This window comes from Lentzea sp. NPDC005914 (genome assembly GCF_040629405.1).
GTDB lineage: Bacteria > Actinomycetota > Actinomycetes > Mycobacteriales > Pseudonocardiaceae > Lentzea.
In genome coordinates this window covers 56,572-112,500 of the sequence record NZ_JBEXVQ010000002.1, presented here as the reverse complement: position 1 = coordinate 112,500, position 55,929 = coordinate 56,572, and the positions used below count along the sequence as shown (strand labels likewise).

The 55,929-nt window shown below is 68.0% G+C and carries 54 protein-coding genes (2 of these 54 cut by a window edge); 22 read left to right on the top strand and 32 right to left on the bottom strand.

What is annotated here, in order from left to right; translation table 11 throughout:
• From ABZ345_RS03300 to ABZ345_RS03280, 5 genes are all read right to left on the bottom strand, one after another.
• Positions 1-132 carry the 5' end (the start) of an NTP pyrophosphohydrolase gene (locus tag ABZ345_RS03300; protein ID WP_359842450.1) on the bottom strand. Its footprint begins 213 nt before the window's first position, so 132 of the gene's 345 nt are visible here — the first part of the coding sequence; the start codon lies at positions 130-132; its stop codon lies off the left edge, out of view.
• A gap of 14 nt (positions 133-146) precedes the next feature.
• Positions 147-1,514 (bottom strand): S28 family serine protease, encoded by a 1,368-nt coding sequence (locus ABZ345_RS03295; RefSeq protein WP_359842448.1) that lies wholly within the window; start codon positions 1,512-1,514, stop codon positions 147-149.
• Positions 1,515-1,562: 48 nt separating this feature from the next.
• Positions 1,563-2,414: an NAD(P)-dependent oxidoreductase gene (locus ABZ345_RS03290; RefSeq protein ID WP_359842446.1), complete on the bottom strand. Its 852-nt coding sequence runs from the start codon at positions 2,412-2,414 to the stop codon at positions 1,563-1,565.
• Between the two features lie 228 nt (positions 2,415-2,642).
• Positions 2,643-2,789: a hypothetical protein gene (locus ABZ345_RS03285; RefSeq protein WP_169746017.1), complete on the bottom strand. Its 147-nt coding sequence runs from the start codon at positions 2,787-2,789 to the stop codon at positions 2,643-2,645.
• A 159-nt stretch (positions 2,790-2,948) separates the two neighbouring features.
• Complete coding sequence (locus tag ABZ345_RS03280) at positions 2,949-4,142, bottom strand: ATP-binding protein (protein ID WP_359842444.1); 1,194 nt, start codon at positions 4,140-4,142, stop codon at positions 2,949-2,951.
• 124 nt (positions 4,143-4,266) lie between these two features.
• On the opposite strand from ABZ345_RS03280, the gene ABZ345_RS03275 reads away from it, so the two are divergent.
• Positions 4,267-4,905: an SIMPL domain-containing protein gene (locus tag ABZ345_RS03275; RefSeq protein ID WP_359842442.1), complete on the top strand. Its 639-nt coding sequence runs from the start codon at positions 4,267-4,269 to the stop codon at positions 4,903-4,905.
• Positions 4,906-4,908: 3 nt separating this feature from the next.
• On the opposite strand, the gene ABZ345_RS03270 is transcribed toward ABZ345_RS03275, so the two are convergent.
• From ABZ345_RS03270 to ABZ345_RS03255, 4 genes are read right to left on the bottom strand one after another with little or no spacing between them, the layout of a single operon-like run.
• Positions 4,909-5,808 carry a hypothetical protein gene (locus ABZ345_RS03270; RefSeq protein ID WP_359842440.1) on the bottom strand — a complete coding sequence of 300 codons (900 nt, stop codon included), beginning with the start codon at positions 5,806-5,808 and terminating at the stop codon, positions 4,909-4,911.
• Between the two features lie 9 nt (positions 5,809-5,817).
• Positions 5,818-7,278, bottom strand: a complete 1,461-nt coding sequence (locus ABZ345_RS03265; RefSeq protein WP_359842438.1) for a M48 family metallopeptidase — start codon at positions 7,276-7,278, stop codon at positions 5,818-5,820.
• 57 nt (positions 7,279-7,335) lie between these two features.
• Positions 7,336-8,316 (bottom strand): serine hydrolase domain-containing protein, encoded by a 981-nt coding sequence (locus ABZ345_RS03260; protein WP_359842436.1) that lies wholly within the window; start codon positions 8,314-8,316, stop codon positions 7,336-7,338.
• Between the two features lie 58 nt (positions 8,317-8,374).
• On the bottom strand, positions 8,375-9,580 hold the full coding sequence (locus tag ABZ345_RS03255) for an acetyl-CoA C-acetyltransferase (protein ID WP_359842435.1): 1,206 nt from the start codon (positions 9,578-9,580) through the stop codon (positions 8,375-8,377).
• A gap of 53 nt (positions 9,581-9,633) precedes the next feature.
• Here ABZ345_RS03255 and ABZ345_RS03250 point away from each other — a divergent pair, with 53 nt between their 5' ends.
• On the top strand, positions 9,634-10,869 hold the full coding sequence (locus tag ABZ345_RS03250; protein ID WP_359842433.1) for a 3-oxoacyl-ACP reductase: 1,236 nt from the start codon (positions 9,634-9,636) through the stop codon (positions 10,867-10,869).
• Positions 10,869-11,630 (top strand): MaoC/PaaZ C-terminal domain-containing protein, encoded by a 762-nt coding sequence (locus ABZ345_RS03245; RefSeq protein WP_359843095.1) that lies wholly within the window; start codon positions 10,869-10,871, stop codon positions 11,628-11,630. The genes ABZ345_RS03250 and ABZ345_RS03245 overlap by 1 nt, the downstream gene beginning before the upstream one ends.
• Here the strand turns inward: ABZ345_RS03245 and ABZ345_RS03240 are convergent.
• Entirely contained in the window at positions 11,619-12,254 is a 636-nt protein-coding gene (locus ABZ345_RS03240) for a TetR/AcrR family transcriptional regulator (RefSeq protein ID WP_359842431.1), read from the bottom strand. The two genes, ABZ345_RS03245 and ABZ345_RS03240, sit on opposite strands and share 12 nt — an antisense overlap.
• A 101-nt stretch (positions 12,255-12,355) precedes the next feature.
• Between ABZ345_RS03240 and ABZ345_RS03235 the strand changes: the two genes are divergently transcribed.
• Positions 12,356-12,985: an SCP2 sterol-binding domain-containing protein gene (locus ABZ345_RS03235; RefSeq protein WP_359842429.1), complete on the top strand. Its 630-nt coding sequence runs from the start codon at positions 12,356-12,358 to the stop codon at positions 12,983-12,985.
• Between the two features lie 11 nt (positions 12,986-12,996).
• Entirely contained in the window at positions 12,997-14,211 is a 1,215-nt protein-coding gene (locus ABZ345_RS03230) for an acyl-CoA dehydrogenase family protein (RefSeq protein ID WP_359842427.1), read from the top strand.
• A gap of 571 nt (positions 14,212-14,782) precedes the next feature.
• On the opposite strand, the gene ABZ345_RS03225 is transcribed toward ABZ345_RS03230, so the two are convergent.
• The gene (locus ABZ345_RS03225; protein WP_359842426.1) at positions 14,783-15,244 is read right to left on the bottom strand and encodes a site-specific integrase; all 462 of its coding nucleotides are present in this window, start codon (positions 15,242-15,244) and stop codon (positions 14,783-14,785) included.
• A 342-nt stretch (positions 15,245-15,586) separates the two neighbouring features.
• Between ABZ345_RS03225 and ABZ345_RS03220 the strand changes: the two genes are divergently transcribed.
• Positions 15,587-16,309, top strand: a complete 723-nt coding sequence (locus ABZ345_RS03220; RefSeq protein WP_359842424.1) for a thermonuclease family protein — start codon at positions 15,587-15,589, stop codon at positions 16,307-16,309.
• A gap of 57 nt (positions 16,310-16,366) precedes the next feature.
• Here ABZ345_RS03220 and ABZ345_RS03215 read toward each other — a convergent pair whose 3' ends face one another.
• The 3 genes from ABZ345_RS03215 to ABZ345_RS03205 form a co-directional block, all read right to left on the bottom strand.
• Positions 16,367-16,693, bottom strand: coding sequence for a hypothetical protein (locus ABZ345_RS03215; RefSeq protein WP_359842422.1), 327 nt, complete (start codon positions 16,691-16,693; stop codon positions 16,367-16,369).
• 65 nt (positions 16,694-16,758) lie between these two features.
• Positions 16,759-17,679 carry a MerR family transcriptional regulator gene (locus ABZ345_RS03210; RefSeq protein WP_359842420.1) on the bottom strand — a complete coding sequence of 307 codons (921 nt, stop codon included), beginning with the start codon at positions 17,677-17,679 and terminating at the stop codon, positions 16,759-16,761.
• 44 nt (positions 17,680-17,723) lie between these two features.
• On the bottom strand, positions 17,724-19,229 hold the full coding sequence (locus tag ABZ345_RS03205; RefSeq protein WP_359842418.1) for a carboxylesterase family protein: 1,506 nt from the start codon (positions 19,227-19,229) through the stop codon (positions 17,724-17,726).
• Positions 19,230-19,509: 280 nt separating this feature from the next.
• On the opposite strand from ABZ345_RS03205, the gene ABZ345_RS03200 reads away from it, so the two are divergent.
• A complete protein-coding gene (locus ABZ345_RS03200; RefSeq protein WP_359842416.1) occupies positions 19,510-20,127 on the top strand; it encodes a hypothetical protein in 618 nt (205 codons plus the stop codon).
• Between the two features lie 63 nt (positions 20,128-20,190).
• Here ABZ345_RS03200 and ABZ345_RS03195 read toward each other — a convergent pair whose 3' ends face one another.
• The 3 genes from ABZ345_RS03195 to pdhA are packed head-to-tail and all read right to left on the bottom strand — an operon-like array spanning position 20,191 to position 23,803.
• Complete coding sequence (locus ABZ345_RS03195) at positions 20,191-21,567, bottom strand: dihydrolipoamide acetyltransferase family protein (protein WP_359842415.1); 1,377 nt, start codon at positions 21,565-21,567, stop codon at positions 20,191-20,193.
• A 14-nt stretch (positions 21,568-21,581) separates the two neighbouring features.
• Positions 21,582-22,607, bottom strand: coding sequence for an alpha-ketoacid dehydrogenase subunit beta (locus ABZ345_RS03190; protein ID WP_359842413.1), 1,026 nt, complete (start codon positions 22,605-22,607; stop codon positions 21,582-21,584).
• Positions 22,607-23,803, bottom strand: coding sequence for a pyruvate dehydrogenase (acetyl-transferring) E1 component subunit alpha (gene pdhA / locus ABZ345_RS03185; protein WP_359842411.1), 1,197 nt, complete (start codon positions 23,801-23,803; stop codon positions 22,607-22,609). The genes ABZ345_RS03190 and pdhA overlap by 1 nt, the downstream gene beginning before the upstream one ends.
• A 370-nt stretch (positions 23,804-24,173) precedes the next feature.
• On the opposite strand from pdhA, the gene ABZ345_RS03180 reads away from it, so the two are divergent.
• Complete coding sequence (locus ABZ345_RS03180; protein WP_359842409.1) at positions 24,174-25,577, top strand: M20/M25/M40 family metallo-hydrolase; 1,404 nt, start codon at positions 24,174-24,176, stop codon at positions 25,575-25,577.
• Here the strand turns inward: ABZ345_RS03180 and ABZ345_RS03175 are convergent.
• Positions 25,528-27,288: a hypothetical protein gene (locus ABZ345_RS03175; RefSeq protein WP_359842407.1), complete on the bottom strand. Its 1,761-nt coding sequence runs from the start codon at positions 27,286-27,288 to the stop codon at positions 25,528-25,530. The genes ABZ345_RS03180 and ABZ345_RS03175 overlap by 50 nt on opposite strands.
• Before the next feature lie 136 nt (positions 27,289-27,424).
• Between ABZ345_RS03175 and ABZ345_RS03170 the strand changes: the two genes are divergently transcribed.
• Positions 27,425-30,118 carry a glucosidase gene (locus ABZ345_RS03170; RefSeq protein ID WP_359842405.1) on the top strand — a complete coding sequence of 898 codons (2,694 nt, stop codon included), beginning with the start codon at positions 27,425-27,427 and terminating at the stop codon, positions 30,116-30,118.
• A 33-nt stretch (positions 30,119-30,151) separates the two neighbouring features.
• Here ABZ345_RS03170 and ABZ345_RS03165 read toward each other — a convergent pair whose 3' ends face one another.
• On the bottom strand, positions 30,152-30,370 hold the full coding sequence (locus tag ABZ345_RS03165; protein ID WP_359842403.1) for a hypothetical protein: 219 nt from the start codon (positions 30,368-30,370) through the stop codon (positions 30,152-30,154).
• Positions 30,371-30,699: 329 nt separating this feature from the next.
• Between ABZ345_RS03165 and ABZ345_RS03160 the strand changes: the two genes are divergently transcribed.
• The 6 genes from ABZ345_RS03160 (at position 30,700) to ABZ345_RS03135 (ending at position 38,386) form a co-directional block, all read left to right on the top strand.
• Entirely contained in the window at positions 30,700-31,512 is an 813-nt protein-coding gene (locus tag ABZ345_RS03160) for a basic amino acid ABC transporter substrate-binding protein (protein WP_359842401.1), read from the top strand.
• Between the two features lie 77 nt (positions 31,513-31,589).
• Positions 31,590-32,387 (top strand): amino acid ABC transporter permease, encoded by a 798-nt coding sequence (locus ABZ345_RS03155; protein ID WP_359842399.1) that lies wholly within the window; start codon positions 31,590-31,592, stop codon positions 32,385-32,387.
• Positions 32,384-33,151 carry an amino acid ABC transporter ATP-binding protein gene (locus ABZ345_RS03150; RefSeq protein WP_359842397.1) on the top strand — a complete coding sequence of 256 codons (768 nt, stop codon included), beginning with the start codon at positions 32,384-32,386 and terminating at the stop codon, positions 33,149-33,151. Before ABZ345_RS03155 ends, ABZ345_RS03150 begins: the two co-directional genes overlap by 4 nt.
• A 4-nt stretch (positions 33,152-33,155) precedes the next feature.
• Positions 33,156-35,264 carry a hypothetical protein gene (locus tag ABZ345_RS03145; RefSeq protein ID WP_359842395.1) on the top strand — a complete coding sequence of 703 codons (2,109 nt, stop codon included), beginning with the start codon at positions 33,156-33,158 and terminating at the stop codon, positions 35,262-35,264.
• 51 nt (positions 35,265-35,315) lie between these two features.
• Positions 35,316-37,484, top strand: coding sequence for an NEW3 domain-containing protein (locus ABZ345_RS03140; protein WP_359842393.1), 2,169 nt, complete (start codon positions 35,316-35,318; stop codon positions 37,482-37,484).
• Between the two features lie 11 nt (positions 37,485-37,495).
• The gene (locus ABZ345_RS03135) at positions 37,496-38,386 is read left to right on the top strand and encodes an ROK family protein (RefSeq protein ID WP_359842392.1); all 891 of its coding nucleotides are present in this window, start codon (positions 37,496-37,498) and stop codon (positions 38,384-38,386) included.
• Here ABZ345_RS03135 and ABZ345_RS03130 read toward each other — a convergent pair.
• Complete coding sequence (locus ABZ345_RS03130) at positions 38,383-39,162, bottom strand: 5-oxoprolinase subunit PxpA (protein WP_359842391.1); 780 nt, start codon at positions 39,160-39,162, stop codon at positions 38,383-38,385. The two genes, ABZ345_RS03135 and ABZ345_RS03130, sit on opposite strands and share 4 nt — an antisense overlap.
• A 96-nt stretch (positions 39,163-39,258) precedes the next feature.
• On the opposite strand from ABZ345_RS03130, the gene ABZ345_RS03125 reads away from it, so the two are divergent.
• The 5 genes from ABZ345_RS03125 to ABZ345_RS03105 all read left to right on the top strand — a co-directional run bounded on the left by ABZ345_RS03125 (position 39,259) and on the right by ABZ345_RS03105 (position 44,103).
• Positions 39,259-39,945 (top strand): GntR family transcriptional regulator, encoded by a 687-nt coding sequence (locus ABZ345_RS03125; RefSeq protein WP_359842389.1) that lies wholly within the window; start codon positions 39,259-39,261, stop codon positions 39,943-39,945.
• Positions 39,946-40,050: 105 nt separating this feature from the next.
• Positions 40,051-40,317 (top strand): DUF3311 domain-containing protein, encoded by a 267-nt coding sequence (locus tag ABZ345_RS03120; protein ID WP_359842387.1) that lies wholly within the window; start codon positions 40,051-40,053, stop codon positions 40,315-40,317.
• Complete coding sequence (gene mctP / locus ABZ345_RS03115; protein ID WP_359842385.1) at positions 40,317-41,951, top strand: monocarboxylate uptake permease MctP; 1,635 nt, start codon at positions 40,317-40,319, stop codon at positions 41,949-41,951. Before ABZ345_RS03120 ends, mctP begins: the two co-directional genes overlap by 1 nt.
• Before the next feature lie 71 nt (positions 41,952-42,022).
• On the top strand, positions 42,023-43,264 hold the full coding sequence (locus tag ABZ345_RS03110) for a hypothetical protein (RefSeq protein ID WP_359842383.1): 1,242 nt from the start codon (positions 42,023-42,025) through the stop codon (positions 43,262-43,264).
• The gene (locus ABZ345_RS03105; RefSeq protein ID WP_359842381.1) at positions 43,261-44,103 is read left to right on the top strand and encodes a septum formation family protein; all 843 of its coding nucleotides are present in this window, start codon (positions 43,261-43,263) and stop codon (positions 44,101-44,103) included. Before ABZ345_RS03110 ends, ABZ345_RS03105 begins: the two co-directional genes overlap by 4 nt.
• 294 nt (positions 44,104-44,397) lie before the next feature.
• Here the strand turns inward: ABZ345_RS03105 and ABZ345_RS03100 are convergent, their stop codons facing one another.
• The 3 genes from ABZ345_RS03100 to ABZ345_RS03090 all read right to left on the bottom strand — a co-directional run bounded on the left by ABZ345_RS03100 (position 44,398) and on the right by ABZ345_RS03090 (position 47,494).
• A complete protein-coding gene (locus ABZ345_RS03100) occupies positions 44,398-44,607 on the bottom strand; it encodes a hypothetical protein (RefSeq protein WP_359842379.1) in 210 nt (69 codons plus the stop codon).
• Positions 44,608-44,681: 74 nt separating this feature from the next.
• The gene (locus tag ABZ345_RS03095) at positions 44,682-46,493 is read right to left on the bottom strand and encodes a phosphoenolpyruvate carboxykinase (GTP) (protein WP_359842378.1); all 1,812 of its coding nucleotides are present in this window, start codon (positions 46,491-46,493) and stop codon (positions 44,682-44,684) included.
• A gap of 314 nt (positions 46,494-46,807) precedes the next feature.
• Positions 46,808-47,494, bottom strand: coding sequence for a hypothetical protein (locus ABZ345_RS03090; protein WP_359842376.1), 687 nt, complete (start codon positions 47,492-47,494; stop codon positions 46,808-46,810).
• 204 nt (positions 47,495-47,698) lie between these two features.
• Between ABZ345_RS03090 and ABZ345_RS03085 the strand changes: the two genes are divergently transcribed.
• Positions 47,699-48,190 (top strand): hypothetical protein, encoded by a 492-nt coding sequence (locus ABZ345_RS03085; protein ID WP_359842374.1) that lies wholly within the window; start codon positions 47,699-47,701, stop codon positions 48,188-48,190.
• On the opposite strand, the gene ABZ345_RS03080 is transcribed toward ABZ345_RS03085, so the two are convergent.
• From ABZ345_RS03080 to ABZ345_RS03050, 7 genes are all read right to left on the bottom strand, one after another.
• Positions 48,187-48,750: a cupredoxin domain-containing protein gene (locus tag ABZ345_RS03080; protein WP_359842372.1), complete on the bottom strand. Its 564-nt coding sequence runs from the start codon at positions 48,748-48,750 to the stop codon at positions 48,187-48,189. The genes ABZ345_RS03085 and ABZ345_RS03080 overlap by 4 nt on opposite strands.
• Positions 48,750-49,622 carry a cupredoxin family copper-binding protein gene (locus tag ABZ345_RS03075; RefSeq protein ID WP_359842370.1) on the bottom strand — a complete coding sequence of 291 codons (873 nt, stop codon included), beginning with the start codon at positions 49,620-49,622 and terminating at the stop codon, positions 48,750-48,752. Before ABZ345_RS03075 ends, ABZ345_RS03080 begins: the two co-directional genes overlap by 1 nt.
• 24 nt (positions 49,623-49,646) lie before the next feature.
• Positions 49,647-50,531, bottom strand: coding sequence for a CopD family protein (locus ABZ345_RS03070; RefSeq protein ID WP_359842368.1), 885 nt, complete (start codon positions 50,529-50,531; stop codon positions 49,647-49,649).
• Positions 50,528-51,127, bottom strand: coding sequence for a hypothetical protein (locus tag ABZ345_RS03065; RefSeq protein WP_359842366.1), 600 nt, complete (start codon positions 51,125-51,127; stop codon positions 50,528-50,530). The genes ABZ345_RS03070 and ABZ345_RS03065 overlap by 4 nt, the downstream gene beginning before the upstream one ends.
• A gap of 227 nt (positions 51,128-51,354) precedes the next feature.
• On the bottom strand, positions 51,355-53,175 hold the full coding sequence (locus tag ABZ345_RS03060) for a dynamin family protein (RefSeq protein ID WP_359842364.1): 1,821 nt from the start codon (positions 53,173-53,175) through the stop codon (positions 51,355-51,357).
• Entirely contained in the window at positions 53,172-53,537 is a 366-nt protein-coding gene (gene grpE, locus ABZ345_RS03055; RefSeq protein WP_359842362.1) for a nucleotide exchange factor GrpE, read from the bottom strand. Before grpE ends, ABZ345_RS03060 begins: the two co-directional genes overlap by 4 nt.
• Positions 53,534-55,036: a dynamin family protein gene (locus ABZ345_RS03050; protein WP_359843093.1), complete on the bottom strand. Its 1,503-nt coding sequence runs from the start codon at positions 55,034-55,036 to the stop codon at positions 53,534-53,536. The genes grpE and ABZ345_RS03050 overlap by 4 nt, the downstream gene beginning before the upstream one ends.
• A gap of 54 nt (positions 55,037-55,090) precedes the next feature.
• Between ABZ345_RS03050 and ABZ345_RS03045 the strand changes: the two genes are divergently transcribed.
• Positions 55,091-55,528: a hypothetical protein gene (locus ABZ345_RS03045; protein ID WP_359842360.1), complete on the top strand. Its 438-nt coding sequence runs from the start codon at positions 55,091-55,093 to the stop codon at positions 55,526-55,528.
• Here ABZ345_RS03045 and ABZ345_RS03040 read toward each other — a convergent pair.
• Together ABZ345_RS03040 and ABZ345_RS03035 are read right to left on the bottom strand one after the other, a co-directional pair.
• A complete protein-coding gene (locus tag ABZ345_RS03040; protein WP_359842358.1) occupies positions 55,513-55,881 on the bottom strand; it encodes a GntR family transcriptional regulator in 369 nt (122 codons plus the stop codon). The genes ABZ345_RS03045 and ABZ345_RS03040 overlap by 16 nt on opposite strands.
• Positions 55,878-55,929, bottom strand: the 3' end of a protein-coding gene (locus ABZ345_RS03035) for a hypothetical protein (RefSeq protein ID WP_359842356.1). It continues 620 nt past the right edge of the window; 52 of the gene's 672 nt are visible here — the last part of the coding sequence; its start codon lies off the right edge, out of view — the gene reads right to left on this strand; it ends in the stop codon at positions 55,878-55,880. Before ABZ345_RS03035 ends, ABZ345_RS03040 begins: the two co-directional genes overlap by 4 nt.

Here is a 55,929-nt window from a genome sequence, read left to right as displayed (position 1 = left end):
CAGGACGACCTCCTCGTCACGGCCCTGCAGGGCGTCGCGGAGGCGTTCGGCCGCGCCCGCTCTGTCGCGCCACCACCCGTCGGGCACCGAACCGACGACGTTGGCGGCATCGACCACGAGCAACGGCTTCACGCCTCCAGCGTGCCTCAGCCCCGGCGTGCCCGCAGCGCGTCCAGCGAGTCCGGGCCGTCATCGGTCGCAAGCGCCCCGACGGACGCCGAAACGCCGGCCCACCGCAGCACGGCGGAGGTGGCCGCGGCGCGGTCCTTCTCCGGCAGCTTCGCGATGTTGGAACCGTGGTTGCCGCCCGGCACCGTGAACGACAGCGAGTCGTGCGTACCCGGCCCGACGCGGAACGGTTCCGCGCTCCACGGGTCGTTCTGCCCGTACACGAACAGCAGCCGCGAACCCTGGTAGCGCACCCAGCGGTCGACGTCCTTCATCGCGTGCCGGTCGAAGCGCGGGAACTCGATCGAAGCGGGCACCATCGTGCGCGGCACGCTGGAACCGGGGTAGCGCAACAGGGTGCGCACCGCGGACTCGTCGGCTTCCGGCCAGCCGAGCTGCGTGCCGGCCTGGTAGTAGTAGGTCTCGTAGGGCGCGACGCCCGCGTCGGTGTAGAAGTCCCAGCCGACGGTCTTGTCGATGAACGTCCAGAGGTCGTCCACCGAGGCCGTGGCGCCGGGGACCAGTGCGCACTGGTCCTGCGCGCCGTACTGCCAGAACGTGAACGGCGTGTCCAGCACCAGGACCTCCAGCGCCCGGTGCGCGCCGCCGAACTGCTTGTACGTGTACCCCTTGGCTTCCAGGCGCTGCACCAGAGCGTCGCGGTTCTGCAGGATCTGCCGCTGCACGCCTTCCAGCCGCCGGTTGCACGTCGGGTCGTTGCCGACGTTGCGGATGAACTCGCCGTAGACGTCGTGGTCGTTCACCACGTCGTTGGGTGCCACGTACGCGATGGTCGCGTCCACGTCACGCGGGAAGAACCGGCGATGGTAGACCGACGTCATGCCACCCTTGCTGGCACCGGTCGATAGCCACTTCGCGCCGTAGATCTTCTTGAACGCGGCGACGATCCGGTGGTGGTCGTTGGCCGCCTGCCAGATGTTCAGGTCGTCCCAGTCGGCGGGCGAGGGCCGTGACGGCGTGAAGAACCGCTGCTCCACGCTGATCTGGTTGCCGTCGACGAGCCGGGCGGGCTCGGAGGCGCTGATGGTGCCGGACAGGTGGTAGCCGGAGGTGTGCAGCACCATCGGCTTGGTCTCGGCCTTGTGCAGCAACGAGAAGCGCTGCTCGAACTGCTGTCCGCGCGGCTTGCGGTGGTCCGCGGGCTGCTGGATGCCGAGCACGAACGTCCGCGCGGTGCCGGACGTCCCCTCGCTGATGATCCGCACGCCGGGGATGGCGGCGATGCGGTCCTTGATGTCGGGAGCGGCGGTGGCGACCGAGGCGACGGCCATGACCTGTGTCGCGGCCAGGCCGAACGCCAGCAGGGAGCGTGCGAGTCTGTTCACACAGCCAAGCTATTGAGCCCGCACGCCCACCGGACCGGCCGATCGTCGCTATTCGAAGCTGGCGAAATAAGACGCGGCCATGTCCTCGTTCGCGTGGCCGCGGGTCACCGCGCGGTTGAGACGGGCGGCCGAAGCCTGTGCGACGTCGAGCTGCACGTTGGCCAGCACCGCGGCCTCGTTCACCAGCAACGCGTCCTTCAACGCGTTCTGCACGGTGAAGGCGGGCGGGAACGAGCGCTCGATGATCGCGTTGCCCTTCATCTGCAGGTACGCGCAGTCCATCGCGCCGCCGGAAACGGCGTCCAGGAACAGCTTCGGGTCGAGCCCGGAGGCCTCCGCCAGCGACACGGCCTCACCGACGGCGGCGGTCAGCGCGAGCACCCAGCTGTTCGCGACGAGCTTCAGCCGCGACGACGCACCCGCCTCGCCCACCCACATCGTGCGGGCGCCGATCACGTCGAACACCGGCTGGACGCGGTCACGCAGTTGCGCGGCACCCGACGCGAGCACGACGAGCTTGCCCTCGGCTGCCGGCTTCACACTGCCCAGCACCGGCGCGTCGACGAACTCCAGGCCGAGCGAGCGGGCCAGCGCGATGTGGTCGTCCGTCGCCACGACGCCGACCGTGGACACCTGGATCCAGACCGCGTCGTGCGACAACGACGGAGCGGCTTCCTGCATGGTCGCGGTGACAGTGGGGCCGTCGTTGAGCACCGTCAGCACGATTTCCGCGCCCTCGACGGCTTCGGCGGGAGTGCCGGCGACGACCGCGCCCTGAGCGGCGAGCGGTTCGGCCTTGGCGCGCGTGCGGTTCCAGACCCGGACGTCATGTCCGGCTGCGGCGAGATTGGCTGCGATGGGGGCACCCATGAGGCCGGTGCCGAGCACGGCGATCTTCATGTCCCCAGCAAACAAGAAACCTCGCGGTGCTGCCAGGTCGGGGGTCCGACAGCACCGCGAGGTCAACTGTGACATCGGCGGACCGATGTGCGCTGTTACAACGCCATCATACTGTGGCGTGGATCACGTTTAACAGAATGAAACCCCTGGAGCGCGGGAGGTGCTCCAGGGGTTTCCGTTTGGGGAGGCACTCGCGACGGGGCGCCGTGCGAGTGCCGGGTCAGAAAGTCAGCGCAGGGTGGTGACCTGAGCCTGGGCGATTGCCATCAGCTCGTGACGCATGGACGGGGTGGTCGCCATGTCGATCGCGCGAGCCACGGCCTTCCGGTTGCGCGCCTCGGCACGACGGGCGCGGAGCTTCGCTGCGAAGTTCATCTCGGTCTGCACTTCCCTCTGCGAGGTCTGTTTGGTTGGTGACTTAAGTATGCACCCTCCTACCCTCAAACGCACGCGATTATCCGGTGAGTTGGGGCACAGGCCGATGAATCATCGGTTGACAACGTGAACGGCCGGACAACGCCGGGGTGCCTGTCGTCATTCCTCCCGACCGAGCAGGAACCTCCCGAAGTGCGGCACGGTGAAGGCGATCTGACCCCGTTCCGCGCTGTAGACCAGGCCTTTCTTGATGAGCGAGTCCCGCGCGGGCGACAGCGACGAGGGCTTGCGACCCAGGTGGTCAGCGACCTGGGCGGTGTTGACGCCCGCATCCTTTCCGTCGGTCAACTCGGCCATCGCCCGGAGATACTCGCGTTCAGCGGGCGTTGCACGCTCGTATCGGGAGCCGAAGAAGCCCACGGCCAACTCCGCGTCGGCCTCCGGAGCGGCCACGGAGACGTCCATCGCGCTGATCGGATCGGCCGGCGCCGCGTCCCAGGCGGCCTTGCCGTAGGCCTGGATGAAGTACGGGTAACCGCCGCTGGCGTCGAAGAGGGCGTCCAGCGCCTCGTCCGTGATGCCCGCGTCCTCCCGTTCGACCGGGGCGAGCACCGCGCGGTCGGCGTCCTCACGGCTGAGCCGGTCGATCCGCACGTAGCGGAAGAGCCGCTCCGAGTACGACTTGCTGGCGGACAGCACGGCCGGAAGATGCGGCAGACCGGCGCCGACCACCACGAGAGGTGCGCCGAGCTGGGACAACTCGTGGCACGCCGCGCACAACGCGCTGATGTCGTCCGGCTTGAGGTCCTGCATCTCGTCGATGAGCAGCGCCACGCCCGTGCCGACGTCCTGCGCGAGCTCGGCGACGTCGGTGAACAGCTCGACCAGGTCGATCTCGATGTCACCGGAGTCCGCCCTGCCCTGAGCGGCCGGGACGTCGATGCCCGGCTGCCAGCGGTCGCGCAGCTTGGCGCCCTCCGGAGCGGCTCTGAGCGCGAACGCCTTCAGGATGCCCAGGATCGCCTCGACCCGGTCCGGTGCGCGATGCCGGACGGCGAGGTCGCGGATCGCCCGGTGCAGCGCGGCCGAGAGCGGCCTTCTGAGATCCGCGTCCGGCCGGGCCTCGACCTTGCCCGCGCCCCAGCCGCGTTTGACCGCCATCGACCGCAGCTCACCGAGCAGCACGGTCTTGCCGACACCCCGCAGCCCCGTCAGCACGAGGCTGCGTTCGGGACGGCCGCGGGCCACGCGTTCGAGCACCACCTCGAACGCGCCGACCTCTTTGTCCCGGCCGGCGAGCTCAGGAGGCCGCTGGCCTGCACCGGGAGCGAACGGGTTGCGCACCGGGTCCATGGCTCGCACCGTATCGGCGTTTCTAGTGCCTGGAGTAGAGACGCGCAGACGAACCTCGAAGTGCCTCCGGATGCCTGTGTATTCAGCTTTCTAGTATTGATGCAATACAGCAGAATAGTTGCGGATGGACCTGGGCACCGGTTGGCTGGGCACCGTGGCTGAAGTCGTGACGAAGGGGACCGGCGAGGTCGAGCGAACCGCCGACCGCGCCCAGGTGGACGTGACGTTCGAGGCTGTCGGAGCCGAGCGCTCTGAGGCGGTGAGCACGCTCAACCAGCGCATTTCCGCCGTTGAACCGCTGCTCGAGGACTTCGAGGTGCGGTCGCGGCAGCTGTCCGTGCACGACAACTGGGACAACAACCAGCGCGTCGGCAGCCGCGCTCAGCAGCAGTACGTGATCTGGGTGTCCGACCTCGACAAGCTCGACGGGCTGCTGGCCGACCTCGTGCAGAACGAGCCGTCGTGGGTCAACGGACCGTCGTGGACGCTCGTCGACGACACCGAGGCCATCCGCGAGGCGCAGAAGGAAGCCGTGGCGGATGCGCTGCGACGGGCCGAGGGCTACGCGTCGGCTCTGGGGCGGCGGCTCGGGCCGTTGCTGCGGATCGGCGACACCGACGGCAACTCGCACTACTCGCCGCGGATGGCTTCCGCGTCGTTCGAGATGGCCGGGCCCGCGGGGATGGTCGACCAGCTGAACCTCAAGGCGCAGCAGATCACCGTGTCGGCGTCCTGCACGGCTGCCTGGTCGTTGCTCGACTGAGGGCTAGAGCGCGGCCTTCCGGCAGGTGTTCCAGCGGTATTCGAGGAACGTGCCCTTCGCGTCTTCGAAGCGGTGCCACGGCGCCCCGTCCGCCCGGCTGCCGAGCAGTTTGAACTGCTCGATCGCCGCGGTGAACCGGTTGTGGTCGTAGAGCGCGACGATCAGGTAGCCGCGGTCGTCGTTCGACAGCTCGTCCGCGGCCAGGAGCTGCTCCATCGCGTCGGCCACGAGCGGCGTGCGCCAGATGATCGGGTCCTCGTCCTCCAGCAGGAAGGCCGCTCGCAGCACCAGTGCCGGGCCCGCGTTCGCCGCGAAGTCGAGCATCACGTCGGCCGACTGCCCTGCCCAGTACTCCAGCGCGACCTCGTGCGCGGCCCGGTGGTCCGGTGCACGGCTCACGAGCTCGTGCCAGATCTCGGCGAAGCGCGCCTGGTCGAACGACAGGCCCTGGGCGACCTGGACCAGCGTCCACCACGGTGTCGGGTCCTGCGGGGCGAGCTCGGTCGCGGCCAGTGCGGCCCGTTCCGCCCGGCGCAGCACGCGGTGGAAGCCGTCGAGGTGCTCCTGCTCCTGGCTGTCGCCGAGAATCTCCTTCGCCACCTGCACCCACGCGGCCGCGTCGAGCACGGCGAGATCGCGGTCCGGCCGTTCCGCACGCCAGGCGTTGAGCCACCCGTCGGAGCGCGCGCCTTCGCGGGCCAGCGACTCGGTCACCCTGGCGCGGAGCTCCCAGTCGCCCCACGAGGCCCCCATCGCGTCCGCGGCGAGCTGCCACTGACCGCGCGACACGGCCGTGATCGCGCGGGCGAGCACGGGGTCCTCCTCCGGGAAGTGGTCGCGGACGTACACGTCGGGCACCAGGCCCCAGCGCTCGGCGTGCTTGGCCGGATCGGTCACCACCACGTCGTCCTCCTACCGGGCCGGTGCTTCGTCGATGCGGATGCCGGCCAGTGCCGCGCGCAGCCCGGCCGTGGAGCCCCCGTCGTCGGTGGCCTGCTCGATCTCCCTGCCGAGATCGGGGCCCTGGAACGTGGTGGTGCCCAGCCAGTCGGACTCCCAGCGCGCCTGGTGCCGGTCCGCGAGGGTGAGCTCGACCAACGCGGTCAGCTCCGCGATCAGCAGCCCTCGGGCGAACTCGCGGCGCACCCTCACCCCCGACGTTCCGCTGCCCGGCCGGACGTCGGTGCGCAGCAGCACGGCCAGCTTGCCCTCGTCGAGCGTGTCGAGAACGGTTCCGAGCGAGCCGCCGCCGACGCGCAGCAACCGCCGCGACCGTTCGATCCTGGTCGCGCGGGCGGCGGTGTGCGACAACGTGGCCCAGTCGACGCGCCGCTTCACTCCGAGCTCCTCGACCAGCTCACTGACCAGCGTCTTGTCCATCACCGCGCCGCCGTTCGCGAGCAACGCGCCTGCCGGGCGGTCGGTACCCCTGCCCGGCACGGCCAGAGCCGTGACCGCGGCGATCCGGTCCGGCAGCGGTGGATGCGAGTCGTACGGGCTGTGCTCGCGTTCGGGTGGGTTCTCCCTGACCGAGTTGAGGAAGGCGCGGAGCTCCGGCGAGCCGAGCAGCCCGGTGAAGGCGGTGAAGATCGTCGTCGGCAGGAAGCCGGCCTCCCAGGCGGGGCGGAAGTGCTTGTCGTGGAACAGGCTCCAGGCGGCCTCGACCGCTCGCACCTCTCGCAGCGCACTCGCCGCGGCGTCCGTTCCCGCGATCCGCGTGGCCGCGGCGTCGGCGGCGAACTCCTGCTGACGCGACAGGGACGCCGTGACCGAGAAGTAGAGCCTCGCGTAGAGAGCGAACATCAGGGCGACCGCGGCGTGGTACCAGGAACGGTCGTTCAACTTGCTGATCATGCGGATCAACGCCACGCGCCCGGCCGCGACCACGCCCATCAGCCTCGTGTCGCGGTTGCTGTAGTGGCCCAGCTCGTGCGCGAGGACGAAGCTCAGCTGACGCTCCGTCATGCACGCGAGCAGTGGCGCACCCACGTACATTCGGCGGGTGGTCGCGACGAGGCCGAGCAGCCTGGTTCGCTGCGACACCGCGGCGTTCGCCTCGGCCACGATGAAGATCCGGTCCGGCGCACGGGTGCCGACCTCGGCCGCGAGCCTGCGGACCAGCGCCCACAGTTCGGGCTCGTCCTGCTCGCCGACCAGCTCGCCGTGCACCTCGTCGTCCGACGTTCCCGCCACCGCGAACAGAGCGCTGACCAGCGCGAACGCCAGCATCCCTCCGATGATGGACCACCAGATGACGGCGATCGGCCGGTCGTTCACGAACCACAGCACGTCGACCAGCACGATTCCGGCCAGCACCGCCAGCACGAGGACGTACACCCCGACCAGCAGCGCGACCGCGACCACAGCACGCATGACTTACCCCCAGGAACCGCAGAATCGCGGTGCAGGGAGTGTGCACGATGGATCCCGTTACGCGCGGTCCAGTTGCGCAATGCGCCAGAAATCGCGCATGACGGGCGTCGGGGTGGGACTGGTCATGGCCGTGCGGGTGAGCAGAACCGTGATCAGGTTCTGGGACGGGACCACGTGGGCCGCGGTGCCCGAGCCGCCAACCCAGCCGTAGCGGCCCTTGACGTTCCACGGGTCGATCTCGGCGATGTCGACGCTGCCGCCGAAGCCCCAGCCCTGTCCTTCCAGGAAGATCTGCGCGGCCTCGCGCTCCTGCGCGGTCGTGACGTCGACCGCGAGCTTCGGGAGCAGGCCGCTCGACACCAGGAACCGGTTGAACGCCAGCAGATCGTCCACAGTGGACTTCAGGCCGCCCGCGCCGGACGGAAGCGCTTCGCTGATGAAGCTGGTGTTGCTCATGCCCGCCGGGGTGTAGAGGCGTTCGGCGAAGAAGTCCGGGAGCGAGCCCGTCACGCGGTGAAGCAGGACGCCGAGCACGTCGTACGAGGTGTTGTAGAGCCAGCCGTCGCCGGGCTCGTGCAGCAGCGGGACGTCGGCCAGTTGCTTGAGCCACTCTTCAGGAGTCGGCAGGTCCTCGCGGCCGTGCAGGTGCGCCTGTTCGAAGAGCTTCTGGGTGGCGGGCAACGAGAAGTCGGCCGTGAAGCCCCAGCCGGAACGGGACGCCAGCAGGTGCCGGACGGTGATCGGCTTCGTCGCCGGGACGACGTCGTCGAGCGGACTGTCAGGCGAGCGGACGACCACCGGGTTCGCCAGTTCCGGCAACCACTTCGCGATCGGGTCGTCGAGGGCGATCGTGCCGTCCTCGACGAGCAGCATCGCGGCGGCCGCGACGATCGGCTTGGTCACCGAGGCGATCGGGAAGATCGACTCTCGGGTGTCCTCTCCGACCGCCGCGAACTCGACGTCGTCTCCTCGTGCGACGAGCGCGACCGCGTCGGGCGTGGTCTCTCGGTGAGCCTCCAGAACCGCCTGCAAAGTCATGTCCGCCATCCTTCTCCTGATCGGGTTCGGATGGTTGGACTTCACGGGCCCGCGAAACTCATCGCTCCAGGATCGCCGTGATGCCCTGACCGCCCGCAGCGCAGATCGACACGAACCCACGCCCACTGCCCTTCTGGTGCAGCAACTTCGCGAGCGTCGCGACGATTCGGGCACCGGTGGCGGCGAACGGGTGGCCTGCCGCGAGCGACGAGCCGTTGACGTTCAGCTTGGTCCGGTCGATCTCGCCGAGGTCGGGCTCCCAGGCCTTCAACGTGGCGAGCACCTGCGACGCGAACGCCTCGTGCACCTCGTAGAAGTCGAACTCCTGCAGCTTGAGGCCGGCCTTCTCGAGCATGCGCGGTGCGGCGTGGACCGGCGCCATGAGCAGGCCCTCGTCGCCGTGCACGTAGTCGACGGCGGCGGTCTCGGCGAACGTCAGGTACGCGAGAACCGGGAGTTTGCGGGCCTTCGCCCACTCCTCGGTGGCCAGCAGGACCGCGGAGGCACCGTCGGAGAGCGGGGTCGAGTTGCCGGCGGTCATCGTGTCGCCGAAGACCGGCTTGAGCTTGGCGAGCTTCTCGGCGCTGCTGTCCGGGCGGAGGTTCTGGTCGCGCGTGAGGCCCAGGTACGGGGTGACGAGGTCGTCGAAGAAGCCCTCGTCGTAGGCGCGAGCGAGGTTCTGGTGGCTGCGCGCGGTGAGCTCGTCCTGGTCCTCGCGGGCGATGCCGAACTTGGCCGCGGTGATGGCCGCGTGCTCGCCCATGGACATGCCGGTGCGCGGTTCGCCGTTGCGGGGCAGGTGCGGGACGACGTGGCCGGGGCGCAGCTTGGTCAGCAGGCTGACCTTGCGCGTGCGGTTGAACTCCAGCAGCAGCTTGCGGAAGTTCTCGTTCACGCCGATCGGTGCGTCGCTGGTGGTGTCGACACCGCCGGCGATGCCCGCCTCGATCTGGCCCAGCGCGATCTTGTTGGCGACCGCGATGATCGCCTGAAGTCCGGTGCCGCACGCCTGCTGGAGGTCGTACGCCGGAGTTTCGGGGCTGAGCTTGCTGCCCAGCACCGACTCGCGGACGAGGTTGAAGTCCCGCGAGTGCTTGAGCACCGCACCCGCGACCACCTCACCGAGACGTTCTCCCTGCAGGCCGAAGCGGCTGACCAGGCCGTCGAGCACCGCGGTGAACATGTCCTGGTTCGACGCGGTGGCGTACGGGCCGTTCGAGCGGGCGAACGGGATGCGGTTGCCGCCGATGATCGCTACTCGCATGACGGCATACTACCTACTAGCGGGTAGACTTACTAGCGAGTAGGTTGTGTGACGTGGACAGGTACCAGAAGTTCGCCTCTTCAGGGCTGGGTCGCCAGCTCGTGCGCAGGCTCGGCCTGCCGAACCCGTATCCACTCCGCCGCGACGCCGCTCTGGCCACACCCGTGCTGGTCGGTGGCAGTTCCCGGCTCTCCTTCCTGAAGCAGCTCGAAACCGGGCCCGCTCCTTACGGCGCGCTGGTGTTCGACGCTTCTGACATCGTTGCCGTCTCCGATCTGCGGCAGCTCCACGACTTCTTCCACCCGGTGATCACACAGCTGGGACCGTGCGGGCGGGTGATCGTCATCGGACGGTCGCCGGACTCCGTGGCGCAGCGGGCGCTCGAAGGCTTCGTCCGGTCGGTCGGCAAGGAGCTGCGGCGGGGCGGCACGGCCAACCTGGTGTACGTGGCGGACGGCGCCGAGGACGGTGTCGAGTCCACGCTGCGCTTCCTGCTGTCCGGACGGTCGGCTTACGTGTCCGGTCAGGTGATCCACGTGTCCTCGACTTCTCCCGTTGGCACGCTCGAAGGCAAGGTCGCGCTGGTCACGGGTGCTTCGCGGGGCATCGGCGAGGCGATCGCCACGACGCTGGGACGCGATGGCGCGCACGTGATCTGCCTGGACGTGCCCGCCGCCGGGGACTCGTTGTCGGCGGTGGCGAACTCCGTTGGCGGGTCGGCGTTGCAGCTCGACATCACCGGCGATCCCGCGCGGCTGACGTCGTACCTGCTGGAGCGGCACGGCGGTGTGGACATCGTCGTGCACAACGCGGGCATCACACGCGACAAGACGTTGGCGCGCATGGACTCCTCGTTGTGGGACTCCGTGCTCGAGGTCAACCTCGCCTGCCAGGAACGGATCAACGCGGCGCTGCTCGAAGGCGACGTGCTGCGTGCGGGCGGGCGGATCGTCGGGGTGTCGTCGATCGCCGGCATCGCGGGCAACGTCGGCCAGACCAACTACGCCACCTCGAAGGCGGGCGTGATCGGGATGGTTCGGTCCTTGGCGCCTGTGCTGGCTGCTCGCGGGGCCACGATCAACGCCGTCGCACCGGGGTTCATCGAGACGAAGATGACCGCGGCCGTGCCGTTCGCGACGCGCGAGGTCGGGCGGCGGATGAACAGCCTTTCGCAGGGCGGGCTGCCGGTCGACGTGGCGGAGACCGTGGCGTGGTTCGCGTCGCCGGGTTCTGGTGGCGTGAACGGGAACGTGGTGCGGGTGTGCGGCCAGATGCTTTTGGGGGCGTGATGTTGCTGCGTGCCGCCCTGACGTCGTTCCGGCGCGGGGAAACCCTTGCCGCCCAACCGGTTTCGGGCACGTTCGACGTCTCGCTGAAGCATCTCACCGCCTACAACGCGGTGTGCGGGTTCGGGTTGCGCGACGCGTTGCCGCTGACCTACCCGCACGTGCTGGGCTTTCCGTTGCAGATGAAGCTGATGACGGGCTCGGGGTTCCCGTTCCCGTTGCCGGGCCTGGTGCACATCGCGAACCGGATCACCCAGTCACGACCCTTGACGTTGGACGAGCCGTTGGAGATCACGGTGTCCGCGCGCGATCTGCGTCCGCATCCGCAGGGCACGCAGGTCGACGTGGTGACGTCGGTTTCCGGTGTCTGGGAAGGGGTTTCGACCTACCTGCGGCGGAGCGGTCCAGGCTCCGGCTCAGGGGAGGAACTGGAGCGGCCGGCCGGGTCGGCGGTGTGGCGAGTGCCCGCGGACATCGGGCGGCGCTACGGGGCGGTGTCCGGCGACCGGAACCCGATCCACCTGCACCCGGTGAGCGCCAGACTGTTCGGGTTCAAGCGCGCGATCGCCCACGGGATGTGGACGAAGGCGCGCTGCCTGGCCGCGCTGGAGGGCCGGCTGCCCGAGGCGGTGACCGTGGACGTCCGGTTCAAGAAGCCGCTGCTCATCCCCGGTCGCGTCGAGTTCTCCGCTTTCGAGGTTTCCGGCGGCTGGGAGTTCGGCGTGTGGGGCAAAGGACCCCACCTGCTGGGGTCAGCGACGTGACGGCGGGTGCCAGACGTTGCCGTCGACGAGGTCGCCGAAGCCCATCCAGACGAGGTTCATTAGGCGTGCCGCGACGACACCGGCGGGTTCCTCGGGGTGATCGAGCCACCACTCCGCGAGCGACTCACCCGCACCGACCAGCGCGGCGGCCAGCGACTCGGCCTCGAGCTTGGTCGCGGGTGCCTTCGTGGACTGGGTGAGCAGCGCGGCGACCAGCGAGACCGCGCGGCTGCGCATGTCGATGAGCTCGACCGCGAACGGCCCGCCCTGGCTCGACGCCTGGCGGTGCAGCACCATCCAGCTCGCCCGGTTCTCGCCGACGAAGCCGAAGAAGGCCCGCAGGCCGCTCCACAGCTGCACGTCGGGTTCCTGGTCGGGCTCGACGCCGGTCGCGATGGCCTCCATCATCCGCGTCGCCTCACGCCGGATGCAGGTCGCGAACAGCTCTTCCTTCGACCCGAGATACGCGTAGAGCATCGGCTTGGAAATGCCCGCGACCTCGGAGATCTCGTCCATCGAGGCGGCGTGGAAGCCGAGCCGCGAGAACACGTCCACGGCGGCGTCCATGATCTGGCGCTCACGCACTGCGCGTGGCAAGCGCTTGGCTCGACCTTCTGTGCGCATCACACCCCCTCGGTTCGGAGGAACAAGATTATCCGATCGGCTTGCCGCCATACCTACTCGACAGTAGTCTTACTCGCGAGTAGGTACCAGGAGGTGTGTCAATGACGCTCGACCTCACCACCGAGGCGATCGCGAAGCTCAGCCCGGCTGAGCTGATCAGCACGTTGCAGCAGATCTCGCCGGACGACCCCGCTCTGGCCGATGTCGACATCGACGTCATCGCCCGTGGAATCGACCCCAAGAAGCTCGGCAAGTCCGACTTCGCGGCGTTGCTGAACGCCCTGGGCACCCTGGCCGACGGCGGCGCGGACCTCGACCTCTCGAAGATGGACCCGTCCAACTTCGCCCGGATCATCTCGCGCGCCTCGAAGGACCAGATCGAGGGCGTGGTCTCCGACGCCGCACTGCGCACGCGCGTGCTGGACGAGGTGTTCCGCCGCATGGAGGTCCACTTCCGCGCGGACCGGGCCGGCGCCACGCGTGCCGTCGTGCACTTCCACGTGCTGGAAGACGTGTACGAGGCCATCATCGAAGACGCGCACTGCACCATCAACAAGGGCGTGACGCGCGAGGCCCGCGCCATCGTGACGCTGACGCCCGCCGACTTCCTGAAGCTCGCGACCGGGAACGCCTCCGCCCCCGTGCTGTTCATGACGGGCAAGCTGAAGGTGAAGGGTGACCTGGGGTTCGCGGCCGGGTTCATGAGCCTGTTCAACATCCCGAAGGCCTAGGAGAGTTTCTAGTGGGTGGCTTCTCTCTCGAACTGAACGAAGACCAGACCGACCTGCGCGACTGGGTGCACGGTTTCGCTCGCGACGTGATCAGGCCGGCGGCCTCGGAGTGGGACGAGCGCGAGGAGACGCCGTGGCCGGTGATCCAGGAGGCGGCGAAGATCGGCCTCTACGGCTTCGAGGCCCTCGCGACCTGGTTCGCGGACCCGATCGGGTTGTCCCTGCCGATCGCCACCGAAGAGCTGTTCTGGGGTGACGCCGGCATCGCTCTGTCGCTGATGGGCACCGGTCTAGCGGTCGCCGGCATCTTCGCGGGCGGCGAGCCCGAACAGCTGGCCGAGTGGGTCCCGGAGTGCTTCGGCGACGAGTCGGACCCGAAGCTGGCCGCCTTCTGCGCCTCCGAGCCCCAGGCGGGTTCGGACGTCGCCGGCTACCGGACGCGCGCGCGGTACGACGAGGCCACCGACGAGTGGGTGCTCAACGGCCAGAAGGCCTGGGCGACCAACGGCGGCATCGCGAACGTGCACGTCGTGACTGCAGTCGTCGATGCATCCCTGGGCGCCCGCGGCCAGGCCGGGTTCATCGTGCCACCCGGCACGCCGGGCCTGTCGTCGCCGGGAAAGATCAAGAAGCACGGCATGCGCGCCTCGCACACCGCCGACGTGTTCCTGGACGACGTGCGCGTACCCGGACGTTGCGTACTGGGCGGTCGCGAGCGGCTGGAAGCGCGACTGGCTCGTGCGCGCGAGGGTCTTCGCGCGGGTGGCCAGGCCGCGATGGCGACGTTCGAGACCACGCGTCCGACCGTGGGCGCCATGGCCGTCGGTGTCGCCCGAGCCGCCTACGACTACGCGCTGGAGTACGCGAAGGACCGCGAGGCGTTCGGCCGCAAGATCATCGAGAACCAGTCGATCGCCTTCGACCTGGCCAACATGCGGATGGAGATCGACGCGTCGCGGCTGCTGGTGTGGCGCGCGGCGTGGATGGGGCGCAACAACGTGCCGTTCACCGCGGGCGAGGGCTCGATGTCCAAGCTCAAGGCGTCCGAGGTGTCGGTGTGGGCGACGGAGCGGGCGATCCACATCCTCGGTGGGGCCGGGTACACGCGGGACCACCCGGTGGAGCGGATGCACCGGGACGCCAAGATCTTCACCATCTTCGAAGGTACGTCGGAGATTCAGCGGCTTGTGGTGTCCCGCATGATTTCCGGGATGCAGATCAAGTGAGCTGACCATCTCAGGCCGTCCTCAGGCCGTCTGACTGGACGGGGTCTTGCGAGGCTTGAAGACCCCGTCCGGTCAGCGGATGGTTCCGTCAGGGAAGCGTTTCGCCACTCTCGACAGCACGACACCGGGCAACCAGGCTGTCAGCTTCCAGGTCTGAGCTTCTTGCCACATCGGTAGCAGTCCTTGTCCCGTCCACTGGCGTTCGAGTACCCGCAATGAGGACATGTGACTCGACCCAGATACTGATGTTCGGGTGTGTGCGGGTTCCTCGAGTTCCTGCCGGGATTGGGTTTACGACAGCTGCCGCATATCGCAGCATCGTCGTCGTAGTTCTGGTGTCTACATTTGGCACATGTCCAAGACATGTCGTACTCCTTAGGCATCTGCAACTTTGTGGACGTTTCATCGCGTATCTCTCTCGCGATGCAACGACTGAACGGACTTAGCACCCTCTTGGCCTATGCTCGACTCACAATCTGGTCACAGATCGCGCTGTCATCGAGGCTGCCGTAACGTCAGTGTTGCGTTCAGCGACCTCATACGAACCTCTGCCGAGATCGTCGCGACACCGTTAACCTGCCCGCGAACGCCTTACTCCATTGGGTTTGAAGACCCCGTCCACAGCGAGCCACGCCCGCCGATGGCTGGACGGCATCAGGTGCGTGTACGTCCGGAGCGTGAAGCCTGGGTCCTCATGGCCCAGGAACTCCGCAAGCTCCTTAACGGACTCTCCGCGCGCGAGCAGAATCGAGGCGTAGAGGTGCCTCATCGCGTGCATACCGTCCTGCCGATTCGTGTACGTCAGTCCTGCGCGCTTGAACGCAGGCGTCCACACCACCTTGTTGAACAGGTCGCCGCTATAGGGCTTGTCGTCCTCCTTGGTGATGAGCAGGTTCACCGTCACAGGCTGCCCGTTGGGCTGGTCCCACGGCAGCGCGACCGGGACGACCTCAAACAGCTCCAGGTGGTCATCGATCTGTTCGAGCACACCGGACGACACCGGCGCTTGCCGCTCCTTGTTCCGCTTGGGCAACGAGAAGACGAGCTTTCGGTTGATGACTCAAATCTGCCGACACACGTTGATTATCATGTTTTCGCGGTCGATGTCCTCGAGCGATAAGGCAAGGATCAGCCGCGATTTTCCTTCAGGAAAGCCAGATCAGCCGGATTCCAGCGCAAGATCTTCACCATCTTCGAGGGGACTTCGGAGATTCAGCGACTTGTGGTGTCCCGGATGATCTCGGGCATGCAGATCAAGTGACGACGACGGCCGGCCGCCGGTGCCCCCGGCAGCCGCGCCTGACCGTGACAGAGGAGTAACGCAGCGTCCCGCTACGCCGATCAGACCAGTGGATCGGCGTTAGGGGGAATCGAGATGCTCCCGTATGTGTACCTCATGGCTGCCGCGGTTCTGGCCGGTGCCACGGGCAGTGCCTACGTCGTGACGGTCGTGGGCCGCCAGGAGCCGGCTTCGGCGAGTGTTGTGCGCGTGGTCGACGGCGAGACGGTCGAGGTGCGCGAGGGTGATCGCGTCACGGCGATGCGGCTCGTGAACGTTGACGCGCCTGCTGCGGACGAGTGTTTGTACGACGAGTCCCGGAAGCGGTTGAGCGAGCTTCTGCCGCAGGGGACGAACGTCAGCGTTACCAGAGAAGGGCTGTTGGTCGCGCTGTCCACAAAGGATGGTCTGGTCAACACCGCGCTCATCGCCGACGGGCTGGCCGTGCCGACGGTCAACGGGACGCGGTTCCTCGAGCAGGTGAAGGCGGCGGACAACGTGGCCGCCGAGAACCACCGAGGGCTGCATTCGCCCGAGGTGCCGTGCACGTTGCCCGGGCAGGTGAAGGCGATCACCGAGGCGGCGGCTGTCGTTGAGGCGCAACCGCTCAAGGCCAGCAAGACCGAGCTGACGGTGGCGGCGGACACGGCCAGGACCGCGATCGGACTGGTGGATCAGCTGGCCAGGCCCGGTGGGTTGACGTGGGACGCGGTGGCGCCGGTGGACCAGACGGTGTTGCTGGCGAAGGTCACCAAGGCGGTGCCGACGTTGTACCGCAAGGAGGCCGAGCTGCGGAACGTCGTGAAAGGTCTTGGGTAGTGGACCTGTCCTCCCGAGCCATGGAGCTCTTGCCGGTGCAGCAGGTCGCGGTGGCGATCAGGCTGGCAGCGGCAGGATCGTCGCCACGCGCTTGAGCTCGCGGCGGTGCACGGCCAGCAGCACCACGTCCTCGGCGCGGCGGAAGCGCAGCACCACGAAGTTCGGGTGTGGCGGGTCCTGGTCGATGATCATCTCGACGCGGCCCTCGGCGGGGCTGAAGACGATTCGCTCGGCCCAGACGATCTTCGTGGGGCCGAAGAACAGCTCGCCCTCCTGCCATTCGCCGTCCAGGAAGACGTCGCCGTCGCCGCGCGAATGGTCTTCTCCTCCGGGCGCGAACGCCTCCGCGACGACTCCCCCGAGCAGCTCGAACAGAACAGACATGACGATCCCCCTTCGTTGCTACGAGAACGAGCTGGGCGCCCAGCTGGTTCCCGCAGGTAGGAGGTCTAGCCGAACGGCTGGCCCGCGGCGCGCAGCCAGGCGCGCTCACGGGAGTGGTCCGGCATGGCCGGCCATCCGTTGATCTTCGCGATCAGCACCCAGTACCGCTCGGCACGCGGGTCCGCGAAGTCGGAGAACGTGCGCAGCCGCTCGACGACGCGGTCGTCGTTCGGCACGCCCAGCGCCTGCGCCCAGTTGGCGTTCACGCGGTCGACGACCTCGCGAGCAGCTGCCGACTCCGGCTCGATGCCGGCCTCGAGAGCCTCACGAGCCTGGGCGATCGCGAAGTTGAACGCCTCCATCTGGTTGTCCGCCGGCGGGCTCATGTCCGCGCCGCCGCGGCGCATTTCCTCGTGCTGCTGGGACATCCGCTTGATCGACGAGCGGAAGTCCGGGTCCTGCACGAGTTTCGCGAGCTCGACCCACGCTTCCAGCTGCTCGGTCGACGGGTCGTCCGGCAGTTCGATCCGCACCGATCGCATGTGCTGCTCGAACTGCGGATCCAGCTCGTACGGCCCGAACACCTCCTCGAAGAAGTCGTCGAGGATGCGCTGGCGCTCCTCATCCGACATCCGTGCCAACTCGTTCATCAGTTCCATCTCCCCTCCCTTGGCGACCGCGCGCAGGACGGCACGGCGGAGCCGCAGCGTCCTCATCTGCGCGTCGATCGCGTCTGCATGGGCCCGCGCCACGTCGGTCACCGTCACCTCACGGGCGAGAATCCGCCCGGCGGTCGGCAGGTCGACACCCAGATCCCGCAGGGTGCGGACGAGCTTGAGCTTCGCGACCGCCTCACCGTCATACGTCCGGTAGCCGCCGACCGTTCTCGCCGTGGGCGGGATGAGCCCCTGGTCGGAGTAGAACCGGATCGTTCGGACGGTGAGGCCGGTCATCTTCGCCAGCTCGCCGATCTGGTAGCGCGTCACGGGGACAACTCTGAACCCTCCAGTGACTGGAGAGTCAAACCCGATTAACCGATCGAGTGCCAGAACGAGCAGTTGTGCCTGGTCAGGCCGTTGATCTGACCGGCAGGCTCCAGCGAGTACTCCTGGACGTTGCCGGAGCGGTACGGCGCCCAGCGCGGGGTGCCGGTGCGGGCGAACGTCGTCCAGTCGCGGATCATCGTCGCCGCGAGCTGCTGCTGGGCCGGGTTGAGGTCGAACGTCGGGATGTCGAAGAAGTACGAGAGCTCGAACGAGTGCGCGGCACCGGCGGGGAAACTCTCCGAGAAGTAGCCCGCGAACCACCCCGTCGGCGCGGTGCGGTCGGCGAACTCGTAGCCGTACGTCGGCGTGTAGCGGGAGAGCAGCCGATCATCGGCGAGCTGGTTGCACGCCCACACGCCGTCGGTCAGCACAGCGCCGTACGCCAGCCGCGCGTTCCCGTACGCGCTCACCGGGTACTCGGCAGCGATCTTGGCGGCCTTCTCCGCACCGAACGACTTCTCCAGCAAACCGTTGTAGTCGAACGGTTCCGGCACGGTCGCGGACGTCAGCCTGCCCTCGTCACGGGTGTTGCCCCAGATCACCGGCACCCGGTTGAACCGGCCGGACTTCAGCGCGTCGACGGGGTTGACCGGCAGCACGCTGTTGCCGGTCACCACCGGGGTCGCGCCGCGGTCGATGGCCGTGAAAGCCTTGGGAGGCAACGAACGCAGGCACGCGACGTCCGAGCAGCCGAGCTGAGCCGAGATGGCCACTGCGTCGGCCGCGGCCGCTTCCTTGGTGATCCACGGGGCGCCGGCCGGCTTGTCGTGGATCACGCCGTTGGCACCCCACGTGATGGAGCAGCCGCCGCTCTGCGCGATGGCCTTCTGAAAAAGCCCGCGCGACCGTGGCGACGTCACGTGCGCACACACGTCGAACGCTCCACCGGACTCACCGAAAACCGTGACGTTGCGCGGATCCCCACCGAACGCGGATGCGTTGCGCTGCACCCACTTCAGCGCCGCCTGCTGGTCCTCGATGCCGTACGCGCCCGAGTCCGGCAGGTCCGGGTGCCCGAAGAAACCGAAGAAACCGAGCCGGAAGTTGAACGTCACGACCACGACGTCGCCCTGCACGGCCATGCGGTTCGTGCCGAACCCGGCACCGGACAGATAGCTGTTGCCGCCGCCGTGGAGGTAGACCATGACCGGCTTGCGCCCGCGCCGCGAAGGCGTGGTGACGTTGAGGTACAGGCAGTCCTCGGTGGCGCTCTCCGCACCGGCGCCGTTCGACTGGGCACAGGCCGGCCCGGGCTTGGTGGCGTCACGGGGCGTCGTCCACGGCGTGACCGGCTGCGGCGAACGCCACCTCAGCTCGCCCACCGGCGGCGCCGCGTAGGGAATCCCCTGGTACTGCTGGTGATCGACGAGAACGGTGCCGCGCACCGGGCCGGAGTCGGTCCGCACCAGGTCTGAGTCGGAGGCCTGCGCCACCCCGATCGGGCTCGCCAGCAGGGCCGCGGTGATCAACAAAGACAGTCGCTTGCGCACGATGTGTGTCCCCTCAGAAGAAGCGTTGACACACATGCGTCGAACGAAGGGCCCGCGGACAGACATCCGCCGGGCCCTCACATACCGGACTTTCACCGCAGGTCGGCACCAGTTGGTCCGAATAACCTAGTGACGGAACCGGCCGACCTGTGAAAACGTAGATCGCGTCGGATCACCGGGGGGCGATCATCGAAGCAACGACCTTCATCGAAGGTCCTGTTCGCTGTGCGCCGACCACTTCTTGATTCTGGGGGAATCAATGCGTTCTGTTTCGCATGCCATGAGGACTGTCATCAGCGGCGCCGGTCTCGCCGCCGTGCTGTTCGGTGCGCTGGTCGCACCGGCGAGCGCCGCACCGTCCCAGCCGAACGTCGACCTTAGCGGAGCCGTGGCGACGCCCGGCAAGGCCGTGACGGACCTGCCGTCTCCGAAGAGCCTGAACGCGGAGGGCCCGAACGTGTGCTTCCGCGGCCACGTCCAGGACATCGGCTGGCAGCAGTGGAACTGCGACACCGATCCCGACGGCGCGGCCGACGCGGGCACGACCGGCCAGAACCTCCGGCTCGAGGCGATCCAGATCATCGCCCGCGAGACGGGTGGCCTGACCTGCGCGCAGGCGCACGTCCAGGACATCGGCTGGCAGGGTGGCGAGGGCGAGGGGCAGCAGTGCGTGGAGGACGGCTCGGTCATCGAGATCGGCACGGTCGGCCGGGGCCTGCGCATCGAGGCGATCTTCTTCGGCAGCACCGTTCTGCGCACGTGCAGTGAGGCCCACGTGCAGGAAATCGGCTGGATGGGCCAGAACTGCCAGGCGGCCGGCTTCGGCGCCATCGTCGGCACCACGGGCAAGGGCCTGCGCCTGGAGGCCGTGAGGTCCACGGTTCGGCAGAAGCCGTAAGACGAAACAGGTCGTGGGTGCTTTCCGTTGCCAGAGCGGCGGAAAGCACCCACGACCGTTTTTTCAGTACGTCATCGCGATGCCCGGCTCGGCCAGCAGAGCGCCGACGTCCGCGAGGAACTGCGAGCCCTGCTGACCGTCGACCACGCGGTGGTCGAACGAGAGCGCGAGCTGGCAGATCTTGCGGATCTTGATCTCGCCGTCGACCACCCACGGCATGTCGCGGATCGCGCCCAGCGCGAGGATCGCGGACTCGCCGGGGTTGAGGATCGGCGTGCCGGTGTCGACGCCGAAGACGCCGACGTTGGTGATCGTGATGGTGCCGTTCATCATGTCGGCCGGTGACGTCTTGCCGTCACGGGCGACCGTCGCGAGCTCGTCCAACGCGACCGCGAGCTCCTTGAGGGACATGCGGTCGGCGTCGCGGACCTTCGGCACCACCAGGCCGCGCGGCGTGGCGGCCGCGATGCCCAGGTGGACGTAGTCCTTGTAGACGATCTCGTTCGCCGCGGCGTCCCACGTCGCGTTGACGTCCGGCGTGCGGCGCGCCGCGAGGATGACGGCCTTGGCGCAGAACGCCAGCGGGGTCAGCTTCACGCCCTGGAACTCGCGAGCGTTCTTGAGCTTCGCGCGCAGCTCCATCATCGGCGTCACGTCGACCGTCAGGAACTCGGTGACGTGCGGCGCGGTGAACGCGCTGTCGACCATGGCCTGCGCCGTCGCCTTGCGGACGCCCTTGATCGGCACCCGGCGCTCGCGCGAGCCGTTGTCCACAAAGGACTGCACAGGAGCGGCGGTCGGAGCGGAGACAGCGGTTTCGACGTCCTCGCGCGTGATCACGCCGTCAGGGCCGGAGCCCGTGAGCGCGTACAGGTCGACGCCGAGGTCCTTGGCCAGCTTGCGGACCGGCGGCTTGGCCAGCGGCACGTAACCACCGGGAGCCACCGGAGCCTGAACAACAGGCGCCGCAACGGGAGCAGGAGCCGGCGCAGGAACCGGCGGGGCGACGACAGCGGCCGGAGCCGCCGCCGGGGCGTCCTTGCGCGCGCGACGCTTGGCCGCACCGGACTTCGGGCCGTAGCCGACGAGCGTCGCGATGCGCCCGCCCGGCATCTCCTCGCCGATCTTGCCGGACGAGGTGCCGTTCGCCTCTGCCGCAACGGGAGCAGGCGCGACGGGTGCGGCGGCGCCACCGGGGTCGGTGTCGATCGTGATGATCGGGACGCCGACCTCGACGGTCTGGCCGGGCTCCGCGAGCAGCTCGGTCACGACGCCGGCCCACGGGCACGGCAGCTCGACGGCCGCCTTGGCCGTCTCGATCTCGACGATGATCTGGTTGACCGTGACGGTGTCACCCGGCTTCACGTGCCAGGTGAGGATCTCGGCCTCGGTCAGCCCCTCTGCCGTGTCGGGCAAGGGGAATTGCTTGTACTGCGGCATTTCCGGTTGTCCCCTTACCAGGCGAGAGAGCGGTCGACGGCGTGCAGCACCCGGTCGAGGTCGGGGAGGAACTCCTCCTCGAGCTTCGAGGGCGGGTACGGGGTGTCGAAACCGGTCACCCGCAGCACCGGTGCCTGCAACGAGTAGAAGCACTCCTGCTGGACCTTGGCTGCAATCTCGCTGGCGATCGAGGACTCCGACGGCGCCTCGGACACGACGACCAGCCGGCCGGTGCGGCGCACCGACTCGAACACGGGCGCGAGGTCCAGCGGCGACAACGTGCGCAGGTCGATGACCTCGAGCGACGTGCCGTCCTCAGCGGCCGCGTTCGCAGCGTCGATGGAGGTGCGCACCATCGGGCCGTACGCGACCAACGTGGCGTCCGTGCCCTGACGCAGCACCCGCGACTCGAAGAGCTTGCCGGGCTGGGCCGTGGTGTCGACCTCGCCCTTCTCGTAGTAGCGGCGCTTGGGCTCGAAGAACAGCACCGGGTCGTCGCAGTCGATCGCCTGCTGGATCATCCAGTACGCGTCGGCCGGGTTCGAGCACGAGACGACCTTGAGGCCGGCGGTGTGCGCGAAGTACGACTCGGGCGACTCCGAGTGGTGCTCGACGGCACCGATGCCGCCACCGAACGGCACGCGGATCACGATGGGCATCTTGATCTTGCCCTGCGTGCGGTAGTGCAGCTTCGCGACCTGCGACACGATCTGGTCGAAGCCGGGGAAGATGAAGCCGTCGAACTGGATCTCGCACACCGGGCGGTAGCCGCGGATCGCGAGGCCGACGGCGGTGCCGATGATGCCGGACTCCGCGAGCGGCGTGTCGAGCACGCGCTGCTCACCGAAGTCCTTCTGCAGGCCGTCGGTGATGCGGAAGACGCCACCGAGCTTGCCGATGTCCTCGCCCATCATGATGACCTTGGGGTTGGCCTCCATGGCCGCCCGCAGACCCATGTTGAGCGCCTTCGAGATCGTGAGTGTCTGCACCGGGGTCGCCGGAGTCTCCGCGGTCGAACGATTCATCGTCGGAGCAGCCATCAGTGCTCACCTCCAGCAAAACCCGAGACGTAGTCGAGGAACTCATCGCGCTGCGCGTCGAGGTTGGGGTTCCCCTCCGCGTAGACGTTGCTGAAGATCCGTTCCGCGGGCGGGTCGGGCATGTTCGTGCAGAACTCCCGCAGCTCCTCGCCCAGCTTGTCGGCGTCCGCCTCGACGCCCTCGAAGAACTCGTGGTCGGCCCACTGCTGGCGGACCAGGTAGACCTTGACCCGCTCGATCGGGTCCTTGAGCTTCCACATCTCCAGCTCGTCCGACAGCCGGTAGCGCGTCGGGTCGTCGGAGGTGGTGTGCGCGTCCATCCGGTACGTGAACGCCTCGATCAGGATCGGGCCGTTGCCGTGGCGGCACTCGTCCAGAGCCCACTTCGTGACGGCCAGCGTGGCGAGCACGTCGTTGCCGTCGACCCGGATGCCGGGGAAGCCGTAGCCGCGGGCGCGCTGGTACAGCGGCAGACGCGACTGGCGCTCGGTGGGCTCGGAGATCGCCCACTGGTTGTTCTGGCAGAAGAAGACCAGCGGCGCGTCGTAGACCGCGGCCCACACGAAGCCCTCGTGCACGTCGCCCTGAGAGGTAGCGCCGTCGCCGAAGAAGCACATGGTGGCTTCTCCCTCGTCGTCGCCGACCTTGCCGTCGAACTTCTGGCCCATCGCGTACCCGGCCGCGTTGAGGACCTGGTTGCCGATGACGATCGTGTAGGGGTGGAACCGCTTCTCCATCGGGTCCCACGTGCCCTGGTCGGTGCCGCGGAAGATGCCGAGCAGCTCCGTCGGGTTGATCCCGCGGGTCCACGCGATGCCGTGCTCGCGGTAGCTCGGGAAGGCCATGTCGGTCTCGCGCATCGCGCGGCCGGCGCCGATCTGGGCCGCCTCCTGGCCGAGCAGCGGCACCCAGATGCCGAGCTGGCCCTTGCGCTGCAACGCGTTGGCCTCGCGGTCGACCCGCCGGATCAGGACCATGTCGCGGTACAGGCCGCGCAGCTCCTCCGGCGTGATGTCGATGTCGAAGTCCGGGTGCGTCACTCGCTCACCCTCGGGGGTGAGGAGCTGCACCAGGTCGGCGCCGCCCTCGTCTGTTGCTCGCAAGCCTGCGATCACCTGTTCCGCTGTCGGTTTTGCGGCAGTGGCGGCCGGCGCTGCGTCCGGCTCAGGGTGCGTCCATTGCTCAGGGGACGACATGCGCCTTCTCCTCTGTCTTCTCCGACCGCCTGATCGCTCGTGACGACCTCGTGCGGCGACGTCGGCGGTCGCCGCCAACCCTGTGGGGCCGGAGGCAGCCGTCGACGGTGACGGTGGCTTACGACCACATCCTGACACGGCCTCACCCGTGTTGGTGAGACCCGTCCCACTTCGTAACACACGAGCCAACGTTCTGATCAGCGACAACAGTCGGAGGTTCGACCTTTTGTCCTCCGACTAGGCCGTTCGATTACCGGACGTCGTTGTCCCGGTTACCGATCGTTAACTTAGTCAGGGGCCTCCACGGACAAGGTTGTGGACGCGGGCAGAGGCGGAGTCGTGACAGGATCGAGAGGTGGACCGTTCAGTTGTGACCAGCACCGTCCGGACGCTTTGGGACCGCGAGATCGTCCCGAGCCTGTCTCAGCTCGTCGCCGTGCCGGCGATCTCTCCCGCGTTCGACCCCGCCTGGGAAGAGCACGGCGAACTGGCCGCCGCGATCGCACACGTGCGCTCGTGGATCGAGTCCCGTTCGCTGCCGGACGTGGTCCTGGAGGTCGTCCAACTGGCGGGACGCACGCCGCTTCTGGTGGTCGACGTGCCCGCGTTCGGTAACGCGGGCGACGACACGGTGTTGCTTTACGGACACCTGGACAAGCAGCCCCCGGTGGGTGGCTGGGGTGAAGGGCTCGGTCCGTGGACCCCCGTGCTGCGTGACGGACGTCTCTACGGCCGTGGCGCGGCGGATGACGGTTACTCCGGTTATGCCGCAATCGCCGCTCTCGAAGCCGTACGGGCAGCCGGCGGCTCGCACTCGCGGTGCGTGGTGCTTCTGGAGACCGGCGAGGAGTCGGGTTCGCCCGACCTGCCCGCGTACCTGTCGCATTTGTCGGACCGCCTGGGTCAGGTGTCGCTGGTCGTCTGCCTCGACTCCGGCGGCTCGGACTACGAGCGCATGTGGCTGACCACGTCGCTGCGCGGCTTGGTGCAGGTCACCATGACCGTGCGGGTACTGGAGGGCGGCCTGCACTCGGGCATGGCGTCCGGCCTGGTGCCGTCGTCGTTCCGCATCGCCCGAGTGCTGCTGGACCGCCTAGAGGACTCCATGACCGGCGAGATCCTGGTCCCGGAGATGCACGTCGACATCCCGACCCACCGCATGACAGAACTGCGCGAGGCCGTGGAAGCCGCACCGAACGCGCAGTGGGGCCCCGTACCGCGCGTCGGCGACCTGCAGCCCATGTCGTCCGACGAGGTGGAGCAGGCCATCGGCACCGGCTGGCGCCCGACGCTCTCGGTCACGGGCGCCGACGGCCTGCCGCTGCCGGACGACGCGGGCAACGTGCTGCGCCCCTTCACCTCCCTGGTGCTCTCGTTCCGCCTGCCCCCGACGGCGTCCTCGGCCGCCGCTCTGGAGGCTGTGCGCGAGCGGCTGACGGCCGACGTGCCCTACAACGCGACCGTGGAGCTCTCGCGCGTCGAGGCCGCGGACGGCTGGAACGCGCCGGAGCTGGCGCCGTGGCTGACGGCTGTGCTCGACGACGCGGGCAAGGAGGTCTTCGGATCGCCTTGGCGGACCGTGTCGCTCGGGGGCTCGATTCCGTTCATGGGGCTGCTGCACGAGGCTTACCCGGAGGCGCAGTTCGTGGTGACCGGGGCGGTCGGGCCGGACTCCAACTGCCACGTGCCTGACGAGTGGCTGCACCTGGCCCATGCGACTCGGGTTACCGAGGCGATTGCTCTGGTGCTCGACGCGCACTCCAGGCAGAGCTGAACTTCTCGAGCAGTTCGAGGCCTGTGACGGGGTTGCTCCCCACGTAGCGGCGTGCTTTCGCGAGCTCGTCGATCTCGCGGGTGGTCGCCTCGTTCAGGTCGCTCGCGAAGACTTGGCGCACTACCTCGAGGAAGCGGATCCGCGCTGCCGCGAGATCACGCAGCTCGTACACGGCTTTCGATTCGCCCTCGTAGAGGCCCTGGAGATCGGTTCGCCGTTCCATCAGGGCCCGCAGCAACTCGGTGACGCCTTCACGGTCGTCCAAGGCGACCAAGGCATCGCCGGTCGTCTCGCACACGCGGTCGAGTTCGTCGGCGGCGAGTTTGCGCGCGACTTCGCACAGAGCTGTGTTCTCCGGCTGCCTGAGCACGTCACGCGCCACGCGGATCAACTGCCGGGCGAGACCTCCCGAGAACACGTGGGCAAGAGCGGCGAACTGCTCCGGCAACCCGATCACGAGCCGTCCGAGCAGCTTCCTGGCGAGGTCGAAGTCGAGGTACTCGACCCGGACGATCTCGTCGAAGGAGCTGTCGAACACGCTGCGCAGCCCCAGCCCGGACAGCTCGAAGTCGTGCTGGGCCTCGGTGGACACCGACACGAGGTAGAAGCAACCAGGAACGTCGAAGATCGCCTTCAGCTCGTTGAGGAACCGCCGGGCGGACTCTCCCGTGCCGATCCGGTCGATCTCGTCGATCGCGATCACCACGCGGCTCGGGGCGAACGACTCCGCCGCACGGCGGATGAACTCGCGAAAGTCGTTGACGACCTCCGGGTAGGTCGGCGCTCGACCGACCAGGCTGAGGCCTTGCTTCGCGCCGTACTCGGCGCCCTTGAAGCCGAACTTGCCGCTGTGCTCGAGGCTGTGCGTCCGGACGTAGGTGATCTTCTCGAGCCCAGCTTTGGCAGTCTTGACCAGTGGACCTTTCCTGGCGATCACCATCCGGCAGCACTCGGCGTAGAGGTGGAGCAGGAACTCCCTGGGCACGTACTCGACCGGAGCCGCGGCGAACACCGTGAGATCCGCGGGTTGATCAGCCGTCGCGTAGCTGCCCGCGCAGAACGCGCGGAGCAGGTTCGTCTTGCCACACCCTCGCGGACCGGCGAGCGCGAAGCTGCCACCGCTGACCGAGTTCACCAGCCCCGCCAGCCGCTCGCCGGCGAGTGTCCGCTGATGAGTGGCCAGCGGCCTGCCGCCGAACAGCCCTCGCGAATCGGTGGACGACAGCTCCGTGGCGCGGATCGTCTCCAAGCTGTTGATCTCAGCTCGGAAGAGCGGCAGGACGCCTTGCGTGATGAGGGCCTGCTCCCACGCGATCCTCGCCTCATGCGGACGCACGGTGAACGTGACGTGCCAGCCAGGGCGCAGCACTAGGGACGCGATCGTCCCCAACACCGCCAGCACGGCCCCCACCAGGTACTTCCACCATCCGAATGGCAGGTACAACGAGGCGAAGAGGCTGACCCATCCCAGCACCAGAACCGCGGCCGCACCAGCGATCCGGAGTCTTCTCTCCCGGCGAGACCACGGCGGGCTCAGCTCCTGGGCGAGCCGCTGCTCGCGCCGAGCCGCGGCCAGCACTTCGGGCCGCGCGACACGGGCGGCGTTGCGCAGAGCTTCCTCGGTCAGGGACCCGGCCTTGATCGGCTTCTGGACCTCGGGCAACTGGAGCCCGGTGTCGACCGCCCGCTCGAAGACCTCGTCCTCGGTCATCCACGAATGGTGCGCTCGTTCGACCACGACCGAAATGCCCCGATCAGGTCACGCTCCACCCCGCTTTTAGTGAGGAAAGACTCAGACAAGACGTGGGCCCGACCGGCCGTCTGACCTGGTGTCCCACACTGGGCGGATGGGCGAACAAGCGGAACGGGCGCGTCTCGCGGAGTCGGAGACACCGACTTCGCCGTGGCGCCTGTGGGGGCCGTACCTCTCGGGTCGCCAGTGGGGCACCGTGCGCGAGGACTACTCGCCTGGGGGCGATGCGTGGGCCTCGTTTCCGTTCGACCACGCCCGTGCTCGCGCGTACCGGTGGGGTGAGGACGGCATCGCGGGGATTTGCGATGTGCACGGCTTTCTCAACTTCGCCGTCGCCCTGTGGAACGGCAAGGATCCGATCCTCAAGGAGCGGTACTTCGGGCTCGCCAACGAAGAGGGCAACCACGGCGAGGACGTCAAGGAGCACTGGTGGGTTACCGATGGGACGCCTACGCATTCGTGGATGCAGGTGGTCTACCGGTATCCGCAGAAGGAGTTCCCGTACGGGCTGCTCCGGGAGATGGCGCGCAACGCCGGCAGGGAGAACCGCGAGCCTGAACTGTCCGACACCGGGGTGCTGAACGAGAACCGGTTCTTCGACGTCCAGGTGACGTACGCGAAGGCCGACACGGACGACATCTGCGTCGAGATCAAGGCGACCAACCACGGGCCCGAGGACGCGCCGCTGCATCTGTTGCCGCAGCTGTGGTTCCGCAACACGTGGGCGTGGGGGCGGGACCAGCGGCCGTGCCAGCTGGTGGCGAGCACGACCACCGGGCGGAAGGTCACGGCTGACCACGGGAATCTCGGCCGGTACACGCTGCATCTGGACGACTCGCCGTCGATGCTCATGACGGACAACGAGAGCAACGAGATGTCGCTCTTCGGGGCCGAGCGGAACCCGAGTCCCTGGACGAAGGACGGCATCTGCAACTACGTGGTGCACGGGAGCACGTCCACGTGTCAGGTGGTCGGGCCGGACGACGCGGGGGCGGCGGGCACGAAGTTCGCGGCCTGGTACTCGTTCGACCCCGTGGAGCCGGGCGAGACGGTGACGGTCCGGCTGCGGCTGATCGGTGGCGATGGGCATCTGGACCCGTTCGGGCCCAGCTTCGAAGAGACCATGGCAGCAAGAAAACGCGAGGCCGACGAGTTTCACGACGACATCGCGCCGCACACGACCGCGGAGGAGAAGCACGTGCTGCGGCGCGCGCTCGCCGGGTTGATGTGGACGAAGCAGCACTACCGGTTCCGGACTCGCGACTGGCTGGACGGTGACCCGACCAAGCCGGAAGCACCGTCGAGCAGACGCACTCCCGAGGCGCGCAACGTGCACTGGCGGCACCTCGACGTCGCCGACGTGATCTCCATGCCGGACGAGTGGGAGTACCCGTGGTTCGCGGCGTGGGATCTCGCGTTCCACACGATTCCGTTCACGCTGGTGGATCCGGCGTTCGCGAAGGAGCAGCTGCTGCTGTTCTGCCGTGAGTGGATGATGCACCCGAACGGCCAGATTCCCGCCTACGAGTGGGAGTTCGGCGACGTCAACCCGCCGGTGCACGCGTGGGCGGCGCTGCAGGTGTACCGGGCGGACGGCAAGAAGGACCGGCAGTTCCTCGCGAAGATCTTCCACAAGCTACTGCTCAACTTCTCGTGGTGGGTGAACCGCAAGGACGCCGACGGCAGCTACTTGTTCGAGGGCGGGTTCCTCGGCATGGACAACATCGGGCCGGTCAACAGGTCCGAGCCGATGCTGGGCGAGTGGCGGCTCGAGCAGTCCGACGCCACGTCGTGGATGGCCGCCTACAGCCTGCACCTCATGCAGATCGCGCTGGAGCTGGCGCGCGACGACGAGTCCTATGAGGACGTTGCCACGAAGTTCGTCGAGCACTTCCTGTCGATCGCGGAGGCGTTCACGCACTTCGGGTCGCACGGCGGCGGGATCTGGCACGACGAGGACGGCTTCTGCTACGACCGGGTCTCCCGGCGCCGTCCGGACGGCAACGTCGAGTCCGAGCCGGTGCGCGTGCGGTCGATGGTCGGGCTGATCCCGCTCCTGGCGAGCGCCGTCCTCGAACCGTGGGTGCTCAGCGAACTGCACGGGTTCACGAGCCGACTGGAACACCTGCTGAAAAGACGCCCTGAGCTGCGGCAGTTCATCACGTTCCACTACGAGCGCGGCGCGTTCGTGTCGTTGCTGGACGAGCACAAGCTGCGGCGCGTGCTGCACCGGATGCTCGACGAGCAGGAGTTCCTGTCGCCGCACGGGATCCGCAGCCTCAGTGCCGCCCACCGCGAGGGCCTCGAGGTCAACGTCGCCGGCCAGGAGCACCGGATGGGCTACGAGCCCGGCGAGTCGAACACGCCGATGTTCGGCGGCAACTCGAACTGGCGTGGCCCCGTCTGGCTGCCCACCAACGCGCTGCTCGTCGAGGCGCTGCGGACGGTCTGCGCGTTCCACGACGGCGCGTTCCAGATCGAGATGCCGACGAACTCCGGTCGTCACCTCACCGCAGGCCAGGTCGCGGACGAGCTGAGCGACCGCCTCGTCGGCCTCTTCCTGCCCGACCACGACGGGCGCCGGCCGTCCGACGGCAAGCGCATCGAGGCCTCCGAGTCACCTCTTTGGCGCAGGCACGTCACGTTCAGCGAGTACTTCGACGGCGACACGGGCGAGGGCCTCGGCGCGACCCACCAGACGGGGTGGACGGCGCTGGTCGCGGGCTTGATTCACGGCCAACGCCAACCGGAGATGAGATCTGTCGACGAATCAGTGCGAAACGAATGAACCGCCGCCGCCGAGAGATCTCAGCTCAACTACCTAGCAGCGGCCATGAGGCGCGCTCGCCCCGATGATGACGTTCGGCGGGCCCTCCGTGTACCAGTCCTTGCCCTGGATGCAGCGATCAGCAGACCCGCTGAAAGCGAAGTCGAGCGTGAACCACTGCGCCTGGTACGCACAGTTGATGACGTAGTGAATCTTGGTCGACGGGCTGACGTAGTACCCGCACGGTGGTCGGGAGCGTGCAACTGTCGCCATGATCAACGCCGGCACCTCAAGCCGCGCGCGCATCCTCAGCGCGGCTGGACGGCGCTGGTCGCGGGCCCGTTGACAGATCGTTCCCGGTGAACGGACCCTTCTGTGATCAAATTCTGATCAAGGCACGTCGCAAGTCGTCACCAATCGGGTGCAATACGTCAATACGTTGTGTGATCTAGCCCAATTCGCGCAACGATTTACGCCCAGAAGGCCGAAGTCACACAAAATTGTTGCGTTGACGTGGCCTGTAACACGCACGTGCTGTCCAGCACGTCACCCGAGTGGCAGTATCCCGTTCACTCGTCCGCAACAGTTACGAGGAGTGAGCAGTGGCTCGTCGAACCAGGCAGTTGATGGCCATGATCCCGGTGGTCGGGCTGGCCGTGATGGCAGCTTCGGGCTGCGCGACTCCCGTGAACCAGGGCTCGGGCAACTCAGGCGTCACGTTGGTGCAGAGCGGCAAGCTCGTCACCTGCACGCACCTGTCCTACAAGCCCTTCCAGTACAGCGAGGGCGACAAGACGGTCGGCTTCGACGTCGACCTCGTCAACCTGATCGCCAAGGACCTCGGCGTCGAGCAGACGATCTTCGACACGCCGTTCGAGACGATCACGTCGGGCACGTCGTTCAACGCGAACCAGTGCGACCTGGCCGCCGCGGGTATGACGATCACCGACGAGCGCAAGCAGGCGATCGACTTCTCCGACCCGTACTTCGACGCCGAGCAGGCGCTGCTGGTCAAGAAGGGCTCGAACCTGAAGACCCTCGCGGACCTCAAGGGCAAGAAGCTCGGCGTCCAGCAGGACACCACAGGTGAGAAGTACGCGAACGACAACGCGGCCGCCAACGGCTACACCGTCGTGCAGTTCGAGGACCTCCCGCTGTCGGAGACCGCCGTCCGCACCGGCGCCGTCGACGCCGTGATCAACGACAACGGCGTGCTCTACGACTACGTCAAGGAGTTCCCGGACACCGAGGTCACCACGGAGTTCCCGACGAACGAGAAGTACGGCATCGGCGTCAAGAAGGGCAACACCGCCCTGCTGACGAAGGTCAACGACGTGCTCAAGAAGGCCAAGTCCGACGGCGAGTACGACAAGATCTACGAGAAGTGGTTCGGCAAGAAGCCGACGTCCAAGTAGTCGCTTCTCCGGGGCCGGTGCCGCTACGTCGCGCCGGCCCCGCCGCTTGTCCGCACCACTCCTCGCTAGGAGCCTCAATGGCAATCTCAAGGCGCCAGCGGGCGCAGTACATCCGTTACGTGCAGTACGGCATCTTGGTCGTCGTGATCCTCCTGGTCGCCTTCCTGGCGGACTGGGGTCAGATCCAGCGCGCGTTCTTCAACGTGAACATCGCGAGCTCGATGTTCCCCAACGTGATCACCGTCGCGTTGAAGAACACCATCATCTACACCGCGCTCGGCTTCGGGTTCGGACTTCTGCTGGGCCTCGTGCTCGCGCTGATGAAGCTGTCGACGGTCGGCCCGTACCGCTGGATCGCGACCGTCTACATCGAGTTCTTCCGCGGTGTGCCCGCGCTGCTGGTGTTCATCGGCATCTACTACGGCGTGCCGATCGCGTTCCAGGTGCAGTTCCCGCCGCTGACCACGGTCATGCTGGCGCTCGGCGGCGTCGGTGCCGCCTACATGGCGGAGACGATCCGCGCCGGCATCCAGGCGGTGCCGAAGGGTCAGGTCGAGGCAGCCCGATCGCTGGGCATGTCGCAGGGCCGCGCCATGATCACGGTCGTGATCCCGCAGGCGTTCCGGATCATCCTGCCGCCGCTGACCAACGAGCTGATCCTGCTGACCAAGGACTCCTCGCTCATCTACATCCTCGGCCTGTTCCGCGAGCAGTACGAGCTGACGAAGTTCGGCCGGGAGACGCTGAGCCGCAGCCCGTCCCTGACGCCGATCCTCATCGCTGGCCTCTGCTACCTGATCATCACGTTGCCGCTCGGTTATCTGTCGCGGTACCTGGAACGCCGCACCGGCGGGAAGAAGGTGTCCGTCGTATGAGCGAGATCTGCGTCGAGATCACCGGGCTGAAGAAGTCGTTCGGCACGCTGGACGTGCTCAAGGGCATCGACCTGACCGTCAACCGCGGTGACGTGGTCTGCATCATCGGCCCGTCCGGTTCGGGCAAGTCGACGTTGCTGCGCTGCGTCAACCTGTTGGAGGAGCCGAACGACGGCAAGATCGTCGTCAACGACACCGAGCTGACCGATCCGGACGTCGACATCGACAGGGCCCGCACGAAGATCGGCATGGTCTTCCAGTCGTTCAACCTGTTCTCCCACCTCACCGTGCTGAACAACCTCACCGTGGCGCAGCGCAAGGTGCTCAAGCGCGGGGAGAAGGAGGCGCAGGAGATCGCGCTGCGCAACCTGGAGCGCGTGGGTCTGAGCGAGAAGGCCAACTCCATGCCGGCGCAGCTCTCCGGTGGCCAGCAGCAGCGCGCGGCGATCGCCCGTGCGCTGTCGATGGACCCCGAGGTGATGCTATTCGACGAGCCGACCTCGGCACTCGACCCGGAGCTCGTCGGTGACGTGCTCGGCGTGATGCGCCAGCTCGCCGACGAGGGCATGACGATGCTGGTCGTGACGCACGAGATGCAGTTCGCCCGCGAGGTCGCCGACAAGGTGATCTTCATGGACGGCGGCTACATCGTCGAGGAGGGCCCGGCGGCCGAGGTGATCGGCAACCCGCAGGAGGAGCGCACCCGCGAGTTCCTGGCCCGCGTGCTCGACCCGACGCACCACGGTCCGAGCGACCCGGTCTAGCCGCGTGGCGAGGGGGAGGGTCTCCGCGGCGGACGTGCTGCGGGGGCTGATGGGGGAGAACGACAACACAGGTGGTGGTGGGTGGAGGTTGCCGCGGCGCAGGCCGAGCACCCCGCCCGTCATCCGCGTGGTGGACCGCGTGGTCACCGATGTGCTCGACCTGCGCGCGGTCGAGGTGCCGTACGTGCTGGAGTTCGAGCGCTGCCAGTTCGAGGCGGCGCCTGACCTGCGGCAGGCGAACCTGGCCGGGATCTCGTTCACCGACTGCGACCTGCCCGGCCTGGAAGCGCGCAATCTCAGCAGCAGCAACGACGTCTCGCTGCTCAACTGCCGCATCTCCGACCTGGTCGACCTGACCGACGCCGAGATCGCGGGCTCGGTTCTGTTGCGGGACAGCAGGTTCAGCGTGCCGGGCGCGCTGTGCCTGCACGGCGACCGGCTGACGGTGGCGGGCGCGCTGCTCGCGTTCGGCATCCACACCGAGGGCGAGGTGCGGCTCGCGGGCGCGCGCATCGGCGGCAACGTCAACCTCGGCAACGCGGTGCTGGAGAACGCCGACGGCTTCACGTTGAACGGCAACGGCATGCAGGTCGGCGGCAACTTCCTCGGCGCGTTCACCTCGCACGGCGTGGTGTTCCTGGCCAACGCCCGGATCAGCTCGGCACTGTCGTTGCGCGGCGCGATGCTCTCGCGCGGCGACACCCTCGACGAGACCACCGATCCGCACGCCGACCCGTCCGTGACGTTGATCCTGGACCGCGTCGACGTGTCCGGTGACCTGGAGCTGGACCGCGGCTTCACCAGTGCGGGCACGGTCCGTGCTGTGAACGCGCGCATCGGCGGCACGTTGTCGCTGGCAGACGCGGTGCTCGACGCCGTGTCGCCGCCCGCAGTGGGCACCGACCCGACCGGCTCGGGCCGGGCGTTGCACGTCGACGGCGCGGAGATCGGTGGCGACATCGTCGGGCGCGGTATCCGGATCAAGGGCCAGCTGCGCATGGTCGACACGCACGTGCGCGGCAGCATCACGATCGAACGGGCCACTGTGGACAATCCCGCCGCGGACGCGCTGCTGACCAACCGCTCGCAGATCGGCAGCAACTTCGTCGTGCGCGAGTCGGAGATCGCCGGCGGTCTGGAGCTGCGCGGCATCACCGTCGGCGCGAACCTCGACCTGCGCGGCAGCCGCCTGATCAAGCCCGGCAAGTACCGGCACCAGCCGCGCGAGAAGCCGTCGCTCGACATCGGTGGCGCCACCATCGGCCGCGACCTCATCTGCGCGCGCGGCGAGAAGGAGTTCGTCGCGCACGGCGGCGTGCGGTGCCGTCGCGCGACGATCGGGCGCATGGCGAACTTCAACGGCGCGGTGCTCGGCTACAAGCTCGACAGCCACGCGTTGAACGGCATGGGCATGCAGGTCCAGGAGCTGATGCTCAACGTCGTGTCGCCGCCGAAGGGCCTGGTGACGTTGCGGCAGGCGCGCTGCACGTCGCTGGACGACAACGAGACCTTCTGGAACGCCACCGGTTTCATCGACCTCGACGACTTCCGCTACGACTCGCTGGCCTACCCGATCGACCTGCGCGACGACGCCCAGGTCCAGCAACGGCTGCGCTGGCTGCGGCAGGCCATGCGGCGCAGCTACCACCCCCGCCCGTACGACCAGTTCGCCGAGATGCTGACCGCGGCCGGCAACGAGGAGCACGCCTCGACCGTGCTGATCGAGAAGCAACGCCTGCGGTACAAGGCGGTCTCCGAGGGCATGCGGTTCTTCGGACCGCTGGTGCTGGTGTGGAGCTTCTTGCAGCGCTCGATGGTCGGTTACGGGTACCGGCCCGCCCGCGCGCTGGGGTGGCTGATCACGGCATGGGTCGTGGGCAGCATCTGGTTCCACTTCAAGGGACCGCTGGTCGAGATCAACGCCGACGACCACCTGCCGTGGAACGCGTGGCTCTACACGATCGACCTGGTGGTGCCGATCGTCGACTTCGGCAACAAGAACCGCTGGCAGACTCCGGGCGCCTCGCAGTGGATCGCGTCGGGGCTGATCGTGACGGGCTGGATCCTGGCCACCACCGTGGCCGCCGGTATGACCCGCATGCTCAAGCGATAACGCCACCATCGGGGTATTTCGCCCGGTGGTGAACGATGGTGCGATCGTTCGGTGATCTCCGCCGAGTCCACCGAGCTGTTCGTCGGTCCTCGGACTGCGCTGCTGCAGGTGGTGCGGGTGACCTCGCCCGCATTGGCCGGACCGGTGCACGCGCACGTGTCCGGGCCCGGCCTGCACTCGCCGCGGCACGGTGGATCCGCGATTGCCGGGCCGTTCGGGTACGAGGTCGCGGTCGACGTGTCCGAGCACTCCCCTGGCTCCGTCGTGCCTGCTCAGGCCGTCGTGCGGTCTGCCGCCGGCGAGGACTCCTGCACGTTCTCACTGGTCGTGGGCTCGCCGGGGTGGACCGTCCACCTCGTCGGGCAGGTGGCCGCGGACGCGCCGTTCGCGGTGCTGCGGGCGCATCTCGACCTGGCTCTGACCGATCCCGCCTATCGGTTCGCGGTGACGTCCATCGAGCTGCTGCAGCCCTACTGGGACACGTTTCCGCAGCATCGGTCGTTGCTGCTGCGGCTGATCTCCGAGGGACGGGTCGAGGTCGTCGGTTCTGAGTCCAATGTGGTCGGTGTGACGCCGTTGCTCTCGTCGCTGCCTTCCGGTCCCGCGTTGGCGGCTTCGTCGTTGGGAGAGGCCGAACGGGCGGTCTACTCGCGGTTCCTGGCGTCGCGGTCCGCTGCCTCCTCGCAGCACGTGATGCTGCCGGTCGGACCACCGCGATCCATGCCTTCGCCCTGGATGACGGCGATCCACCACGACTGGAGCAAGCGCTACACGTGGCCGCGGATCATCTGCTCGTTGCCGCGTGACTACTACGTTCGCGGGTCTGTGCCGGTGCCGCCTCCGCCGCTCGACGACTCACCTGCCGCGGTGTTCGCGTCGCACGCTTCCCAGCTGACCGGGGCGGTGTTCCCCGATGCTGCGCTGGCACGGGCTGCCGCGGCGCATCCTCGGGAGGCTTTCGACCTGCGCTCGGACGTCGTCTCGCGGTCGTTGGCGGCCTTGACGTCCACTGTGGACTCTTCGGTGGTCGTCTGGAACGCGTCGAGCGTGCCGTGCACCGATGTTGTGTCCGTGCACTTGCCCGCTGCTCGGAACGTGCACGCTGCTTTCGACGGCGAACCCTTGCCGACGTTGGTCGACGGCGCCGCGGTGACGTTCCTGGCACGTGACGTTCCGGCCGTCGGCTGGCGGACTTACGCGTTGGTCGAGGACACCGTCGACCACGGGTGGAAACGCGGATTCGGCAACGAGATCGCGTCCACTCACTACGTCCTGTCGTACGACCCGATCGCGTCTTTGGCCGCTGTGGACGGGCCCGCGCTGGAGGCTCCTCGGCTGACCGGCCCGGTTTCCGTGTGGCACAGCGAAGTCGGCGAGAAGATGGCCGGGTCGTCGACCTTCACGTTGTGGCACGAGGTCGACCATCTCGGGCCTTCCTCGCTGGTGGGCGTGCTGGGCTCCCGGTCGCCCTCGGCCGGCTCGTTGCCCTCCGTGGCCGCACGGTTGTCGGTGGCCGGACCATCACTCGGGCCGGTGTCGCCCGCTGTCACGCCGGTATTCGCGCGGTACTGGCTGCACGAGTCCGCGCCGCTGGGCGGTCTCGCCGCGAACGTGCGCCTGGAGGTGCTCGGCCCGGCTCGGCTGCGGGTGGTCGCGATGTCGGACGGTCCGGACTTCGAGGGCGTCGTCCGGTTGGTGCTGCCCGACGGGTGGTCCGCGTCCTGGGACTCGCTGCCGGTGTCGTTGCCCGCCGGTGGGTACGTGACGGCCGAGGTGCGCCTGGAGGCACCGCGAACACCCGGCTGCTACCCGGTGCGGGCGATCTTGGCGGGCCTGCCGTTCGAGGTCTACGACGTCGTGTTGCTGACCGTGCCGGAATGGGACTCCGAGGATCCCGTCGAAGTGCTGTGGGTGGCTTCTTCGCCCTCCGCGGTGTCGGTGACTCCCGGCTCTTCGGCGACGCTTCGGGTGGTGCTGGCCTCCAGCGCGCACGGCGACCTGCCGGTGCAGGCTCGGGTGTTGTCGCCACGTGAGTCGTGGGAGCTGGTCGGGCCGTTCTGCGTCGGCGGCGTGGTGCCTGGTCAGGGCCGTCTTGCGCTGGACTTCACGGTCTCGGCGCCGGTGTGGGCCGAGCCCGGCTCGTGGCCGGCGGTCGTCCGGGTGGCCGTCGGCGAACTGGTCAGGACCACTGCGGTGATCCGCCTCGAAGTCGCTGGTTAGCATGGATCACCGTGACTGATCTGGTGCTGGCACTGGACTTCGGCGGCACCAAGATCGCTGCTGCTCTGGTGGACCCCTCCGGCCTCGTGGTGCGGTCGTCGCGGGTGCCCACGCCTGCCGTCGATCCCTGGGACTCGGTGGTGTCCGTGGTGAAGTCGGTGGTGCAGGACACCGCGGTGCTGGGCGTCGGCATCGCCTCGGCCGGACCGGTGGACTCACTGGCCGGCACGGTTTCGCCGATCAACGTGCCGTCCTGGCAGGCCTTCCCGCTGCGGTCGGCGATGTCGTCGTTGTTCCCCGGCGTACCGGTCGAGCTGGCCGGCGACGGCGTGTGCATGGCGTTGGGCGAGCACCGGAGCGGGGCCGGGCAGGGCAGCACGTTCATGGTCGGGCTGGTCGTGTCGACCGGGGTCGGCGGTGGGCTGGTGCTCGACGGGCGGCCGTTCGGCGGGCGGACCGGGAATGCCGGGCACATCGGTCACGTCGTGGTCGAACCCGGCGGCGATCTCTGCACCTGTGGTGGGCGCGGGTGCGTCGAGACCGTGGCCGGTGGGCCGCGGATGGTGGCCTGGGCCCGGCGTGCCGGGTGGCAGGCGCCTGACGACGCGGATGCCGCTCTGCTGGCCGCCGCGGCTCTGGCCGGGGAGGAGATTCCGCTGGAGGCGTTCGAACGGGCTGGTCAGGCCGTCGGGATGGCCATCGCCGGTGCCGCCGCGGTGTGCGACCTGGACCTCGCGGTCATCGGCGGTGGGGTGGCTCAGGCCGGAGAGCTGCTGTTCGAGCCGGTCCGGCGGACGTTGAAGACGCACGCCGGGTTGTCGTACCTGGCCGGGCTGGAGGTCCGGGCGGCTCAGCTCGGCGGAGAGGCCGGACTCGTGGGAGCCGCGGCCCTCGTCCGTTAGACCGCCTGGCGAGTGTGCCGCAGCGGCGACTCCACTCGTCCGACCGCGACGCCCGCCGACTCCAGGGCCGCGCGGACGGTTCTGGCGATCTCCACGGCGTTGGGAGTGTCGCCGTGGACGCAGATGGAGTCCGCCTGGATGCGCACCGGACGTCCGCTGACGCTGCGGACCCAGCCCTCGGTCGCGAGCTGGACGCACCTCGCGGCGATCTCGGCCGGGTCGCGCAGCACCGCACCGGGTTCGCCGCGGGGGACCAGCGTTCCCGCGGAGGTGTAGGCGCGGTCGGCGAACGCTTCGTGCCACACCCGCAGTCCCGCCACCGAGGCGCGCTTCAGCCAGACGGCGCCGGGTGGACCGAGCACCGCGAGAGCCGGATCGAACAGGCGGACCGCGTCCACGACCGCGTCCGCCTGGGCCTCGTGACGGACCAGGGCGTTGTAGAGCGCCCCGTGCGGCTTCACGTACGACATCCGCGTGCCGGCCGCGCGTGCGAAGGCCGCCAACGCCCCCAGTTGTGCCAGCACCTCGTTGGTCAGCGTGTCCGGCGCGACGTCGATGAACCTGCGCCCGAACCCCGCCAGGTCCCGATATCCGACGTGCGCTCCCACCGCCACCCCGGCCGAGGCCGCGAGCGCACACACCTCACGCATCGTGTCAGCGTCACCGGCGTGGTAGCCGCACGCGACGTTTGCGCTGGTCACGACCGACAGAAGGGCACGGTCGTCGCCCAACGTCCAGTGGCCGAAGCCCTCACCGAGATCCGCGTTCAGGTCCATGGCCACCCCTCCGACACGCCCGTTTTGTGGGATCGTAGGATTGTTGAACGATTTGACGATACTGCAATCGAACGATCCTGCAAATAGACTTGGCAGGTGACCGAGACGTGGGTGTCGACGCTGGCGCAGGGCAAGGCCGATCTGGAGCGCGCGAGCACCGCGCAGAAGGTCGCGGACATGCTGCGTGAACGGGTGCTCGACGGCGAGCTCGCGCCGGGCCTGCGACTGAGCGAGGAAGCCATCGGCGGCGCCCTGGGCGTCAGCCGCAACACGCTCAGGGAGGCGTTCAGGCTGCTCACCCGCGACCGGCTGCTGGTGCACGAGCACAGCCGCGGGGTGTTCGTCCGCAGGCCGACCGGTGACGACGTGCGCGACCTTTACGCCGCCCGCCGCGTGATCGAGTGCGGCGCGCTGAGGTTGTGGAACGACGTCACCGAGGCGCAGCGCGAGGCCGTGCGGACGCCGGTCCGCCAAGCCGTCGCCAGGGCCGAGAAGAACGACTGGACCAAAGCGGGCCAGGCGAACATCCAGTTCCACCGCAGGATCGTCGGGCTCGTGGGCAGCACTCGGCTCAGCGACGAGTCCGACCGGCTGTTCGCCGAGCTCATGCTCGCCTTCCGGGTGGCGCAGGAGATCAACGACTTCTACCAGACGTACGTCCCGTGGAATCGCAGGATCGTAGAATTGTTGAACAACGGCGAGGTTCTCGAGGCGGTCAGCCAGCTCGGGGACTACTTCGACGCCGCCGAAGAGGACCTCGTCGGCCGCCTGGACGCCGAATAGTCCAAAGGGAACGTTAAGCGGAGTGCAACGATTCCGATCTCAAAGCTGACGGCACGTCTCATCAGGCCTAACATCCGCGCAACACCGCGTACACGGAGGGCCACCATGCCGTCGGATCACAAGACCGGCTTGCGCTGGAGCAACTGGAACCTGCTGCTGATACTTCCGCTGCTCATGCTCATCACGCCGTGGTTCAACATGGACGAGCCCCGACTCTTCGGGCTGCCGTTCTTCTACTGGTTCCAGTTCGCGTTCGTACCGCTCGGCGTCCTGTGCGTCGGCCTGGTCTACGTGAAGACCAAGGACGAGCCGGTCGTCACCGGCAAGCCGGACAAGCTCGGCGTCGAGGACCTGGACGAGGGAGCGAACTGATGCAGTGGACCGAGCTGATCGTTTTCAGCGTCCTCTTCCTGCTCGTCACGGTCATGGGGTTCGTGGCGGCCAAGTGGCAGAAGGGCGACACCCTCGAGCACCTCGACGAGTGGGGCCTCGGCGGCCGCAAGTTCGGCAGTTGGATCACGTGGTTCCTGGTCGGCGGGGACCTCTACACCGCCTACACGTTCGTGGCGGTGCCGGCGCTGATGTTCGGCGCGGGCGCCACGGGCTTCTTCGCGTTGCCGTACACGGTGATCCTGTACCCGATCGTGTTCCTGCCGCTGGTGCGGATGTGGTCGGTCAGCCGCGTACACGGGTACGTGACGCCGGCGGACTTCGTGAAGGGCCGCTACGGCTCGCACTGGCTGGCGCTGCTGATCGCCATCACCGGCATCGTCGCGACCATGCCGTACATCGCGCTGCAGCTGGTGGGCCTCGAGGCGGTGCTGCGGAGCATGGGCCTCAACGGTTCCGGCATCCTCGGCCACCTGCCGCTGTTCGTCGCGTTCGTGATCCTCGCGCTCTACACCTACCAGTCGGGTCTGCGGGCGCCGGCGCTGATCGCGTTCGTCAAGGACATCCTGATCTACATCGTCATCCTCGTGGCGATCGTCTACCTGCCGTCGAAGTTCGGCGGCTGGGGCGAGATCTTCAACGACGCGCAGGCCAAGTTCGACGCGACGCCGGCCAAGACCGACGGCATCCTGCTCAACAGCAACAACCAGCTGCAGTACGCCACGCTGGCACTGGGCAGCGCGCTCGCGTTGTTCATCTACCCGCACTCGCTGACCGGCATCCTGGCCAGCCGCGGCCGCAACGTCATCAAGCGCAACATGGTCGCGCTGCCGGCGTACTCGCTGGTGCTGGGCCTGCTGGCGCTGCTCGGCTACGTCGCGATCAGCGCGGGCACCAAGCCGATCGTCAACCAGGCGACCGGCCGTCCCGACACGAACACGATCGTGCCGGAGCTGTTCGGGCACAACTTCCCGAGCTGGTTCGCGGGCATCGCGTTCGCGGCCATCGGCATCGGCGCGCTGGTGCCGGCGGCGATCATGTCGATCGCGGCGGCGAACCTGTGGACGCGCAACGTCTACAAGGAGTACATCAAGAAGCACGCCACCCCGGCGGAGGAAGCCAAGCAGGCCAAGCTCGCCTCGCTGGTAGTGAAGTTCGGCGCGGTGGCGTTCATCGTGTTCGTCGACCCGCAGTTCTCCATCGACCTGCAGCTCATCGGTGGCGTCATGATCCTGCAGACGCTGCCGGCGGTCGCGATCGCGCTGTACACGCGTTGGTTCCACGTGTGGGGCCTGGTCGGCGGCTGGATCGCGGGCATGGGCTACGGCATGTGGCTGCTCTACAACATCGGCAACCCCGCCGTCGGCAAGGCGCACTTCGCCGGCTCGGCGCTGCCGCTCAGCAAGGTCTCGCTGCTCGGCTGGCACCCGTTCGGCAACTCGGCCATGACGATCTACGTCGGCATCGTCGCGCTGGTGGTCAACCTGCTGGTCGCGGTGATCGTCACGCTGATCGCCAAGCGGGCCAAGGTCTTCAACGGCACGGACCAGACCGACCCGTCCGACTACCACGTCGACGAGGACAACCCTCGGGTGAAGCCGGTGGCTGCCCACTGAGACGCAGCAGTTAACGGTAGGGGCCACCCGTCGGTTTCGACGGGTGGCCCTCTTCCGTTGAGATGGACGGCGTGAAAATCATCGCCGGACTCGTCATCGCGGCAGGCCTCGCGGTCGTGCCGGGCATCGCCCACGCCCAGGACGCCCCCTGCTACGACCCCTCCACCGGGCTGACCGTCGAGGAACAGCGGCTCGACGACACACTCGTGGCCGGTGGTCCCGCCGTCGGTCCCGCGCTCGTGAAGCTCGCCGGGTTCGACGGCCGCGTCACCGAGTTCACCTCGAAGCTCTGCCGCCAGGTCGTGCCGAAGCAGGCGCAGCAGTTCGTGGAACGCGAAGGCAACGCGCTGTGGAAGGCCGCGGTGGCCCGTGCGCAGAGCACCAAACCGTTGGCACACGACGCTTACGACGACCGTCCGCTCTACTGGGCCCGTCTGCAGCTCTCCACGGCGTTGCGCCAGTGGAAGCCGCGGTTCGCGTTGTCGGTGCACGACCGGGCGAAGCTGATCCAGCAGTTCGACTGGGCCTCGCGCGGCTTGAGCGACTCGGCGTTTCCGTCGAAGCCCGGCGTGCGCAAGATCGCGGTGACCGGCTTCGACCCGTTCCAGCTCACCGGAACCAACGTGCGGCGCGCCAACCCGGCAGGTGCGGCGGCACTGCAGCTCGACGGCCGCGAGATCACCACGCCTCAGGGCAAGGTCGTGCTGCAGGCCGCCGTTCTTCCGGTGCTGTGGGGCGGGTTCGACGAGGGGATCGTCGAGCAGTTCTACGGATCCGCGCTGGAGCAGAAGCCCGACGCGTTCGTGACGATCAGCCAGGGACGGCCCGGAAAGTTCGACATCGAGCGGTGGGCGGCGCGCTGGCGTGGCGGATCGGCTGACAACAACAACGTCGGCTCGTACGGCAGCGTCCCCGATGCCGGTGGCTGGCCGCAGCCGTCCACCGAGTTCATCGAGACGTCGCTGCCATTCCAGAAGATGATCGACGCGGGCACCGGGCCGTTCCCCGTGGTGCTGAACCGGAGCTTCTGCGAGTGGATCGTCGTCGGCTCGCAGCAGGACTGCCGCACCGATGACCCGACGCCGGGCCGTGTCGCGGCCGTTGGTGGTGGCGGGAACTACCTCTCGAACGAGAGCATGTACCGGGCCAACCGCGTGCGAATCGGTTACGGCGCAACGAATGTCCTCGGTGGACACCTCCACACGCCGGTGCTCGGCCAGCCGGCGGACCCGGCCGCGCTGACGGACGCAGCGTTCGAAAAACAGCGTCGGGACATCGCCGATCAGGTCAAGGCCCTAGTCTCTGTGGTGTGACTCGTGTGCGGCTGGCGGTGGCAATCATCCTGAGCGCGTTTGCTCTGAGCAGCTGCGCCATCCAGGTCGGAGGTCAGGCCGTTCCCGGTCCGATGCCGTCCACCGCCGCCGCGGACGCGCCGACGCTGCCCAAGGCCGGGCAGTGCATGAACTCCTCGGAGCTCAAGCCGGTCGACTGCTCCGCGAGCCACGACGCCGAGGTCATGAACGTCGGAGAGATGAGCGGGCTCCCGTCGGGCTACCCGGACACGCAGGCGCTGCGCAAGACCGCCTTGCCGCCGTGCTACGCCGCGATCAACGACCACCTGGGCAGCGCGGACGCCGGTGCGACCCGCCTGCAGGTGTGGGCGTTCTGGCCGAACGAGGCGAGCTGGAAGAAGAACGAGCGCTGGCGGCTGTGCACCGTCGTCGAGCTCACCCCCGACGGAAAAGCGCTGCCCCGCAAGGGTTCGTTGAAGGACGCGCTCAAGGGCGCGAGCTTCAACACCTACCAGATCTGCCTCGGCGGTTCGCCGTCGAAGGACCCGGACGTGAAGCCGACGGCGTGCAACGGCGCGCACATGGCCGAGGCCGTGCCGGGTGGCATCGTGTCGCTGGGCAAGTACCAGGACCCCACGCCGTCCAAGGACCAGATGAGCGCCCTCGCCAAGGACAAGTGCACCAAGGCCGTGCACGACTACCTGGGTTCGGACAAGCGCACGGACGTGTTCCCGGCGTGGCGCATGCCCGGATCCCAGGGTTGGTCAGAGGGTTGGACTTACGCCATCTGCTACGCCGAGGCTCCCAAGGCCTTCAACGGCACGCTCCTCGGCATCCGCGACAACCCGCTCCCGAACTGATCCGGCGATCACGACCATCAGCACGGCGGCCAGGGACAGCACCAGCATCGCGATTCCTGCGATCCCCACGGCACACCTCCCTCTCCTCCGTTGACGATCTTGGTGATCGCCGTCACACAAGTAAGACGTTCCCGGAGTGAGGCAGGTTCATTCCTGTGTCAAGACCATTTTCGGAAGTTGTGGAGAAGTGCCGGAGCAGTCCCCAGGGCTGTCCACAGCTATCCACAACATGTGCACAGAGCCGTCCACACCTGTGGACAACTTCGTCTCAAATGGACGGTGAGCTGCACTGACTCAGAGAAAATTGCTGCACAGGACCACACCGGCGGCGGTACCGATGGCTAAACCGAGGACGAACACGAGCGTGTAGCGCCACCACCGCGTGCGGGCAGGCGGGGCGGGCGGCACCGGGTAGTAGCGCACGATGCCCGTCGTGGGACCGACCTCGACATCGCGCTTCGTGCGGTCGTAGTGGAGTCCGCCGAGGAAGTCGTCCTGCGTCACACCACTAGTAGTACCTCAAAAAGGTGACCCACCGGTCGCCGTTGACCGGTGGGTCACCAAACACCTCAGAAGAGTCAGCCGAGGCGCTGCTTCAGGGCCGCCAGCTGGTCGCGCAGCGTGGTCGGAACCTTCTCGCCGATCTTCGCGAACCACTCCTCGACCAGCGGGATCTCGGCACGCCACTCGTCGGCGTTGAACTCGAGCGAGGCCTCGATGTCCTCACGCGACGCGTCCAGGCCCTCGAGGTCCAGGTCGTCCGCGGTCGGCACGTAGCCGATCGGGGTCTCCTGCGCGGCGGCCTTGCCCTCGATGCGCTCGATGGCCCACTTCAGCACGCGCGAGTTCTCGCCGAATCCCGGCCACAGGAAGCGCTTGTCCTCGCCGCGGCGGAACCAGTTGACGTAGAAGATCTTCGGCAGCTTGTCGGCGTCGGCGCGCTTGCCGAGGTCGACCCAGTGCTGGAAGTAGTCACCGGCGTTGTAGCCGATGAACGGCAGCATCGCCATCGGGTCGCGGCGCACGACTCCGGTCTTGCCGACCGCGGCGGCCGTCGTCTCGGACGAGAGCGTGGCGCCCATGTAGGTGCCGTGCTCCCAGTCGCGGGACTCGGTCACCAGCGGGATGGTCGTGGCGCGGCGGCCGCCGAAGAAGATCGCCGAGATCGGGACGCCGTTGGGGTCCTCCCACTCCGGCGCCTTGATGTCGCACTGCTCGATCGGCGTGCAGTAGCGCGAGTTCGGGTGCGACGACAGCTCCTCGCTGTCGGGCGTCCAGTCCTGGTGCTTCCACGAGGTGAGGTGGGCCGGGGGCTCGCCCATGCCCTCCCACCAGATGTCGCCGTCGTCGGTCAGCGCGACGTTCGTGAACAGCGAGTTGCCCTTGGCGATGGTGCGCATCGCGTTCGGGTTGGTGTGGTAGTCCGTGCCGGGCGCGACGCCGAAGAAGCCGTTCTCCGGGTTCACCGCGTAGAGGCGGCCGTCCTCACCGAAGCGCATCCAGGCGATGTCGTCGCCGAGCGTCTCGACCTTCCAGCCGGGGATGGTCGGCTCGAGCATGGCGAGGTTCGTCTTGCCACAGGCCGACGGGAACGCGGCGGCGATGTAGTACGCCTTGTTCTCCGGCGAGGTGAGCTTGAGGATCAGCATGTGCTCGGCGAGCCAGCCCTCGTCGCGCGCCATGACGCTCGCGATGCGCAGGGAGTAGCACTTCTTGCCGAGCAGGGCGTTGCCGCCGTAGCCGGAGCCGAAGCTCCAGATCTCGCGGGTCTCCGGGAAGTGCGAGATGTACTTGGTGTCGTTGCACGGCCACTGCACGTCCTGCTGGCCGGGCTCGAGCGGTGCGCCGAGCGAGTGCAGCGCGGGGACGAAGTCCGCGTCCTCACCGAAGACGGCGAGAGCCTTGCTGCCCATGCGGGTCATGATGTGCATCGAGACGACGACGTACTCCGAGTCCGTGATCTCGACGCCCAGCATCGGCTTCTCCGCGTCGAGCGGGCCCATGCAGAACGGGATCACGTACATCGTGCGGCCACGCATGCAGCCCCGGTAGAGCTCGGTCATGATGGCCTTCATCTCGGAAGGGTCCATCCAGTTGTTCGTGGCGCCCGAGTCCTCCTCGCGCACGGAGCAGATGTAGGTCTGCTCCTCGACGCGCGCGACGTCGGTCGGGTCCGAGGCAGCCCAGAAGGAGTTCTGCTTCTTCTTCAGCGGAACGAACGTGCCGGCGTCGACGAGCTTCTGCGTGAGACGGTCCCATTCGCCCTGGGACCCGTCCGCCCAAACAACCTCATCGGGGCAGGTCAGCTCTGCGACTTCCTGAACCCATGCGAGCAAGCGCGCGTGGTTGGTAGGTGCGTGTTCGAGACCGGGAATGGTCACTGCCGTCATCTCGTCTCGTCTCCTGACTGAACGCCTCGGCTGCCCGAGGACGCGTGGGTCGTCCGGTGTGGGGACTTCGTCGTCCTCAGGAATAGCTCCAGACGCCCGGTGGGGCCGGGCGTGCGTGGAAGGGGATGGATCGAGGTTAGCCCGGTGAATGGCAGGTAAAGCACCCCCAGCCTGTCGGTTCCCTCACAAAACCGATTCTGGAATCGATTCAGCACTCGGACGGCGTTAAGGCGCGCTTGAGGTGGGAAAAACACAAGAGGCCCCGGTGCGGTTCTCACCACACCGGGGCCTGTGACCTGCGTTTCAGTCGGATGTCAGTTCGGGCTGATCCACTGCCCGGTGGTGGAATCGATTCGGACGACCCCGTCGAACCGTTCTTCCTCGAGCCAGTCGTCCGAGTCGTCCAGAATGCCGCTCTTGGAGTCGGTCACGTACCGGCCGTCGGCCTCGATGTGCCCGTGCTCGACCTCGACCCAGTCGTCACCGCGGTGTTCCGACATCGTGACCTCGCCCGATCGTGTGATCTCGGTCGCCACGTCGGCCCGTCCGTCGCCGTTCTTGTCGGTGAACAGCCAGGTGTCCCCGTCGTCGTCGCGCACGACGGCGGTGTCGGCCTTGCCGTCGCCGTCGGTGTCCTCAGTCGCCTGGCCGACCTTTCGATCGCCTTCGTCGGTGTCCACGACAATCGTCTGCTGAGGCGCGGAATTCGTCTTTTGTTGCGTTGAGTCGTTCGGGTCGACGGCGACCCACTCGCCGGAATTCTCCTCGAACCGAGCCTGGCTCAGGAGATTGCCGTCCTTGTCGAACGTGCTCATCAGATCGGCGTCGCCGTCGCCGTTCGTGTCGGTGAACGCGAGATGACCACCGTCATCGGTCTCGACGACGGCGGAGTCGTTCACGCCGTCGTGGTCGAGGTCGAAGGTGACGTCGGCGGTGTACTCCTCATCCTCGACGGTGACCTTCAGCTCGGCGTCGGCCGCACCGTTCTCGTCGATGTACACCGGGGACACACCTCCTACCGCTCATGTACCGGTATGACCCACGTTATGCCGGTTCGGTTCCCCCGCCAACCGTGTGACCCGCTCGGAGGTCGATCTCGCTCTGGTCGACGGCGGCGTCGAGGGCAGCGCGGAAGGAGCCATTCGCGCCGCAACGAACGCGGTGAGTTCGAGCGTCTGAGTGGCGACATCGAACTGGGGGTTCGCATGACGCCGCCGTCCACTGCGCGCAGACGTGCTCGGATCGCTCTCACGACCACCCTCGTGGCATGTGCCGCACTGGCCGTGGTGGCTGGGCTCCAGCACACGGTCGCCGGCATCTTCCTGGTCTTCTGTTCCGCGAACATCCTGTTCAACGTGCCGTTGCTGGCGAAGGGCGGTGCACTCCGGCTGACCGACGAGCACCTGACGGGCGCAACGGTGAGCGGGGCGCGAACTGTCGACCTGCGGCGACTCGTGCGGGTCCGGCGGTTTCGCATGCCCGTCGGCTCCTGGGATCTCCGCATGGTCGAACTGGTCGACGCGGACGGTGTCCGCCTGATCGTCAGCGAACGGACCCGCGACTGCGAGGTGAGGCCGGTGCTGGAGGCCCACCTCGCCGGCGCGACCACCGTCAACCGCGGCTGGTCGTACCTGGCCGGGCTGCTGGTCGTGGCGCCTCCTGCGCTGATCGCCCTGGCGGTGCACGCGATGACCTAGGCGCGGTCCGGACGGGAGCCGATCGCCAGGAGGCACAGCGTCGTGACCGCGGCCACCAGGCCTGCGAGGAGCAGCATCGGGGGCAGGACCGGCGACGACGCGGGAGGTGCCGCGACGGCCGACGGGGTGGTGCTCGGTGCTGTGGTCTCGGGTGTTGACGTGGCGACCGGTGTCGTCTGCGCGGGTTGCTGGACGACAGGCTGCGGCACCGGTGGTGGCGGGGCCGCCGTCGTCTCCTGGGCGAGGACGACGATCTGCGCCTGCATGTCCGGATGCACTGAGCAGACGTAGTCGAAAGTGCCCGGTTGGGTCAACGTGAAGCTCCACGACTGCCCCTGGGCGAGCATCGGCGAGCGGAACGTGCCGCCCGCGACGTCGTGCGCCGCCTCGTCCTGGTTCGTCCACGTGACGACGTCACCCACGCGCACGGTCATCGTGGCCGGCACGTAGGCGTACCGCGCGATCGGGATCTGGTGCGTCTCGGCGGCGGCCGCCGTGCTGACGGCGAAGGTCAGCACGGCGAACGCGGCCAGGACAACGCCGGCCAGGCCGCGCTTCATCAGCAGGTCGCCTGGTTGAACACGGGGTCGAGCATCTGTTCCAGCAGCACGGTGTGCGCCTTGACGTAGTTGTCGAACGCCAGCGCGTCCTGCACCTGCTGCAACGGCGACGTCTCCAGGTGGGCCGACTTCAGGTGTGCGATGAACGGCGCCAGCGCGTCACGGTCGAGCGACGAACTGAGCACCGGATCGAGCATCTGTTCCAGGAGAACGGTGTGCGCCTTGATGTAGTTGTCGAACGCGAGCGCGTCCTGTGTCTGCTGCAGCAGCGACGTCTCCAAGTGCGCGGACTTCACGTGCGCGATGAACGGCGCCAGTGCTTCCTTCTTGACGCAGTCCGGCGTGCCGGTGGGCGGCGCGGTCGTGGGGTGGGTGGTCGGGTGACTGGTGGGCGGCGTCGTGGTCGGTGACGTCGTCGTGGTGGGTGGGGTGGTGGTCGGCGGTGTGGTGGTGGGCGGCGTCGTGCTGCCGTTGACCGTGACCGATGCCTTCATGTCCGGGTGGATCGAGCAGTAGTACGAGTACGTGCCGGACTTGGTGAACGTGAAGGTGTAGGTCTGCCCCTGCTGCAGGTTGGGCGAGGTGAACTTCTCCGGCCCGTCCGTCACGACCACGTTGTGGGGAGCGGTGTCGTGGTTCGTCCACGTGACCGTGTCGCCGACGTTGATCGTCAGCGAGGCCGGCTGGAACGCGTAGCCCATGATCTCGACGCTGGTCGCCTGCTGAGCGGTCTGCGCGGTCTCGCCCTGCTGCGCGGCGAGATCGACGCCGACCGGTGCCGCCTGGCCGGAGCCGACCAGGTTCAGGCAGAACGCTGTTCCTGCTATGCCGAGTGCCGCCACCAGAACGGCGAATCGGTTTCCCTTGTCCACTGAGGACTTCCTTTCCATTGCGGATCAGCGACCTGGACTGGTCGTGACGAGGAAGGCGGCCACCCCGAGCACGGCGACGGCGAGAACCGCCTCGGCGGCGACCGAGAGCGCGAGCGTCCGGGTGGTCGCGGCGACGCGCAGCCGCCGGTCCACCCATGTCTTGCTCGCGAATCCGAGGACCAACAGCACGGCGAACAGGACGAGCTTGGCCAGCAGGAGTCGCCCGTAGCCGGTGTGCAGCAACGCGTCCAGCGAGCCGACGAGCTGCCACGCCAGCAGCGCCCCCATTGCCGTGAGCACCGCGACGGACCCGACCGCGAGCCGTGAGTACCGCGGCAGCACCGCCGCCAGCACGTCCCGATCACGGGCGGGCAGGACCGCCAGCAGCAGCACCAACAGGCCTCCGACCCAGAGGCAGACCACGAGCAGATGCGCGAACACGACCGCCTGACTCCAGCCGGGCAGGTCGAGGACGTGGCCGGTCATCCCGTTGGTGCGCAACAACCCCAGCGACACCGCCCCGGCACCGACGCGCCACGGCAGCGACCGTGCGGCCCTCGCTCCTCGCCTGGTCAGGTCGGCGACCACGACGAGCGCGAGCAGCCAGAGCAACGCGCGGGCGAACCACACCCGCCCGAACGGGGAGTCGAACAGCGGCACCAGCACCGACGGGTCGAGCGCGGCGGACGGCGGCCGCCCGGCGACCCAGGCTGCGTTGAGGCAGAGGCCCGCGACCGTGCCCGCGAACCCGCACATCCAGCCGAACCCGATCAGTCGCCTGCTTCGGCCGCTCTCCGCACCATCCGGCCAGAGGAATGCGAGGAAAGCCATTCCGCCGATGAGGAGCGTCGTACCGAGGTAGTCGAACGCCCTCGCGAACTGGAACCACGACCTCGCCGCCTCGCTCATGGCGTGCCCAGCAGCGCGGTGACCTCGTCGGTCTTCTCGTCCAGGACGAGCGAACACGTCGTGCCCAGCAGGTCGTCGAGCAGCTTGACCGGATCGCCGAGCAGCTTCAGGGGATCGCCGAGCAGCGGCAGCGTCACGAGGGACAGTCGCTCGGCCTTCTTCGTCCCGTCCGGAAGTTCGGACACGATCGGCAGGTCGTCGGGCGATGACAGCAGCCCGAGCGAGCGCAGCAACTTCGTGATCGCGCCGGCGTCACAGGGCTTGCCGGGCGGAGTCGGCGTGGTCGGTGGCGTCGTGGTCGGAGGCCTCGTCGTGGTCGGAGGCGTGCTCGGGTGTGGATGCTCAGGCGCCGGAACGTGCGGCCCCGCAGGTTGATGAGCGACCGGGGCGGGGTTGTGCGCCACCGGCTGCGGCACGTTGTTCGCCGGCTGATGTGTCTGCACGGGTGACGTCGTCGTCGACGTCGCCGGTGGTTTCGGCTGGCTGACCGCGTTCTGCGACTGAGGGACACGCCCGAGGCCCGACGCGAACCCGAGCACGACGACGACGGTGCCCACGAGGGACGCCGCCACCACCTGGTCTCGCTGCAGCTTCATGCTTCAAAAGCGAATCAGTGCCGAATGAACCGGCATTCCCAATTCGTGACGAGGCGGTGAACTAGCATTCGCCTCAAATGTTTTGTACCAGTGCATGTTCGGACACACGCACTTAAATTTCCCCGACAACAGCGCCCTGAACAGGCAAAATGAGCAACACTCAATTAAGTTTGAACGATCTCACCGGTGACCCGTAACCTGCGTGCGGACCGCTCGTTGATGGTCTTTCAGGCCCTGTCGCGAACGGAGCGAATTCGTCCCAGCAGTTCCTCGGACTTCGCACGCCCCGACTCCACCTCGGCCAGCTGACGCGTCACGGACTGCAGTTCGCGGCCCCGTTCCCCCGCCTCCATGCGCAGCGCCTTGTCGACCTCGCGCAGTTCGGCCTCGATCGCCTCGATCCGCTTGGCCAGGGCCTCGTCCAACGCCAGGGACAACGCCTGCTCGGCCTCGATGAGCTGCTCGGCCGCCAGTTGGTCCACTGTGGAGCGTGCGTCGGCGATGGCGTCGGAGAGCCACTGCTTGACGTGCTGCTTTTCGGCGGTGTGCGTGCGGGTGCGGGCCATCCACCACCCCGCGCCGAGGCCCAGGACGATGGTCACCGGGAGGACGATCGGGTTCAGGACGGCGATGCCCAGGCCCGCCAGAGGCATGACGGCCAGCTTGCCGGCGCCCAGACCGCCGGAGACGCCCATGAACACCAGGAGCTTGTCCTCGGCCGTGGGTGGGCGCTTCTCCTTGGGGCGCAGGATGACCGGGGGTTGCTCGCCGCGTGCGAACTGGCCGCGGATCAGCGTCAGTTCCTCGGCGCTGAACAGGGTCGTCAGGACGGCGTCGGTCACGTGGGCCAGGCGGACGGACAGCGCCGTGTTGATGCGGCCCGAGACGACCTGCAGTGCCGTGTCGACCTGCTGGGGCAGTGACGCCAGCGCGGTCCGGTCGGCCGAGTCGATGGCCTGGCGGTACCAGGTCTGCAGGTCTCGCATCTGGCGGGAGATCTCGTGGGAGTTCTCGACGCGGGCGCGCTGGATCTCGCCTCGCAGGCGGACCTGCCAGCCACGGGTCGAGGAGCGGCGTTCGGTCTGCAGTTCCTCGCGGCGGGCGCGCAGCACTGCAGCTTCGTCTTCGCCGACGGACAGAGCGCGCTTCTCGTGCTCGAGGCGGATCACCAGCTCGTCGAGGACTGTCGAGAGAGCGCGCAGGGCATTGGCTTCGGCCAGCATTCCGGCGCGACCGGCCACCAGTTCCTGCAACGAGGTCTGCAGGGAGCCGATGCCGGAGCGTTCGCGCAGCATGGCGGCGGCGTCCGGGTTCGGGGCCTGGGAGGCCATCTCGAACATGCGCGACGACACCGGGTGGAAGACGGCGTCGGCGAAGCGCGGGGCGTGCTCGGCCAGCAAGGCCTTGTCCGCGTCCAGCACCTGGCGCCAGCCGCGGTACTGGTCGGTCTTGGTCAGGGCGAAGACGACGGTTTCGACGCGGTCGCCCACGCGCTTGAGGAAGTCCAGCTCGCCGCGGGTGAACGGCGAGGAGGCGTCCACGACGAAGACCAGCGCGGTGGCGGACGTGACGGCTTCCAGGGCCAGTTCGCCGTGCACCGACTCCAGGCCGCCGACGCCGGGAGTGTCCACAACGGACATGCGTTCCAGCAACGGGATCGGGGCGTCGACCTCGACGTAGCGCGGCGGTAGCTCACCGGCGGGCAGCTCGTGGGCCGCGGAGACCCAGTTGATCAGTGCGGGCAGCGGGAACGTCACGGGGGCGAGCAGGCCCGGGTAGCAGGCGCGGGAGGCCCACGACGAGCCGTGCTGGAACACCAGGTACGTGGAGGTGGCCACGTCGGCGTCGACCGGGGAGAGACCCGGAGTGGCCAGCAGGGCGTTGACCAGGGAGGACTTGCCGCGGTTCGTCTCGCCGACGATCACGACCGACGAGACCTCCGGCGTCGCGCGACGAGACACCCAGTCGGCCATGGACGGGTCCAGTTCGCGCACGAGAGAGGTGAGGCGTTCGCGCGTCTGACGGACGGTCTGCGGAAGTGTGCTCATCGGGCCGTGTAGACCGTCACGATCGGAGCCCGCAGGACGCGGCCGCGGTCGCGGAAGCCGGGTACCTCGGTCTCGGCGACCAGGCCCTGCAGGGCGCTGTCGTCCGTGGGCGTGGTGCCGCCGGCTTCGTGCAGGGACGGGTCGAAGCGTTCACCGTCGGCGCGGACGGCCACGACTCCTATGGCCAAGAGGCCTTCCTCGATGCGCGCGACCACGCCAGCACTGGCGCGGTCCAGCGCGTACAGGCACAGCTGGACCAGCGCACGGCGTTCGGCCAGCGCCTGGTCGAGCAGCTCGTCGGCAATGGTCTCCACACCGTCGTCCGACGCCAGACCGGTGGGATCGGTTCCACTCACGCTCATCGGTGCCCCCCAGCACGTAGTTGCTGCCAGATGAGGAAATACGCCCTGTGGACGACGTGCGCCACTCGGGCTTGTGCCGGAGTCGCGCCGAAGGAGGCGAACGAGCGCCACCAACCAGCGCGTTCCAGCGAGAACGCGATCAGCTCCGGCAGCGGTCGGCCCCTCAGTCCCAGCTGACCGGGCACGTCAGGGGTGCTGCCGACGCGCAGCACTTCCTCCGTCAGATCCGGTGCCAGCGAGACCGCGCCGGACGCCACCAGCGTCAGCGCCTCCAGCAGCCGCAGCTGGTGGGCTTCCGGACGAGCCAGCAGCACCTCGATCGCGTCGTGCACGCGCTGCCGTTCGCCGGGTTCGCCCGAGGCCAGCGACGTGACGGACGCCAGCGCGGCCGCCGCCTTGATGCCGTCGGCCCGCGCCCGGAACACCGACTCGAGCCGTCCGCGAACCGCGGCGAACCCGGAAGCGTCGAACAGCACTCGCCTCAGCGCACCGGCGGGCAGCGACGGTTCGGCGTCCAGTGCCGTCAGCGCGCGGCCGATGCCGTACAGGTCGAGCTTCTCCAGCAACCGCGACCGCACGCCCGCCGGGACGTCGCACTCCCACGACGTGAAGAGGTCTCCGGACATCAGCATCATCGTGCGGGTGTCCGCGTCGAGTGCCGCGAGCTGCCGCAACGCCTCCGCGTCGGCCGAGGTGAACTCGCCGGTCTCCGCTGATTCGGCGAGCAGGCTGATCACCGGCAGCACGTCGGCGACCCGCGGTTTGAGCAGAACGGCCTGCTTCGACGCCAGGATCTCCGCGGCTCGCCACACGTCACCGTCGGAGCCCTCCACGGTTTCCGGGGCCACGGCGTCGACCTTGTTCAACGCGGCGATGGCGTTCACGGGCCCGGCCTCGCGAGAAGCGGTCGCGGCGGTGAACGCGGCCAGCGTCGAGTGATCGTCCGCCCGCACGCCCTGCGTCACGACGTAGAGAACCGCCTCGGCACCCGCCACGGCGTTGCGGGATACGGGATCCAGCAGTTCCTCGGTGCGCGCGACCGACGCGGCGTCCAGCGACCCCAGGCCAGGGGTGTCGATGACGGTGAAGTCGCGCAGAACGGCGTTCGTCAGGTACGCCTCGATGTGCGAAACGCCGTCCACGCCAAGAGAAGCGGGGATCATGCCGTTGGCGTCGAACGGCAGCACCTGCCGCTTTCCGTCCCGCAGCACCACTTCGATGCGGTCGACCGTTCCGTACTGATAGCGCGTCACGAGCCGCGTGCACTCACCGACGTCGGTCGGCGCCACCCGGCGTCCGATCAACGCGTTGACCAGCGTCGACTTGCCGGACTTGATCCGGCCGGCCACCGCGACCTGCAGCGGGGCGTGCAGTCGCCGCAGCACCTCCTGGAACCCGGCGGCGGTCCGCGGGGAAACCTGAGGTTGCAAGGCAACACACAAATTGGCCACCGCCGCGCACAGCGGACCGGCCAGTTGTTGTCCCTGCAACGCCGTCACGAGCACTGATCGTGCCACGGTTTGTACGCGTGCGTGCGCGGGTAGCCACAGCGCATGGGTGACAGCTACGTGACGTTCCTGGTGCTGGGGATCGTCCTGGTCGTCGTTGACGGCCAGCTGATCTACCGCAGCGGCAAGGGATACCTGAAGCGCGCGGCGTACGACGACGACCAGGCCGGCGGCATGATGAAGCTGACGGCCGTCCTGTTCCACCTCGTCGTGCTCGGGCTCCTGGCACTGGTCTCGATCATCGAGATCGAGACGGGTGACCCGGTGAAGAACGTGGTCGTGAAGCTGGGCGTGGTGCTGCTGCTGCTGGCACTGGCTCACGGCGTCACCATGGCGATCCTGTCCAGGATTCGGGATCGCCAGGTGCAGCAGCAACTCGCGGACCAGATGGCCGAGGAACACCGGATCTACGAAGAGCGTCACGCTCATGTAGGCGAACCGCGACCCGCACCCAAGATCGAGTCGCCTTACTCAGCCTCGTAAGAGGCACGCACGGCGTTCAGCGCCTCCCCCTCGCTGGCGCCGAGCGACCGAGCTACGGCGACGAACTCCGCCGCGGCGGCGGAGAGCGGGTCCGGTGCATGCGAAGGCAGGGCAGCCACGACGGTGCCCTGCCTTCGTCCTGTCATGAGCACGCCCTCGGTCTCCAGCTCGCGGTACGCCCGCGCGACCGTCCCGATGGCGAGCCCCAGGTCGGCGGCGAGCTGCCGGATCGTCGGCAGCCGCGACCCGACCGGCAGCACTCCACCACTGATCAACCGCACCAGCTGGTCACGAACCTGGCGCCAGGGCGCGACTCCGTTCTCGAGGTCTACGACGATTCTGGGTGCAGTCACCAGAAGATCTTCTTGGACACGTAGTTCGTGTTGGCCATCGCTACCCAC

What these genes read in the sequence shown, in the direction of transcription:
- ABZ345_RS03240 (WP_359842431.1), bottom strand. Translation starts at nt 12,254, where the DNA reads ATGCGCACAGAAGGTCGAGCCAAGCGCTTGCCACGCGCAGTGCGTGAG.
- ABZ345_RS03200 (WP_359842416.1), top strand. Translation starts at nt 19,510, where the DNA reads ATGAGGACTGTCATCAGCGGCGCCGGTCTCGCCGCCGTGCTGTTCGGT.
- ABZ345_RS03190 (WP_359842413.1), bottom strand. Translation starts at nt 22,607, where the DNA reads ATGGCTGCTCCGACGATGAATCGTTCGACCGCGGAGACTCCGGCGACC.
- ABZ345_RS03085 (WP_359842374.1), top strand. Translation starts at nt 47,699, where the DNA reads ATGACGCCGCCGTCCACTGCGCGCAGACGTGCTCGGATCGCTCTCACG.
- ABZ345_RS03245 (WP_359843095.1), top strand. Translation starts at nt 10,869, where the DNA reads ATGTTGCTGCGTGCCGCCCTGACGTCGTTCCGGCGCGGGGAAACCCTT.
- ABZ345_RS03290 (WP_359842446.1), bottom strand. Translation starts at nt 2,414, where the DNA reads ATGAAGATCGCCGTGCTCGGCACCGGCCTCATGGGTGCCCCCATCGCA.
- ABZ345_RS03235 (WP_359842429.1), top strand. Translation starts at nt 12,356, where the DNA reads ATGACGCTCGACCTCACCACCGAGGCGATCGCGAAGCTCAGCCCGGCT.
- ABZ345_RS03215 (WP_359842422.1), bottom strand. Translation starts at nt 16,693, where the DNA reads ATGTCTGTTCTGTTCGAGCTGCTCGGGGGAGTCGTCGCGGAGGCGTTC.
- ABZ345_RS03155 (WP_359842399.1), top strand. Translation starts at nt 31,590, where the DNA reads ATGGCAATCTCAAGGCGCCAGCGGGCGCAGTACATCCGTTACGTGCAG.
- ABZ345_RS03080 (WP_359842372.1), bottom strand. Translation starts at nt 48,750, where the DNA reads ATGAAGCGCGGCCTGGCCGGCGTTGTCCTGGCCGCGTTCGCCGTGCTG.
- ABZ345_RS03195 (WP_359842415.1), bottom strand. Translation starts at nt 21,567, where the DNA reads ATGCCGCAGTACAAGCAATTCCCCTTGCCCGACACGGCAGAGGGGCTG.
- grpE (WP_359842362.1), bottom strand. Translation starts at nt 53,537, where the DNA reads ATGAGCGTGAGTGGAACCGATCCCACCGGTCTGGCGTCGGACGACGGT.
- ABZ345_RS03095 (WP_359842378.1), bottom strand. Translation starts at nt 46,493, where the DNA reads ATGACGGCAGTGACCATTCCCGGTCTCGAACACGCACCTACCAACCAC.
- mctP (WP_359842385.1), top strand. Translation starts at nt 40,317, where the DNA reads ATGCAGTGGACCGAGCTGATCGTTTTCAGCGTCCTCTTCCTGCTCGTC.
- ABZ345_RS03220 (WP_359842424.1), top strand. Translation starts at nt 15,587, where the DNA reads ATGCTCCCGTATGTGTACCTCATGGCTGCCGCGGTTCTGGCCGGTGCC.
- ABZ345_RS03275 (WP_359842442.1), top strand. Translation starts at nt 4,267, where the DNA reads ATGGACCTGGGCACCGGTTGGCTGGGCACCGTGGCTGAAGTCGTGACG.
- ABZ345_RS03120 (WP_359842387.1), top strand. Translation starts at nt 40,051, where the DNA reads ATGCCGTCGGATCACAAGACCGGCTTGCGCTGGAGCAACTGGAACCTG.
- ABZ345_RS03285 (WP_169746017.1), bottom strand. Translation starts at nt 2,789, where the DNA reads ATGAACTTCGCAGCGAAGCTCCGCGCCCGTCGTGCCGAGGCGCGCAAC.
- ABZ345_RS03130 (WP_359842391.1), bottom strand. Translation starts at nt 39,162, where the DNA reads ATGGACCTGAACGCGGATCTCGGTGAGGGCTTCGGCCACTGGACGTTG.
- ABZ345_RS03265 (WP_359842438.1), bottom strand. Translation starts at nt 7,278, where the DNA reads ATGCGTGCTGTGGTCGCGGTCGCGCTGCTGGTCGGGGTGTACGTCCTC.
- ABZ345_RS03150 (WP_359842397.1), top strand. Translation starts at nt 32,384, where the DNA reads ATGAGCGAGATCTGCGTCGAGATCACCGGGCTGAAGAAGTCGTTCGGC.
- ABZ345_RS03165 (WP_359842403.1), bottom strand. Translation starts at nt 30,370, where the DNA reads ATGGCGACAGTTGCACGCTCCCGACCACCGTGCGGGTACTACGTCAGC.
- ABZ345_RS03280 (WP_359842444.1), bottom strand. Translation starts at nt 4,142, where the DNA reads ATGGACCCGGTGCGCAACCCGTTCGCTCCCGGTGCAGGCCAGCGGCCT.
- ABZ345_RS03260 (WP_359842436.1), bottom strand. Translation starts at nt 8,316, where the DNA reads ATGACTTTGCAGGCGGTTCTGGAGGCTCACCGAGAGACCACGCCCGAC.
- pdhA (WP_359842411.1), bottom strand. Translation starts at nt 23,803, where the DNA reads ATGTCGTCCCCTGAGCAATGGACGCACCCTGAGCCGGACGCAGCGCCG.
- ABZ345_RS03175 (WP_359842407.1), bottom strand. Translation starts at nt 27,288, where the DNA reads ATGACCGAGGACGAGGTCTTCGAGCGGGCGGTCGACACCGGGCTCCAG.
- ABZ345_RS03070 (WP_359842368.1), bottom strand. Translation starts at nt 50,531, where the DNA reads ATGAGCGAGGCGGCGAGGTCGTGGTTCCAGTTCGCGAGGGCGTTCGAC.
- ABZ345_RS03065 (WP_359842366.1), bottom strand. Translation starts at nt 51,127, where the DNA reads ATGAAGCTGCAGCGAGACCAGGTGGTGGCGGCGTCCCTCGTGGGCACC.
- ABZ345_RS03060 (WP_359842364.1), bottom strand. Translation starts at nt 53,175, where the DNA reads ATGAGCACACTTCCGCAGACCGTCCGTCAGACGCGCGAACGCCTCACC.
- ABZ345_RS03045 (WP_359842360.1), top strand. Translation starts at nt 55,091, where the DNA reads ATGGGTGACAGCTACGTGACGTTCCTGGTGCTGGGGATCGTCCTGGTC.
- ABZ345_RS03170 (WP_359842405.1), top strand. Translation starts at nt 27,425, where the DNA reads ATGGGCGAACAAGCGGAACGGGCGCGTCTCGCGGAGTCGGAGACACCG.
- ABZ345_RS03255 (WP_359842435.1), bottom strand. Translation starts at nt 9,580, where the DNA reads ATGCGAGTAGCGATCATCGGCGGCAACCGCATCCCGTTCGCCCGCTCG.